Here is a 57,671-nt window from a genome sequence, read left to right as displayed (position 1 = left end):
AACGTGCTGTGCCGCTCCACGCCACCGGGCAGCAGCTCGGCCACGTTCTGGCCCGCCGCGTCGTAGACCTTCGTCCACGTGCGGTCCGCCGGCTTCGGCTGGGCCGCGGTCGCGGGCTCGATCGTGGACTCGGGCAGGCCCCACGGGGTGAAGGAGTAGGTCGTGACGTTGCCACGGCCGTCCGTCAGGCGCGTGCGGTTGCCCAGCACGTCGTAGCCGAACGAGGTGGTGATGGACTTGCCGTCCGCCACCGGCTCGGCCTGCTGCGTCATCCGGCCCAGAGCGTCGTACGCGAAGGTGGCCTTCGCCCCGGTCGCCGAGGTGGCGGAGGTGCGGTTGCCATCGGCGTCGTACTCCACCGCGGTGGACCGCAGTGCAGTGGTGCCGGTGCCGTAGTCGACGGTGCCGACCACGCTGCCGAAGCCGTCGTAGCGCGTGACGCTCTTACGGCCCGTCGCATCGACGGACTCGGTCCGGCGGCCGAGGGCGTCGTAGGCGAGCTTCGTCGTCCCCCCACCCGGCATCGCGGCGGTCAGAATCTCGCCCGCCACGTTGTACGTGGCGGTCGTGACCCGGCCCGCCGGGCTCGTGGACGAGGTCTGACGACCCGCGTCGTCCCAGGCGTAGCGCGTGGTCAGGTTCAGCACCGACGGGTAGCGCTCGACGGTCGTCGCCGTCAGCTGCCGGCCGAGCTCGTCGTACGTTGCCTCGGCCCGCGCGCCGGTGGGGCCGGTGGCGGAGAGCTGGAGGCCCGTGGGCGTCCAGGTGAAACGATTCGCCTTGTCCTCGAGCGGTGAGGGCTCCTGCAGACTGCTGCCATCACTGCCGAGGTTGCTGTTCAGCAGGCTGGTCGCCGGGAGCGACTGCCGGATCAGGTGGCCCAGCTGGTCGTAGGCGTAGCTGACGGTCCGGCCCAGCGGGTCGGTGGTCACCGACTTGCGGCCCAGGGGGTCGTAGGCGACCCGGGAGACGGCAGTGACCTTCTCCCCGCCCGGCGGGGTGTAGTCGGGCAGGGTGACGGCGGTGGCACGCCCGAGCTTGTCGACCTCGGTACGGGTCACCGACCCGTTCGCGGCACGGGCGTCGGTGACCTCACCGAAGGTGTTGTACCCCCTGAGGGTGGTCGGCTTGACGGCCTCGGGCTGCTGGCCCGGCTTCTCGGCCTGGATCTGCGGGGCGGTCTGCTCCACAAGGCGGCCGAGGGCGTCGTAGCGGTTGACGCTGGTGAAGGCCGAGGCGTCCGCGCCGGTTTCGGTGCCGCGCGGCGTGACGGCCGCGACGGGCAGACCCCGCTGGTCGTAGGCGAACTTCGCCGTACGCGTGCGGTCGCCGTCGACGACGGTCTGAGTGAGCTTGTTGCCTGCCTTGTCGTAGGTGGAGCGCTGGGCGCTCAGCGCGGTCTTCTGCTCGACGGGCCGGTCGGCGTCGTCGTAGGTGAACTCGGTCCAGCGGTTGAGCCCGTTGGGGTCGAGCACGCTGCGCGTGACGCGGCCGGAGGCGTCCACGGTATTGGCGACGGTGGCGGTGCCGCCGTCGGCGGTCCGCTGGGTCAGGTTCCCCGCGCCGTCATAGGCGTTGGCCTCAAGAACGATGTCGTGCTTGCTGCCGTCGGCCTGGGTGACGCGCTTGGCCGTCTTCGACGCGAGCTTGCCGTCGTCGTAGTAGGCGTAGGCGGTGGTGGTTCCCATCGCGTCCACCGTCGAGGCCAGGCGGCCTGCCGGGTCGTAGGCGTTGGAGACCACTACCAGGTCCCTGGCATCCCCGGAGGGGTCGCCCTTCCAGTCCTTGAGGACCGTTTCCGCGGGACGGCCGGCGGCCGTGTAGCGGAACTCGTAGGTGGTCCCGAGGGCGTCGGTCGTGCGAGCGGTGCGGCCGAACACGTCGAAGGCGACGATGCTCTCGTTGCCCTCGGCGTCGGTCGTCCTGTCCTCGAGACCGTGCTCGTCGTAGTGGTGGGAGACGGTGCGCTTGGCGTCACCGCCCGAGGTGTCCTCCAAGGACTCGGTCAGCAGCTTGCCGTCGGCGTCGAAGGCACGCGTGACCTTGGCGGTGTGGGTCGCGCCCGTGACCTCGTTCTTCACCGCGGCACCGGTCTCGGAGACGATCCGTGACATGGAGTCGTAGGCGAAGGTCGTGGTCACGCCGTTCGGCTGGCTGTCGGAGACCTGGGTCTCGGACAGCTTCCGGCCGATGCCGTCGTAGGCGTAGCGCGTGACGAGTCCGGACGGAGCCGTGGCCTGGGCGAGGTCGCCCTGGGCCGTGTAGGAGTACTCCGTTACAGCGCCACCGGGGGCGGTGACGCTGCGAACCAGTCCGGCCGGAACGGTTCCGCCGCCGACCGCGGCCTCCTGGCCGGTGGTGTACGCCGTGACGGACTTCCGTCCGTCGGGCAGCACCGTCGTGTCCGGCAGGCCCAGCGCCGTGTACGTCATCGACGTGCGGAAACGGTCGTCGCGGGCGCTCGTGGAGCGGGCGTCGCGGGTGGCCGTCGGCTTGTCGTTGCGCGGGTCGAGCGGGTCGGCGCTGTTCAGGTAGTAGTCGGTGAACGACGTCCAGCAGGAGTTGGCGTCACGGCACGTGGTCCTGGAGACCGTGTTGCCGCGGGCATCGTGGCCGGAGACGGCCACGTGGCCGTTGGGGTCGGTCACCGTGTGCAGGAAGCCGCCGGTGTCGTACGCGTAGGTGATCCGGCCGCCCTCCGCGTCCGTCGCGGTCACCGGGCGCTGACCGCGCAGGGCGTCGTACGTCGCGCTGCTGTTCCGGCCCGCCGGGTCGGTGACGCTGATGGTCGAGGTGAGCGAGGACATCCCGGAGTAGCGCATGGCCCGGTAGTGCTCGGACACCTGGTCCTCGGTCAGCTCCTTCGGGTAGAAGGCCGCTTCGTCGAGGTCACCGGTGAAGTAGCGGGTGCCGGGAGCCTTTCCGTCCCAGCTCTCGCTCGAGTAGCCGCCACCGAGGTAGGTGTGGGCCATCGTCTCGGGCTTGGACGGCTCGGCCAGGCTTCCGACCTTCGCACCGTCGAGGTAGAGGGACTGGCTGCTGGTGCCGCCGGTGAGCACGACGTGGTGCCACTGGTTGTCGGTGACGGTCGTCCCCGAGATGATCGGCTTTCCGGAGCCGCCGTGCCACAGCTGGCCCCGGAGCTTGCCGTCCGAGTCGACGAGCAGGCTCGGGTTCCAGTCGGTCGGCGTCTTGCCCAGCTCCGCGTTCTGCAGGCCCAGCAGGACGCTGCTCGGCTTGCCGGTACGGAACCACAGCTCCGCCGACATCGCCGGCGTGTTGCCCATGACGCCGTACGGCAGCTCGACCGAGCCGTCACCGGCCAGGGTCACGGCGCCGTTGTCGCCGGGCCCGAAGGCGCCGGTGGTACCGAGCTTGGCCTTGGTGTACGTGCCGTCGCCGGCGTACACCGCGGTCTTGCTGCGGGCCTTGTCCCCGCTGGTCTCATCGAGGCGCCAGTAGCCGGACGGCGCGTCCGCGGTGACCGTGCCCCGGTAGTGGGCGCCGTCGCCGGAGACCAGACCGGTGCGCGAGCGGTAGTGCTCGGCAACCGTGCCCTCCGTCAGCTCCTTGGTGTAGAAGGCCACCTCGTCCAGCTGACCGGTGAGGTAGCGGGTTCCGGCGCTCTGGCCGTCCCAGCCCTGGCTGGAGTAGCCGGCGCCGAGGTAGGCGTGGTCCAGCGTCTCCGGCTTGGCGGCACCGGCCAGGGATCCCGCCTTCGCGCCGTCGAGATAGAGCGCCTGCCCACTGGTACCACCGGACAGAACGGCATGGTGCCATTCGTTGTCGGTGACCTTCTTCCCGGAGATGATCGGCTGCCAGGAGCCGCCGTGCCACAGCTGGCCCCGCAGCTTGCCGTCCGAGTCGACCAGCAGGCTCGGGTTCCAGTCGGTCGGCGTCTTGCCCAGCTCCGCGTTCTGCAGACCCAGCAGGACGCCCTGTTTCCCGGTACGGAACCACAGTTCGAAGGTGAGCGCGTCGGCTCCCTTCAGCGGGTCCGTGGGAACCTCGACGGCACCGGCTGAGCCGTCGAACGCAGCCGAACCGTCGTCGCCGTCGGAGAATGCCCCGACCGCGCCGAGCGTCACGCCGTCGCGATAGGCACCGTCGGCTCCGCCGGTGATGTCGTTGGCCGCGGTGGAACCGCTCCGGTCACCCAGCCGCCAGAACTCCACGGGCCCGGACGTGCGGACCGTGTCGGCGTACGCCGCCGAACCCGCGGAGTAGACCGGCGCGGAGACCTTCCACGTACCGCCCTTGTCGTCCGTGGTCTCCGCGACCCGGCCGGTGCCGGCGTCGTAGGTGACCTGGGCGTGGACGCGCCCGGAGGGGAGGGTGGCCTTGGTCAGCCGGCCCGTCGCGGCGCGTGCCCGGTAGTGCTCGGCCACGGTGGTGGCGTCCAGGGACTGGTGGTAGACGGCCACCTCGTCCATGAGGCCGGTGAATCGGTGCACGCCGTACGGCAGACCGTCCCAGGCGACGCTGGAGTAGCCGGCGCCCAGGTAGGTGAAGGACTGCTTGCGGTGGTCGATCGGCCCGGTCAGCGAGCCGACCAGGACACCGTCGAGGTACAGCGACTGCGTGGTTCCGGCGGCGGTGAGCGCCGCGTGGTGCCAGGAGTCGTCGTTGACGGCGCTGCCGCTGATGATGGGCTGGACCCTTCCGGTCCAGTACTGCCCGACCAGTTTGCCCGAACTGTTGACGGAGAGGGCGGGAGTCCAGTCGTTGGGCTGGCCGTCGTCCAGGCGGCCGTCCTGGAAGCCGACCAGCACGCCGGGCTTGGTGGTCTTGAACCACAGCTCGGTCGTCAGGAAGGTCGACGTCCGCAGGGTGTCCTCGGGCAGCTCGACGTAGGAGTTGGTGCCGTCGAAGGCGGCTCCCTTGTCGGACGTGCCCGCCACGGCCCCGGCCGATCCCAGCTTCACATCCCGGTACAGGGCCTGGTTGAGGCCGGTGCGGGAGGGGGCGTCGCTTGCGGCGATCGCGCCCTGGGCCTCGCCGAGGCGCCAGTAGGAGACGGGGTTCTGGTCGAGCACCATGCTGCGGTAGAGCGAGCCGTCGCCGTACTCGTACACCGTGCACTTGTCGGTGGCGGCCGGCGGGCAGACCTTGGTGAGACGGTCACCGCTGTAGGTGTACGCCCACGTCAGTCCGTCGGCACCGGTGCCGGTCCCCTTGGCCGTGGCCGAGGCGACCTTGCCTCCGCTCCAGCTGAAGGCGAGCGAGCGCCCCGACAGGATGTCGCGGGCCTCGGTCAGCTTGCCGTCGGTGTACGTCAGGCGCTGCTCCCTGCCCGAACCGTCGGTGATCTTCGTCAGCCGGCCGGTGGGGTCGAAGGAGTACGTGGTGGCCGACTTGTCCCGCAGCACCCAGCCGCCGCCGGCGGCGGAGGTGAGGGTGGTCGGGCTGCCGGCCGGTGCGGCGAAGGTGCCGTCGGTGTTCTTGCCGAACCGCATCCGCGTGCCGTTGGCCAGGGTGACGACGATGTTGCCGGTGCTCTCGGCAACCGTGCGCATGTCCCAGCGAGTCGACCAGCCCGCGCCGAAGACGTTGTCCGTACGCGGGTCGAGGGAATTGTAGGTGCGCACGGCCGACAGCTCCGGACCGACCGTGGGAACGGCCGCGTCGGCCGCCTGAGTCGAGTAGTTGCCCGAGCGCACACCGAACTCGCGTCCGCTGTCACCTCCCAGGTGCCCGGTCACAGGGGGTTGCGGTACCTGCGTGGAGAAGTAGGCCGGGTTCTGCCGGGCAGAGGTGTCCTTGCCATCGAAGACGTAGGCGTACCAGGCGTAGGTCTTGCTCCAGGACAGCCAGCCGGCCGGTACGGCCCACTGCTGAGCGGTGCTCTGCGTGCCGCTCCGGCAGTTCTTGCGGGCGTCCTTGCCCTCGACCTCGCAGATCTCGAAGCTGTACTGCAGCGCGCCGCTCGGGGAGTGGTCGGCGTCCTTGCCCGCGGCCCACAGGGTCGGGGTCAGGGAGTTCAGCACCGCACCGCTGGCCGGCGACTCGGCGGTCAGCTGCGGCGGCAGGTTCACGGCCGAGAACTTCACGGCCGGGCCCGGGACGCCTTCACTGGTGAAACGCGGACCGTCGAGCACGTCCATGGTCCACTGCAGCGTGTACTCGGCGGGAGCCAGCGGGGCGATCTTCGCGTCCAGAGTGACGCTCTGTCCCGGGGCGACGTCGCGCGGCATGGGCGTCCATGCGATGCGCGACGTATCGTTGATCTCCTTGCCTGAGGCGTCCAGGAGGTTGTAGCGCAGCTGGATGTTGCCGCCCTTGGTCCAGGTGTCCTGGCCCTGGTTGGTCACGGTGACCTGCATGGACCCCTGAGAGGTCGCGGTCACCGGCGCGGTGAAGTTGCCCAGCTTGTAGGTCGCGCCGTACTTGGTCCAGGTGATGTCCAGGCGCGGGTTGCCGTTCGGGTAGTCGTCGGAACCGAACTGCTTCCAGCTCTTGCTGTCCGAGTCCGATGCCTTGACCGCGAGTCCGTAGTTCTTCTTCCGTCCATGGGTCCAGTCGTCGACGAGCTGTCGGCCGTCCGAGCCGAGACTGATGGACTCCCATGCGGCGCCGCACGACCACGACTCCGTGTTCGGCGGGCGCCAGCCATGCGCGAAGCTCTTGGACACCAGGGACGGGCCGGTGTCCGGCCCGGGGTACGACTTGGTCGACGACTCCGACCAGTCCGACGTGATGCCGTGGACGGTCACCGGCCGCGCGTCGCAGGAGTACGACCAGGTGTTGTACAGCGACAGCTTCGCGTCGAGCACCCAGGCGTTCTTCAGCGAGCTCTCTACGCCGTCGAAACGGAGGAACGATGCGGCCTTGTGCGTTCCGCCGTCGTACGTGCCGGCCTTGAGGATGGTGTCGGTCGAGAAGTCCTGGGTGTACGGGGACTGCACGTACGTACCGGAGGTCGAGGTGACGCCCTTGACCGACGGGTCCACCTTCACCGGGAACACGCGCTCCGGCGCGTTCAGCCAGTCCTTGTCGAGGGTGACGATCAGGACCTGGCGGCCCTTCTCCGTCGCGAGGGTGTAGCGGACGCCCGAGGAGATCTCGCCCTGGTTGGCGTTCTCCGCGAGGTGGGAGTCCTCCATCCAGCCGGCCGGGATCCGGGCGCGCTGCTTACCGGCCTTGTCGGTGAACACCACCCCGCCCTGGTCGTCCGGCTTGGCCGTCAGACCCTCGGTGCTGAGCGGGAAACGCCACTCGGTGGGCGCGTCCTTGCTCTTGAGGACGAGGGTCTCCTTGACCGCGTCGTTACTGGCGATGTACCGCAGGTTGGCGGAGGGGCGGGCGTCGGGGTACGTGATGACGCTGCCGTCCACCGTGCCCGTCGCATGTGAGGCGCCCTCGAGCCCGTAGGCCAGCGCGATCCCGTCGTCCAGGCCCATGCGCAGCACCGGGTCCGCGTCAGAGGTTGGGGAGAAGCGGATGGCGACGGCAGTCGATCGGGTCTCCCAGAGGGGAGCAGCCTCGCCCGCCGAGCGCGTGACCTTCTGCTCGGGACGGGTCAGCGTGGAGTCGATCTTCTCCCACGCGCCGTCGGCGGTGCGGCGGTTGACCGGCTCGTTGTAGTGCCGCGTCGTGTAGGTGCCGTCCTCGTTGAGGAAGGTGCGCTGGCGCTCCTTCCTCTCCGCGGGCAGCTCCTTGCTCTTCTTCTCGGAGAAGCCCTGCGGCGCCGGGACGGCGGGAGCCTTGGCCGGCTCCGCCGGGCCCATCGTGGGCTGCTGCGGCTTGCCGGCCAGCTCCTGCTGGGTCAGCTTGTGTTCGGCCGGCAGTTGTCCGGGGGCCTCGAGTGCTCCGGGGCGGCCGCCCTTGGTCGCGGCCTCGGTGGCGCCGCCGGGGGTCCGGTGGTCGCGGCCCGCGGCTGATCCCCAGCGCTGGCCGGGGGCGCCTGGGCCTCTGAGTGAACTTCGATTCCATTGATCGACTGCTAGCGCGACCTGTTCGGTGCCGCATAGCAGGGCCATGACAAAGGCCATGGCGAAGGCTATGTATCTCGTGAAACGCACAAATTTCCCTATGGAGTGAGCAAAAATCGTCCATGTTTACTACTTAAGCGATCTTCACTCAACCCCATAGGGGGCATAACGCCACGTCAAGTTACGGAACTCACAGTTCCATTGCCGGGCGCCGGGTCTATAAATCACCTGCCTCATGGCAAATGCTGACACTTCATCCGCTGTCAGCAACGGCGGGATCAAGCCATCTCCTTCACCCCTACTTCTGCGCCTCCGCCACCAGTTGCCGGAACTTCTCCGGCGTCAGCGGCTTCGTCGGGTCGCCGTAGAGGCTCTTGCCGTTGAGGAGGACCGTGGGGGTGCCGCGGAGGCCTGAGGTGCTGAAGTTGTCCTGCGACTTCTGGACCCAGCTGTCGTGGGTGCCGTCGTTGACGCACTTCTCGAAGGCGGGGGACTTCAGGCCGTCTACCTTGCCGGCGAGTTCCAGGAGGCGGGACTTCTTGCCGTAGGCGTCGTCGGTCTCCGGAGGCTGGTTCTTGTAGAGCTCGTCGTGGTAGGCGGCGAACTTTCCGGCGTCCTGGGCGCAGGCCGCGGCGTTGGCGCCGTTGAGGGAGCCGGAGCCGCGGAGGTTTTTGTCGATGAGGGCGACCAGGTGGTACTCGGCCTTCAGCCGGCCCTTGCCCTCCAAGTCGTTGATCGTCTCGCGGAAGCCGTTCTCGAACTGGCTGCAGGCCGGGCAGCGGAAGTCCTCGTAGACGACGAGGGTGGCCTTGGCGGCGGGGTTGCCGACCGGGATGGCGAGGTTGTCCTTGCCGATGGCGCCCTGCGGAGCGACGAGCGGGCCGGACTGCTGCTTGTTGTCCTTGCCCTGCCGGGAGCCGGCCACCAGGGCCGCGACCCCGGCGCCCACGCCGAGGACCGCCACCACCACGACGCCCGCGATCAGGGTCCGCCTGCGCTTGGCGCGGGACTCCTCCTGCTGGCGCTGTTCCTGCAGCCGCTCACGGGCGCTGCGCTTACCGTCGCTGTTCTTCTGGCTCACGTCCGGGTACAACGAACCGGGGGTACGCCCATGCGCGCCCCCGGTCCGCGTTTCCTTCAAACGAGGTACGTGACCATCGGAAGGGTTACGCGCGCCTGCGCACGCCTTCCGCCAGCTCGCCCGCGAGGGCGCGGACCGCGGTCAGGCCGCTCTCCAGATCCGGGGCGTCCAGCAGGCGCTTGACGAAGGCGGAGCCGACGATGACACCGTCGGCGAACTGGGCGACCTCCTCGGCCTGCCGGGCGTTGGAGACGCCGAGGCCGACGCAGACCGGCAGTTCGGTGACCGCACGGGTGCGGCGCACGAGCTCCTGGGCCTCCTGGCCGACCGACTCCCGCGTTCCCGTCACGCCCATCAGGGAGGCGGCGTAGACGAAGCCGCTGCCCGCCGCGGTGATCTTGGCGAGCCGTTCGTCGCGGCTGCTCGGCGCCACGACGAACACCGTGGCCAGCCCGTGCTGTTCGGCGGCCTTGCGCCAGACCTCGGACTCCTCGACCGGGAGGTCGGGCAGGATGCAGCCCGCTCCCCCGGCGGCGGCGAGGTCGGCGGCGAACCGCTCCACGCCATAGGCGTCGACGGGGTTCCAGTACGTCATGCACAGCACGGGCGCGCCCGTCAGCTCATGCGCTTCCTTCACCGTACGGATCACGTCGGTGATCTTGATGCCGCCGCGCAGGGCGATGTCGTCCGCGGTCTGGATGACGGGGCCGTCCAGGACCGGGTCGCTGTGCGGCAGGCCGACCTCGACGACGTCACAGCCGCCGTCGAGCATCGCGGTGATGGCCCGTACGCCGTCGTCGACGGTGGGGAAGCCGGCCGGGAGGTAACCGACCAGCGCGGCGCGGTTCTCGGACTTCGCCGCGGCCAGGACCGAGCTCAGCAGTTCGATGTTGCCCGCCATTACCGGTCCCCCGCCTCGTACAGCCCGAAGTAGCGGGCCGCCGTGTCCATGTCCTTGTCGCCGCGTCCGGAGAGGTTCACCAGGATCAGGCCGTCCTTGCCGAGCTCGCGGCCCAGCTCCAGGGCGCCGGCGAGCGCGTGGGCGCTCTCGATGGCCGGGATGATGCCCTCGGTGCGGGAGAGCAGGCGCAGCGCCTGCATGGCGTCGTCGTCGGTGACGGCGCGGTACTCGGCGCGGCCGGTGTCCTTGAGGTACGAGTGCTCGGGGCCGATGCCGGGGTAGTCCAGGCCCGCCGAGATGGAGTACGGCTCGGTGATCTGGCCGTCCTCGTCCTGCAGGACGTAACTGCGCGAGCCGTGCAGGATGCCGGGGGTGCCGGCGGTGAGCGTGGCCGCGTGCTCGCCGGACGCCACGCCGTGGCCGCCCGGTTCACAGCCGACCAGGCGGACGCCGGTGTCCGGCAGGAAGGCGTGGAAGAGGCCGATGGCGTTGGAGCCGCCGCCGACGCAGGCCACGGCGGCGTCCGGGAGGCGGCCGGCCCGCTCCAGGATCTGGCGGCGGGCCTCGACGCCGATGACGCGGTGGAAGTCGCGGACCAGTGCCGGGAAGGGGTGCGGGCCGGCGACCGTGCCGAAGAGGTAGTGGGTGCGGTCGACGTTGGCGACCCAGTCGCGGAACGCCTCGTTGATGGCGTCCTTGAGCGTGCGGCTGCCGGACTTCACGGCGACGACCTCGGCGCCGAGCATCCGCATGCGGGCGACGTTCAGGGCCTGCCGCTCGGTGTCGACCTCGCCCATGTAGACGGTGCATTCGAGGCCGAAGAGGGCGCACGCCGTCGCGGTCGCCACGCCGTGCTGGCCGGCGCCGGTCTCGGCGATGACGCGGGTCTTGCCCATGCGCTTGGTCAGCAGGGCCTGGCCCAGCACGTTGTTGATCTTGTGGGAGCCGGTGTGGTTGAGGTCCTCGCGCTTGAGGAACACCCGGGCGCCGCCTGCGTGTTCGGCGAAGCGGCGCACCTCGGTGAGGGCGCTGGGCCGGCCGGTGTAGTTGACCATGAGCTCGTTGAGCTCGGCGGCGAAGGCGGGGTCCGCCTTGGCCTTCTCGTACTCGGCGGCGACCTCGTCGACGGCGGCGACGAGGGCCTCGGGGATGAACTTGCCGCCGAACGCGCCGAAGTAGCCTTCGGCGCTGGGGATCCGGCCTTCGGGGTCGGGAACGAAGAAGTCAGAGGACACTGACGTACTCCTATGAAGGTGTGGGCGGGCGCACAGGCGCCGCACCCGGTGATGGCGAACGGCTACAGCGGAGCTGCTCCGCGCCATCGCATCCCGTTGATCTGCCCCGGCTCGCAGCCGATGTGATACCGCACGCGGCGCCCGAGGACGCGCCGTGCGGGCGCACGGCAGCCACGCGGCCGGCAGCCGCGGGCGAGCCGTGCGTACGGGTCCTGGGCCGCCGGGCCGGCCGCTTGCCCCGTCGCCGGACCGGCGACGGAAGCGGCCATGAGGGCAGCGGCCGCCCGCCCGGCCGTGGGCATGCCGACGGGGGCCGGGCGTCGGCCCGGCACCGTACGGCAGGCGCGGCGGCGGTTCATCCGGGTTGTCAGCCCCGCCCGTGCCGCAGGGCCGGGTGCGCCCCGGCCGCGACCAGGTCGGAGACGGCGCCCTTGGGGTCGCGGCCGGTGACCAGGGACTCGCCCACCAGCACGGCGTCGGCGCCGTCGTTGGCGTAGGCGATGAGGTCGTGCGGGCCGCGCACGCCGGACTCGGCGATCTTGACGATGCCGTCCGGGATCTCGGGGGCGACGCGGGCGAAGGTGTCGCGGTCGACCTCGAGGGTCTTGAGGTTGCGGGCGTTGACGCCGATGATCCGGGCGCCGGCGTCCACCGCGCGCTGGACCTCCTCCTCGTCGTGCACCTCGACCAGAGGCGTGAGCCCGATGGACTCGGCCCGCTCGATGAGGGAGACGAGGGCCTCCTGCTCCAGCGCGGCGACGATCAGCAGGGCCAGGTCGGCCCCGTAGGCGCGTGCCTCCCACAGCTGGTAGGCGGTGACGATGAAGTCCTTGCGCAGGATCGGGATGTCGACGCGGGCCCGGACGGCCTCCAGGTCGGCGAGCGAGCCGCCGAAGCGCCGCTGCTCGGTGAGGACGCTGATGACGGCCGCGCCGCCCGCCTCGTAGTCCGCGGCGAGGCCCGCCGGGTCGGCGATGGCCGCGAGGGCGCCCTTGGAGGGGCTCGACCGCTTGACCTCGCAGATCACGCTGACGTTCTCGCCGCGCAGGGCGGCGACTCCGTCCTTGGCCTGCGGGGCCTTGGCCGCGCGCTCCTTGAGCTCGTCGAGGCCGACGCGCGCCTGCCGTTCCGCGAGGTCGGCACGGACTCCGTCGATGATCTCGTCGAGCACACTCACGCGAGCGGCCCCCTTCCGGACTCGGATGGTCTGGGCTGGTGCGGCGGGATATCACCTCACCAGGCACTGCGATGGTACTTGCCGGAGGGCGAAGGTTTCGCATCCGGTTGACGCAGGTTCCGCCAGGTGGACAACCGGCTGGACGCTGGGACCGCTCACGGCGCGAGCGCCGACCCGAACGGCAGATTCCGCACGACGGTGAAGGCGAGAACGAGCCCGGCCAGAGCCCACCAGTGTTTTGCCCGCAAATCGACCGGCATACCCCCGCCTGTCCGTACCGCCTTGATCAGCCACAGCACCCAGAGCACGGCGAAGGCGGCGTACCCGGCGAGGGCCAGGGCGTTCGCGCCGAGGGCGGCGGCGAGGTCGCCGTGGGCGAGGGCGTGCAGGCCGCGCAGGCCGCCGCAGCCGGGGCAGTACAGGCCCGTCCAGCGCAGCAGCGGGCAGGCGGGGTAGCGGCCGGGCAGGTTGGGGTCCACCGCGCCCACCCAGGTGACGGCCGCGCCCAGCCCGGCGGCGACGCCGAGCGGCGGCGCGGCCCGGCGCACCGGACCGGCCGGCCCGGCGGCCACCGCGCTGCCTCCGCCGCCTCTGCCGCCTCTGCCGCCTGCTTGTTCCGTCACACTGCCGAGTGTCCGCCGGGAAGCACGAAGGCGCAGCTCAGAGCCTGCGTACGGGCGTCCGTACGGGTCCGGGCCGCGCCTTGGCGCACGGAGGGATCTGTTCAGCCCTGGGCCTGGGCCCCGGCCTGCGTCCGCGCTCCGCGCTTGGGGGCCATGCCCATGCCCATGCCGCGCATGGTCAGGCCGACGACGCCACCGAGGGCGACCACGACCATGCCCGCCCAGAAACCGGCGGGCTTCGCCATCACGACGAACGCACCGGAGATGCAGAAGCCGATGAAGGCGATGGTGACACCGGTCCAGGCGGCCGGGGTGTGTCCGTGGCTGCTACCCGACATGAGTTGACTCCTCGTTGCTGTATCGCGCCGACGGGCGCAGAGATCGCTCGGAGCCATTGTCCCCGACGCTTCGGGCCGGACCGATCTGGGGTGGGCGTGTCCGCCGCCCGGGTCATCCTCCGGAGCCGCCGGTGGGGTCCTCGCCGCGGTCGAGTGCCTTCCACAGCTCCTCGGGGCGGTCCGGGTCGGGGGCGGTCCGGGTGCGGCGCGGTCGGGGGGTGCCGTCACGCTCGTAGCGGCCGGACATGGCGGGCCAGTGGCGGCCGTAGCGCAGGGCGAGCAGCCCGGCGAGGAGGAGCAGGACGCCGCCGGCGACGGCGACCCACGGCCAGGCGGTGTGGCTGACGTTGTCGATGGAGGCCTGCGTGAGACCGGAGGCCTTGGCGGCCTTCTCCTCCAGCGCGGCGGTGTCACCGGCCCCGGTGAGGGCGGCGGCGACGACGCCGGCGCCGCTCAGCGCGAGCAGCGCGGCCACGACCGCGCGCCCGGCGCGGCGCACGGCGAACACGGCGACGAGGGCGGCGAGGGCGACGATGGCCAGGGCGCCGGGCAGGGCGGTGATGTCCTGGCCGGTGGCCTGCTCGGGAACCGAGCTGCCCTGGGCGACGGGGGCGGTGCCCTCGGACCAGGTGCGGCCGCCCGCCAGAAGGACGAGGGCGGCGCCGGCCGCGCCGAGGAGCAGGGCGGTGGCGACGCTGCGCCGGGCGGCGCGCCCGCCGCTCGGTGCGGGCTCGGCTCGGGTGCGGGAGGGAGGTACGGCTGCGCTCACGGTTACCACTATCCCCTGCCGGGAGGTGGTGGCACGGCCGGGGGTCGGGGGCGGGGCTCCGCCGGTGCAGGTCCGGGCGGGTTTCCGGCCCTGCACCGCCCCGCCCCTTCCCGCGCGTCCGGTGTGCGGCTCCGCCGCGTGGCGGGGCCGCAGAGGGCGGCGAGGCACGAGGGCCGGTGGCCTGCTCGGGAACCGAACTGCCCTGGGCGACGGTGTCCGTCTCCGGCGCGTGGCGTGGCCCCGCGGCCGGACCCCGGACCCCGCACCCCGGCCCCCGAGCGCCGGCCGGGCCGGGGAAACCAGCCCGCCCGGGCACGAGAACGGCCGGGCGTCAGGCCCGGTGGGTGAGACGGTTCGCGGTGTGCACGGCGCGCAGCACGGCGGCGGCCTTGTTGCGGCACTCGGCGTCCTCGGCGGCCGGGTCGGAGTCGGCGACGACCCCGGCGCCCGCCTGGACGTAGGCGGTGCCGTCGCGCAGCAGGGCGGTGCGGATGGCGATGGCGGTGTCGGAGTCCCCGGCGAAGTCGAGGTAGCCGACGCAGCCGCCGTACAGGCCGCGGCGGGTGGGCTCCAGCTCCTCGATGATCTGCATGGCGCGCGGCTTGGGGGCGCCGGAGAGAGTGCCGGCGGGGAAGCAGGCGGTGAGCACGTCGAAGGCGGTGCGGTCCGCGGCCAGCCGGCCCGTGACGGTGGAGACGATGTGCATGACGTGGCTGTAGCGCTCGACGGACATGAAGTCGACGACCTCCACGCTGCCGGGCTCGCAGACGCGGCCGAGGTCGTTGCGGCCGAGGTCGACGAGCATCAGGTGCTCGGCGCGCTCCTTGGGGTCGGCCAGGAGCTCCTCGGCGAGCGCGGCGTCCGCCTGCGGGGTGGCGCCGCGCGGACGGGTGCCGGCGATGGGGTGGACCATCGCGTGGCCGTCCTCGACCTTGACCAGCGCCTCGGGGCTGGAGCCGACGACGTCGAAGCCGTCGAAGCGGAACAGGTACATGTACGGGCTCGGGTTCGTCGCCCGCAGCACGCGGTAGACATCCAGGGCCGAGGCCTCGCAGGGCGTCTCGAACCGCTGCGAGGGCACGACCTGGAAGGCCTCGCCCGCGCGGATGCGCTCCTTGATGTCCTCGACGGCCGCCATGTAGTCGGCGCCGCCCCAACGGGCGGTGTACTCCGGCAGTTCGGAGGGGGGCAGGGCGGTCGGATCGGTGGGCGCGGGCCGGTGCAGGTCGGCGGCCATCGCGTCGAGGCGGGCGACGGCGTCGGCGTACGCCTCGTCGACGCCGGTCGCCAGGTCGTTGTGGTTGATCGCGTTGGCGATCAGCAGGACGGTGCCGTTCCAGTGATCGAGGACGGCGAGGTCCGAGGTGAGGAGCATGGTCAGCTCGGGCAGGTCCAGGCCGTCCCGCTCGCCGCCGGGGTGCTCGCCGATCTTCTCCAGGCGGCGGACGATGTCGTAGCCGAGGTATCCCACCATGCCGCCGGTGAAGGGCGGCAGTCCGACGCCCTCCACGAGGTCGCGCGGGGTGTGCAGGGTCTCGACGGTGGCCCGCAGGGCGGCGAGCGGATCGCCCCCGGTGGGGACGCCGACGGGCGGGGTGCCGAGCCAGTGGGTGCGCCCCTCGCGCACGGTGAGGGTGGCGGCGCTGCGAACGCCGATGAAGGAGTAACGGGACCAGGTGCGGCCGTTCTCCGCGGACTCCAGGAGGAACGTGCCCGGCCGCTCGGCGGCGAGCTTGCGGTAGAGGCCTACGGGCGTGTCGCCGTCGGCGAGGAAGCGGCGGGTCACCGGGATGACCCGGCGGTCCCCGGCGAGCTTGCGGAAGGTTCCGGCGTCGGGAGTGACATCCCCGCTGGACCCGGTGGAAGCAGATACAAACGTGGCAGCCATGGCAGCGGAGCCTACTGGCCCAGCGGAAGGCCGCCGGCATCGAAGCAGGTGCGGGTGCCCGTGTGGCACGCCGGGCCGGTCTGGTCGACCTTCACCAGGAGGGTGTCCGCGTCGCAGTCCAGGGCCACGGACTTCACGTGCTGGACGTGCCCGGAGGTGTCGCCCTTGACCCAGTACTCCTGGCGGCTGCGGCTCCAGTACGTGCAGCGGCCGGTGGTCAGGGTGCGGTGGAGCGCCTCGTCGTCCATCCAGCCGAGCATGAGCACCTCGCCGGTGTCGTACTGCTGGGCGATGGCGGGGACCAGGCCGTCGGCGCTGCGCTTGAGGCGGGCGGCGATGGCGGGGTCGAGAGCGGAGCGGGCCGAGGGGCCGGAGGGGCGGGCGTTGCCGGTCATGGCTCCATGATGCCTGGCGGGGGGCGCCGGGCCTGACCGGCGGGCGGAGCGCGGCCATGGCCGGGCGTGGCGCGGCGGCGTGGCCCGGCGGTGGCCCCGGCCGTAGGCTGACGCCATGTCAACTCATGCCCAGCGCGAACGTCTGCTCCTCGCCGACCTGTTGGAGACGGTGGGCCCCAACGCGCCCACCCTCTGCGACGACTGGCGCACCCGCGACCTGGCCGCGCACGTCGTGGTGCGCGAGCGGCGCTCCGACGCGGCCGCCGGCATCGTGTTCAAGCCGCTGGCCGCCCGTCTGGAGCGGGTGCAGGCCGAGTTCGCGGCGAAGCCGTACGAGGAGCTGATCCAGCTCATCCGCACCGGTCCGCCACGCCTGTCCCCGTACGCCCTCAAGCAGGTCGACGAGGCCGCCAACACCGTCGAGTTCTACGTCCACACCGAGGACGTGCGCCGCGCCCAGCCGGAGTGGACGCCGCGGGAGGTGGACCCGGTCTTCGCCGACGCGCTGTGGAGCCGGCTGGAGAGGTCGGCGCGGCTGCTGGGCCGCAGATCGCCGGTGGGCCTGGTGCTGCGCCGGCCCGACGGCCGTACGGCGGTGGCGCACCGGGGCACGCCCGTGGTGACGGTCACCGGGGAGCCCGGGGAGCTGACCCTGTTCGCCTTCGGCCGCCAGGATGCCGCGCGGGTGGAGCTGGAGGGCGAGAAGGACGCGCTGGCGAAGCTGCGGGAGGGGACACTGGGGATCTGAAGGCTCGGGGGCCCGCACCGGGCACGAGCCCGGAGAAAGGTGCCCATCATGGCTTTTCCCGGCAGAACCAACGGTCTCGGCGATCGCACGGGCCCGCTGCCACCGGCCGGCCTCTCGCTGGGGCTCCTCCTGCTGCGCCTCATGCTCGGCATCATCATGACCGGGCACGGCACGCAGAAGCTCTTCGGCTGGTTCGGCGGGCCGGGCATCGACGCGACCGCGAAGTTCTTCGGCGCCGACGGCTATCCGGCACCCAGGACCATGGCCGTCGTCGCCGGGCTCTGCGAGACGCTGGGCGGCCTGGGGCTCGCGCTCGGGCTGCTGACGCCGCTGGCGGCCGCGGCGGTGCTGGGCGTGATGATCAATGCGCTCGGGGTGACGTGGGACGGTGGATTCTTCCTGCCCAAGGGCGTGGAATTCACCCTTTTGGTCGCCTTGGCGGCGACGGCTCTCGCGCTGACCGGGCCGGGGCGGTATTCGGTGGACCGGCATCTGCCGGGGCTGCGGCGGAACCGGCCGGCGTACGGGGTGGGGGCGATCGTGCTGGCGCTGGTGGCGGGGGCGGTGATCCTGCTGATCCGCACGTAGGGTCCGGGGGCCCTGCGGGCGGCTTTCCCCTCCCCGCCCCTTCCCGGAACCGGGGGCTCCGCCCCCGGACCCCCGGGTCCTCAAGCGCCGGACGGGCTGGCTGTGCTCGTGTCCTCAAGCGCCGGACGGGCTGGATTTTCAGCCCGTCCGGCTCGGCCCTAGCGCACCGGGTGGCCCGCCTCGCGCAGGCTGTGCTTGACCTCCGGGATGCGCAGGTCACCGAAGTGGAAGACCGACGCCGCCAGCACCGCGTCCGCGCCCGCGTCCACCGCCGGGGCGAAGTCCGCGAGCTTGCCGGCGCCGCCGCTGGCGATGACGGGGACGGTGACATGACGGCGCACGGCCATGATCATCTCGGTGTCGTAGCCGTTCCGGGTGCCGTCGGCGTCCATGGAGTTCAGCAGGATCTCGCCGGCGCCCAGCTCCGCCGCGCGGTGGGCCCACTCCACGGCGTCCAGGCCCGTACCGCGGCGGCCGCCGTGCGTGGTGACCTCGAAGGACCCGGACGGGGTCCGCCGCGCGTCCACGGAGAGCACCAGGACCTGGCGGCCGAACCGCTCCGCGATCTCCTTGATCAGTTCGGGCCGCTCGATCGCGGCGGTGTTGACGCCGACCTTGTCGGCGCCCGCGCGCAGCAGCTTGTCGACGTCGTCGGCGGTGCGCACACCGCCGCCCACGGTCAGCGGGATGAAGACCTGCTCGGCCGTGCGGCGCACCACGTCGTAAGTGGTCTCGCGGTTGCCGGAGGAGGCGGTGATGTCGAGGAAGGTCAGCTCGTCGGCGCCCTCCCGGCCGTAGACGGCGGCCATCTCGACGGGGTCGCCGGCATCGCGCAGGTTCTGGAAATTGACGCCCTTGACGACGCGGCCGTTGTCCACGTCCAGGCAGGGGATGACTCGGACGGCGAGGGTCACGCCGGTTCTCCTTGGAAGGCTTCTACTTCTACTTCCACCAGGACACGCGAGTCGACGAACCCGGAGACCACGACGAGGGTCGCCACCGGGCGGATCGCGTCGAAGAGCTCCTTGTGGGCGCGGCCGACCGCGTCCACGTCCCGCGCGTGGGTGATGTACATCCGGGTGCGCACCACGGACCCGGGCCCGAGGCCGAAGCGCTCGAGCGCGTCGAGCGCGTTGCCGAAGGCGGCCAGCGTCTGCTCGTAGGGGTCGCCTTCGCCCTGCAGGACGCCACCGGACAGCGGCATCGTCCCGGCGACGAGCACCCGGTCCCCCACTGCCACGGCACGTGCGAAGCCGATCGACTCCTCCCAGGAGCTGTCTGTCTGCACGCGCCGCGGAGCTGGGGATTCGGTCATACGGACACTGCCTCCAGGGCCTCTTCCAGGGTGAACGCCTTGGCGTAGAGGGCCTTGCCGACGATAGCGCCTTCGACTCCCTCCGGTACCAGGGTCGCAAGTGCGCGCAGATCGTCAAGAGAGGAGACGCCGCCGGAGGCGACGACCGGCTTGTCGGTGGCCGCGCAGACGTTCTTCAGCAGCTGCAGGTTGGGGCCCTGCAGCGTGCCGTCCTTGGCGATGTCGGTGACGACGTAGCGGGCGCAGCCCTCGGAGTCCAGGCGGGCGAGGGTCTCGTAGAGGTCGCCGCCGTCGCGGGTCCAGCCGCGGCCGCGCAGGGTGGTGCCGCGGACGTCCAGGCCGACCGCGATGCGGTCGCCGTGCTCGGCGATGACCTTGGCGACCCACTCGGGGGTCTCCAGGGCGGCGGTGCCGAGGTTGACGCGGGTGCAGCCGGTGGCGAGGGCGGCGGCGAGCGAGGCGTCGTCGCGGATGCCGCCGGACAGCTCGACCTTGATGTCCATCGAGCGGACGACCTCGGCGACCTGCGCGCGGTTGTCGCCGGTGCCGAAGGCCGCGTCGAGGTCGACCAGATGCAGCCACTCGGCGCCGGACCGCTGCCATGCCTGGGCGGCGGCCATCGGGTCACCGTAGGACGTCTCCGAACCGGACTCGCCATGGACGAGGCGGACGGCCTGGCCGTCGCGGACGTCGACGGCGGGGAGGAGCTCGAGCGTGGGCCGGTCGGTCATCAGAGGGTCTCGATCCAGTTGGTCAGCAGCTGGGCACCGGCGTCGCCGGACTTCTCGGGGTGGAACTGGGTGGCCCACAGCGGGCCGTTCTCCACGGCGGCGACGAAGGGCTCGCCGTGCGTGGCCCAGGTGACCCGCGGGGCACGGATGTTGGCGTTGGTGACTTCCAGGCTCCACTCGCGCACCGCGTAGGAGTGCACGAAGTAGTAGCGGGTGTCCGCGTCGAGGCCCGCGAAGAGGCGGGAGCCCTCGGCCGGGGTGACGGTGTTCCAGCCCATGTGGGGGACGACGGGGGCCTTGAGCGGCTCGACCACCCCGGGCCACTCGTCGAGGCCCTCGGTCTCGACGCCGTGCTCGATGCCGCGCTCGAAGAGGATCTGCATGCCGACGCAGATGCCCATGACCGGGCGGCCGCCGGACAGCCGCCGGCCGACGATCCAGTCGCCGCGCACGGCGCGCAGCCCCTCCATGCAGGCGGCGAACGCGCCGACGCCGGGGACGAGCAGCCCGTCGGCGTTCATGGCGCGGTCGTAGTCACGGGTGATCTCGACGTCCGCGCCGACGTGGGCCAGGGCCCGCTCGGCGGAGCGGACGTTGCCGAAGCCGTAGTCGAGGACGACGACCTTCTTGCCGGGGGCGCTCATGACCACAGCCCTTGGACGCGCATCACACCGGCGGTCAGGCACATGGCGGCGCCGATGCCGAGCAGCACGAGCAGGCTCTTGGGCATGCCCTGCTTGACGAAGGAGATGACGCCACCGAGGAGGAACAGCCCGACGACGATCAGGATGGTCGACAGACCGTTCACAGCGCACCCTTGGTCGACGGAAGAATTCCAGCGGCGCGCACATCGCGCTCGCAGGCGTAGCGCAGGGCGCGGGCGAGGGCCTTGAACTGGCACTCCACGATGTGGTGGGCGTTGCGCCCGTACGGGACGTGGACGTGCAGGGCGATCTGCGCCTGCGCGACGAAGGACTCCAGGATGTGCCGGGTCATCGTCGTGTCGTAGGTGCCGATCATCGGCGCCATGTTCTCGGGCTCGCTGTGCACGAGGTACGGGCGGCCGGAGAGGTCGACCGTGACCTGGGCGAGGGACTCGTCCAGGGGAACGGTGCAGTTGCCGAAGCGGTAGATGCCCACCTTGTCGCCGAGGGCCTGCCGGAAGGCGGCGCCGAGGGCGAGGGCGGTGTCCTCGATGGTGTGGTGGGTGTCGATGTGCAGGTCGCCGTCGGTCTTGACGGTGAGGTCGAAGAGGCCGTGGCGGCCGAGCTGGTCGAGCATGTGGTCGTAGAAACCGACCCCGGTCGACACATCGACCTGTCCGGTCCCGTCGAGATCGATCTCGACGAGCACCGAGGTCTCCTTGGTGGTGCGCTCTATGCGCCCGACGCGGTTCATGAGTTGCTCTCCTTGCGAATGGCCCGTACCGCGTCCAGGAACGCGTCGTTCTCCTCCGGCGTGCCCGCGGTGACCCGCAGCCACCCCGGTACGTCGTTGTCCCGTACCAGGACACCCTGGCCGAGAAGCGCCTGCCAGGCGGTGTGGCTGTCCTCGAAGCGACCGAACTGCACGAAGTTGGCGTCCGAGTCGGTCACCTCGCAGCCGATGGCGCGCAGCTCGGTGACGATGCGGTCGCGCTCGGCCTTGAGCTGTTCGACGTAGCCGAGCAGCGTGTCCGTGTGCTCCAGCGCGGCCAGTGCCGTGGCCTGGGTGACGGCCGAGAGGTGGTAGGGCAGGCGCACCAGCTGCACGGCGTCGACCACGGCGGGGTGCGCGGCGAGGTAGCCCAGGCGCAGCCCGGCCGCGCCGAAGGCCTTCGACATGGTGCGGGAGACGACGAGGTGGGCGCGGCCCTCGATGAGGGGCAGCAGCGAGGGCCGGTGGCTGAACTCGCCGTACGCCTCGTCGATCACCACCATCGACGGTCCCGCCGCCTGCGCGGCCTCGTAGAGCCGCAGGACGGTCTCCGCATCCACCGCCGTGCCCGTGGGGTTGTTGGGCGAGCAGATGAACACGACGTCCGGCCGGTGCTCGGCGATGGCCCGCTCGGCGGCCTCGACGTCGATGGTGAAGTCCTCGCGGCGCGGGCCGGGGATCCAGCCGGTGCCGGTGCCGCGCGAGATGAGGGCGTGCATCGAGTACGAGGGCTCGAAGCCGATGGCCGTGCGGCCCGGGCCGCCGAAGGTCTGCAGCAGCTGCTGGATGACCTCGTTGGAGCCGTTGGCGGCCCAGACCTGGGCCATGGTGACCTCGTGCCCGGCGGTGCGGGTGAGGTACGCGGCCAGCTCGGTGCGGAGCTCGGCCGCGTCCCGGTCGGGGTAGCGGTTGAGGTGCCGGGCGGCCTCGGCGACGCGTTCGGCGATGCGGGCGACGAGGGGCTCGGGCAGGGGGTAGGGGTTCTCGTTGGTGTTCAGGCGTACGGGCACGTCGAGCTGGGGGGCGCCGTACGGGGACTTGCCACGCAGTTCGTCCCGGATGGGGAGGTCGTCAATACCGGTCACTGGCCTCGCGGAACCTTCCAGTCGAAGCGCGCCTTGACGGCCGCGCCGTGCGCGGGCAGGTCCTCCGCCTCGGCGAGCGTCACCACGTGCGCGGCGATCTCGGCGAGGGCGTCGCGGGTGTAGTCCACGATGTGGATGCCGCGCAGGAAGGACTGCACCGAGAGCCCGGAGGAGTGGCAGGCGCAGCCGCCGGTGGGCAGCACGTGGTTGGAGCCCGCCGCGTAGTCGCCGAGCGAGACCGGGGCGTACGGGCCGACGAAGATCGCGCCGGCGTTGCGCACCCGCGCGGCGACCTCGGCGGCGTTCTCGGTCTGGATCTCCAGGTGCTCGGCGGCGTAGGCGTTGACGACGGCGAGGCCCTGCTCGATGCCGTCGACGAGCACGATGCCGGACTGGCGCCCGCTCAGGGCGGGCAGGATGCGGTCCTCGATGTGCTTGGTGGCCGCCACCTGGGTGGCCAGTTCCTTCTCGACCGCTTCCGCGAGCTCCTCGGAGTCGGTGACGAGCACCGAGGCGGCCAGCGGGTCGTGTTCGGCCTGGCTGATGAGGTCGGCGGCGACGTGCGCCGGGTCGGCGGTGTGGTCGGCGAGGACGGCGATCTCGGTGGGGCCGGCCTCGGCGTCGATGCCGATGCGGCCCTTCAGCAGCCGCTTGGCGGCGGCGACCCAGATGTTGCCGGGTCCGGTGACCATGGTGGCCGGACGGCACTCGTCCGTGCCGTACGCGAACATGGCGACGGCCTGGGCCCCGCCCGCGGCGTACACCTCGTCGACGCCCAGCAGGGCGCAGGCCGCCAGGATGGTGGGGTGCGGCAGGCCGCCGAAGCCGGCCTGGGGCGGCGAGGCCACGGCCATGGAGCCTACGCCGGCCTCCTGGGCCGGCACCACGTTCATGATCACGGACGAGGGGTAGACGGACCGCCCGCCGGGCACGTACAGCCCGACGCGGTCGACGGGCACCCAGCGCTCGGTGACCGTGCCGCCGGGCACGACCTGGACGGTGTGGTCGGTGCGGCGCTGTTCGCGGTGGACGAGCCGGGCGCGGCGGATGGACTCCTCCAGCGCGGCCCGCACGGCCGGGTCCAGCTCCTCCAGAGCGCGGGTGATCGCCTCGACGGGCACCCGGACGCGCTCGATCCGCACGCCGTCGAACCGCTCCGCGTAGTCGATCAGGGCCGCTGTGCCGCGATGATGCACGTCGTCGCAGATGGGCCGCACCTTTTCCAGGGCGGCCGCGACGTCGAGCTCGGCACGGGGCAGCAGGTCGCGGTCGATGCCCTCGGCAGGGAAGGCAGCACCGCGCAGATCGATTCGGGAGATCACGCGATCAATTGTCTCAGACCCGTCCCGCCACACGGCTCCCTGTACCACCCACTGATACGCGCCCCCAAGAGTTGATCTCTATCTGACCGAGGACGGACAATCGGCCTCGCCACGGTGTTCAACCGGTCACCCGGGGGGAATGGGCCCCGTACGAGGTCGTACGGACGGGGCTCCCCATGCCGTGGAGGCCAGGGGAGGGAGGGGAGACCGTGACCGAGCCACCCGAGGGCGAGCCGCCCACCGGGCTGGAGCTCACCGCCGTCGAGCGGGACATGTGGCAGGCGTTCCGCAACGGCAGCACCCTCGATCTGCGCAGCCCCTCGCCCGGGCACAACGACCCCGCCGGCCCGCAGGTCTGGGGCCCGGAGCGCAGCGTGCGCGCCCGCGTCGTCGCCCTGCTGCTGCTCCACGGCCCGGCCGCCCACCCCGGGCGTGTCGCCGCGCTCAAGCTCAACGGCGTGCGGGTCACCGGCACCCTCGACGTCGCGGGCGGGACCGTCGTGCCGTACGTCGAGATGCACAACTGCCGCTTCGACGAGCAGCTGCTGCTGCCCGAGAGCAGCTTCACCACGCTGCGCCTGGTCGGCTGCGCGATGCCCCGCCTGGAGGGCGCGCGGATCCGCACCGAGGGCGATCTGCACCTGCCGCGCTGCGTCGTCCAGCACGGCATCCGGCTGACCGACGCGCACATCGGCACCGACCTGCTGCTCAACCAGATGGTGGTGCGCCGGGACCGGCGGGGGCTGTCCATATCCGCCGACGGGCTGACGGTCGGCCAGGACCTGCAGGCCGAGATGATGCGCTCGCACGGCGAGATGAGCCTGCGCGGCGCGACGGTCGGCGCCTCGCTGAGCCTGCGCGGCTCCACGCTCAACAACCCCTACGGCCGGCGTGCCCTCAACGCCCCCCAGCTCACCGTCGAGCGCACGCTCTACCTCACGGCCGCCGGCATCGGCGGCCCCCGCTACGGAGGCGGCGCCACTCCCCCGTACGGCATCACCCTCGACGCCCCGGAGCAGCGGGCGCAGCTGCGGCGCTTCGAGTGCCTGGGCGGAGCACGGCTGGACGACGGACGGTTCGGGGACGCGGTGGACCTCAGCCAGGCCCGGTTCGTGATGGAGGCGGACCAGGAGCTGTCGCTGCGCCGCGTCCAGACGCCCGAGCTGCGCTTCCTGGGCGAGAAGCAGCAGCGCGGGCGGGTGGTGCTGTCCGGGGCGCGCGTGGCCAATCTCGTCGACCGCTACGACAGCTGGCCGGGCCCGGGCGGGCTGGTGATGGCCGGGTTCTTCTACGAGCACCTGATACCGGTCGGCCACTTCCCGCTCGCCCGCCGCCTGGACTGGGTGGCCGCGGCCACCCCGGAGTACGCCCCGGAGCCGTACGAACGGCTGGCGGGCGCCCTGCGCGTCAGCGGCGAGGACGCGGAGGCGCGAGCGGTGCTCCTGGCCAAGCAGCGCCGCCGGCGCGAGACGCTGCCGCCGGCCGGCAAGGCGTGGGGATACCTCCAGGACTGGACGGTGGCGTACGGGTACCGGCCGGGGCGGGCGGCGGTGTGGATGGCGGTGCTGTGGGCGCTCGGAGCGCTCTACTTCTCCTACCGCCCGGTGCCGGCCCTGAAGGAGGGCGAGGGCCCGCAGTGGGACGCCGCGCTGTACACCCTTGACCTGCTACTGCCGGTCATCGACCTGGGCCAGGGCACCGCCTGGCGGCCCGGCGGCGGCACCCAGTGGGTGGTCGCGGCGCTCACCCTGCTCGGCTGGGTGCTGGCCACGACGGTGGCGGCGGGGGCGTCCCGGCTGCTGCGCCGGCAGTGAAATCCCCGAACCGGTCGGCTGTCAGGCCATTAGGCTTACCGGCCGTGACCACCGCGCGCCTTCCCCTCTTTCCGCTGAACTCGGTGCTGTTCCCGGGGCTCGTGCTCCCGCTCAGCATCTTCGAGCAGCGGTACCGCGCGCTGATGCGCGACCTGTCGAAGCTGCCCGACGACGAGCCGCGCCGCTTCGGGGTGGTCGCCATCCGCGACGGCCACGAGGTGGCGCCCAGCGCGCCGGGCCTGCCCGACGAGGCCCGCCCGGAGCCCGGCCCCGCCTCGGGCTTCGGAGCCGACCCGATGAAGGCCTTCCACACCGTCGGCTGCGTCGCCGACGCGGCCACGATCCGCGAGCGCCCGGACGGTACGTACGAGGTGCTGGCCACCGGCACGACCCGCTTCAGACTGCTGTCCGTCGACAGCTCGGGCCCGTACCTGACGGGCGAGGTGGAGACCGTCGAGGAACAGCAGGGCGACGGGGCCGGGGCCCTCGCCTCCGGGGTCGTCCGGGCGTTCCGGGCCTACCAGAAGCGGCTGGCCGGGGCGAACGAGGCGTCGCTGGCGGGCCGGGCGGAGCTGCCCGGCGAGCCCCAGGTGCTCTCCTACCTGGTCGCGGCCGCGGCGGTGCTGGACACCCCGGTCAAGCAGCGGCTGCTGCAGGCCCCCGACACCGCCTCCCGGCTGTCGGAGGAGCTGCGACTGCTGCGTGCGGAGACCGCGGTCATCAGCAAGCTCCCCTCTCTGCCGGCCGTCGAACTCACCCGGCGGCCCACCAGCCCCAACTGAGCCGACGGGACGAAACCTTGCCGAAGAAGCCCAGGAAGCAGCAGACGGCGGGGGCGACGCCCGCGATCGTCGCCCTGGAGAAGGCGGGCACCGCCTTCTCGGTGCACGCCTACGAGCACGACCCGGCCGCCGCCTCCTACGGCGAGGAGGCCGCCGAGGCGCTCGGCGTCGAGCCCGGCAGGGTCTTCAAGACGCTGGTGGCCGATGTGGACGGCACGCTGACCGTGGCCGTCGTGCCGGTGTCCGGCTCGCTCGACCTCAAGGCCCTGGCGGCGGCCGTGGGCGGCAAGCGGGCGGCGATGGCCGACCCGGCCGCCGCCGAGCGCACGACGGGGTACGTGCGGGGCGGGATCTCCCCGCTCGGGCAGCGCAAGCGGCTGCCGACCGCGCTGGACGTCTCCGCGAGCTCGCACCGGACGGTCTGCGTCTCGGCCGGACGGCGCGGCCTGGAGGTCGAGCTCTCCCCCGGTGACCTGGCACTTCTGACGGGCGCGGTCATCGCCCCGATCGCCCGCGGCTGAGCCGTGGCCCGCGCCCGGGCTGGACGGATGTCCTTCCCTTCGCTACGACCAAGGGGCGGGCCGCCGTCCGTGCGACCCGCCGGGGAGGGACCGCCCATGTCGAAGCGCACCCGAAAGCGCCGCTGGCGGCTGAAGAAGGGCCGCGCCAACCACGGCCGCAGGCCGGCGTAGGTCACGTCCTCAAGCGCCGGAGCCGGCCTGTCGGGGCAGCACGCAGCCTGTCCGGCGCTTGAGGCCACTCAGCCGCGGCGGGGTGGGGTGGGGGTTTGCCCCTGCCCCGCCCTTTCACCGTTTCTTGTCCTCAATCGCCGGACGGGCTGGTTTTACTGGCCCGGACGGGCTGGCTTTACCGGCCCCGGGCGGGCCGGCCTTACCGGCCACGAACGAGCCTGGCCTTACCAGCCACGGACGAGCTCGCTAATACCGGCCCCGAACAAGCCGGCCTTACCGGCCACGGGCGAGCTGGCCTACCGGCCACGGACGGGCTGGATTAACCGTCCCCGGGCGGGCTGACTTTACTGGCCCCGAGCGAGCTGGCCTTACCGGCCCCGAGCGAGCCGACCTGACCGGCCACAGACGGGCTGGCTCTACCGGCCGCCAAACGAGCTGGCTTTACCGGCCCTCGAACGAGCCGGCTCTACCGGCCCCGAACCAGCCGGCCTTACCGGCCACGGACGGGCTCGCTCTACCGGTTCTGGCCGGCGCCGGGGTCCGGGGGTGCCTCGGATCCGCCCCACGACAGCACCGGCTCGGGGTCGCGCGGCCCGAAGAGTGCCGTCAGTCCCAGGTGGGCGCCCATCGCCGCCAGCGGCCACGCCAGTAGCGTGCCCTTGGCCGCCAGCTTCAGGGGGGCGTCGAAGACCACGCCCTTGCCCACGGCCCGGGCGTGCGCGGCCACGTCGGAGGACGGGCCCAGCCAGACGCCCAGCCGCCAGCCGACCACCGAGGCCAGCAGGGAGCCGGCCGCGAGGCCCACTACCAGGGCGATGCCGCCGGCCCGGCGCAGGAGGAAGACCACGGCCGCGCTGAGCGCGCCGAACGCCAGGCCCAGCACCGCGAACCAGCCGTCCGCGCCGATGGCCTGCTCGCCCTCGGTGTTCCTCAGGTAGACGGCCTTGCCGTCGGAGATCAGCGGCACCCGCGGAGCGAGCCACACCCACAGCAGCCCCAGCAGCACCCCGGCCACCGTGACGACCGCCATGACGACCGCGCCTTCCCGCAGCTCGGTGCGTACCTCCTGCGCCCGGGCCGCGGCAGCGTCCGCGTCCGTGTCCGCGACCGCTTCCGCCCCCGTCGTGTGCGGCAGCTCGCCGCCCGGCGAGGGCTGGGGCTGCGGGGGCCCGGAGTCGGAGGATGAGGAGTTGCCCTGCGGCGTCAGCGGTGCGGTCACCTTGCCATCGTGCCAGGCGGACGCGGATGCCCGGGCGGCAGGAGGGTCGCTGCGGCGCGTCACCGCACGGCCGCCCGGCGGTAGGCCCATGTGGCCACGGCCAGCGACACCACGCCGACGGCCGCGCACACCCCGAGGTCCGCGGCCACCAGCAGCCAGTCGGGGTGGGCGTCGAAGCTCCGCGCCAGCGCCTCCACGCCGTAGGTGGACGGCAGCAGGTCGCGCGCGTATGCGATCGGCGCCGGCATGCGGGACGCCGGCAGCACGCCCAGCAGCAGCGCCGCCGACATGCCCAGCTGACCGCAGAGCGTCGCCAGCTCCTGGCGCGGCGCGAGCAGCCCGAGCGCGGCGCCGAGCCCGGCGAGGGCGGCGCCGGACAGCGGGACCACCGCGACCAGCACCCACAGGTGCGTCAGCGACAGCTTGAACAGCACGCTGCCCACCACCGCCGTCACGACCGTGCCGGGCGCGGTGAACGAGGCGTACGCCCCTGCGGCCCCCAGCACGACGGCCGCCGGCGGCACCGGCAGGGTCGCGTAGTGGTCGAGGCCGCCGCTGGCGCGCAGCTGGCCGAAGTACTGGGCGAGGAGGTTCAGTGCGACGAACGCGACGACCAGCACGCTGGACCCCGCCACGACGGCCCGCGCCTCGTCCCCGCCGTCGACGACGCCGCGCATCAGGATCATGATCCCGACGGACTGGAAGGTCGCCACGAACAGCAGCGGGATCCGCGCGACGCGGGCGCGGGAGAGCTGCGCGCGGTAGACCGCCGCCAGCGCGGGCAGCAGTCGCGCCCGCGGGGCCAGCGGGGCGGCCCCCTCGCCGTCGGGCCACGGCTGGGCCCCGCCCTGGGCCCGGACCTTCCCGGGTACCGCCTCTGCGGATACGGCACTCACGCGGCACAGCTCCTGTTCGGTACGGCCTTCGCGCGGCGCGGCGGCTCGCCGGCGCCCCTCATGCCTTGACCAGCCCCTGGGCACGGCCGCCGCCCAGCGCCAGGTAGACGTCCTCCAGGCTCGGCGTGGCGAGCGTGAAGTCGTCGAGCGCGGCGAAGGCGGGACCGCCGGTCACGGCGGCGACGGCGGCGCGGGCCTCGGCGGGTGCGAGCCGCAGCGACCACCGGCGGCCCGTCTCGCGGGCGGCGCCGCGCAGCGCGGCGACCTCCGGGACGTCGAGCGGCGGCTCGCCGCGCCAGACGAGTTCGACGCGCACCTCGTCCCCGACGAGCTCCTTGAGCCCGGCCGGGGTGTCGCAGGCGATGATCCGTCCGTGTTCCAGCACCGCGACCCGGTCCAGCACGGTCTCGGCCTCGATGACGTTGTGGGTGACGAGCAGGACCGTGGTGCCGCGCTCGGCGCGCCGCCGGTCCACGGCGGCCCACACGGCCCGGCGGGCCACGGGGTCCATGCCGGTGGTCGGCTCGTCCAGGACGAGCAGGGGCCGCTCGCCGACCAGCGTGGCGGCGAAGCAGGCGAGGCGGCGCTGGCCGCCGGAGAGCTTCTTCAGCGGACGGCCGGCGAGGGCGGTCAGCCCGAGTTCGTCGATGACGGCGTCACGCTCGGCGCGGGCCGCGCGAAGGTCGAGACCGCGCAGCCGGCCGGTGGTCTCGGCGGCCAGGGACACGGTCAGCTCGTCCAGGGCGCTGGACTCCTGGCCGAGGTAGCCGACGAGGCGGGAGGCGCGCTCGGGGTGGCGCACGAGGTCGTGGCCGAGGAGCTCGACGCTGCCCTGGTCCGGGCGCAGCAGGCCCGTGAGCTGGCGTACGAGCGTGGTCTTGCCGGCGCCGTTGGGGCCGAGCAGGCCGAAGATCTCACCGCCCCGGACCTCGAGGTCGATGCCGTCGCTGGCGCGTACGGCGGCCGCGGCGGGGGTGCCGCGCCGGCCGCGCGCGGCGGGGTAGGTCTTGACCAGGCCGCGCACGATGCACACCGTGCCGCCTTCGGCTTGCCGCGGGGGGGTGCCCCGCTCGGCCTGTTTCCCTACCGTTCTCACGAGCTATGAGGGTACGCGCCGTGGTGCCTGCCACTTGCTTCGGGGCACGCTTGCGGCGGTTCGGCACGGCCGGGCCGCCCGGCGGGTGCCGATCACCGTCGCGGCGGGGAAGGAGCCCCGGTGCCGTCAGTCCCCCGCGGGTGCGTGTTCGGCGGCGGTGCGGGCGTCGATCTCGCGCCAGAAGCCGGCGCGGATCGCGTAGCGGTCGTGCTCGTCGATCTGGTCGTCCTTGTGGGCGAGGAGGCCGAAGCGGGCGGCGTAGCGCAGGAGCTCGCCGTCGATGCGGTGCGGGATGCGGGGGTACTCGGTGGACAGGTGCTGCAGGTGGACGGAGTCGGTGATGCGCTCGGTCCAGCGGCGGGCGAAGACCTGGCCGACCTCGAAGGGATCGCCGCCGACGGTGGTGATGTCCTCCTCGCGGTCCGCCCAGCGCTGCTCGGCGCTGGTGAGCTGGGCGAGCATGGGCAGGCAGGCGGTTTCGGGGGGCTCCCCGAGGCTGTTGCCGGCGCCGCGCTCGACCCAGCCCTTGTCCGAGGACCAGCGCAGTGTCGCGCTGGGGGAGCCGGTCTGCCCGTTCGACGCGGCCGGGGCGTTGGCGGGCTGGGGCGACGGGCCCGCGGGGCCGCGCCCCAGGACGGCGAGGTCCTTGGGGGTGGGCACGCCGCGCGCGGCGGGGGCCTCCGTGCCCCGCTCGGTGCCCGGGCAGGCGGAGGCGGCCGACGGCCGGGAGCTGCCGTTGCGCTCGGCGTCCGGCCGGGCGTCCGCCGTACAGCCGGCGGCGGCGGCCGCCGCGGCGGCCGCGGTCTCGGGGAGCGGCGCGGAGAGGATCGCGGCGATCTCGGGCCGGGGGGCGGGCTGCGGGGCGCAGATGCCGGTGAGCTCCTTGGCCCGTACGGCCCGGGTGATCCACGTGCGGTCCAGGACGCGGCGCTCGTCGGCCTCGGCGACGAGGTCCTCGGACTGGTTGTAGTCGCCGTCGGCGGCCTGGACGGCCCACAGGTGGACGGCGACGCCGTGTTCCTTGGCGGACATCAGGCCCGGGAGGAGGTCGCCGTCGCCGGTGACGAGCACGATGTCGGAGCAGGCGCGGTTGCGGGCGAGCTCGGTGAGCTCGGCGTGCATGGCCGCGTCGACGCCCTTCTGGGCCCAGCGGCCGTCGCTGCGGGTCAGGGCGCCGAGCCGCACGGTGACGCGGGACATCACGCGCAGCCGGCGGTGCTCGGGCTGGGGCACCCGGTCGGGGGCGCCGTCGAACCAGTAGATCCGCAGCAGCGGCCGTTGGGTATCGGCCTCGGCGCGTTCGCGCAGGCCTTGGATGAGGGTCGCGTGGTCGACGGTGATGCGGGACCGGGCGGGTTCCCCGGCCAGCAGGCTCGCGGCGGCGCCCAGCAGATACCCGGCGTCCACCAGGACGACGCAGCGGTCCACGTTCCACCCTCTTTCCCTGAGTTCAGAAGTGCGGTCGCCCCCCGGCACAGGCGTGCCCCGGTCTCCTTGGCTTTCCCAGGAGTCTGCCCGACCGCGCGGGGGTTATCAGTCCGAACTGGATCTTCGGCGTGGCGGATACGGGCCACGGCCGATAAGTACCCCTGTCACCCACGGTAATTACCCGAAATGCACGTTTGGCCGGTGCGTGGGAGGGTGAACCGAGGGGGTCGTCCGGATGTGGAGGCACTTGAGCATGGCCAAGAACAAGAACCGGAAGCAGCCACAGTCGTCGAGTGCGGCCGAGCGCGGACAGCAGCAGGCCAAGAGGTCATCGATGGAGTCGCAGACGGAGCAGCGGCAGTCCCAGGTCACCCCTGCCGACGTCGCTCACAAGGGTCGCCAGAAGCGCTTCGGCCACAACTGACCGGCGCTTGGATGCGTTTGAGGGGCGCGCCCGCCTGAAGCGGGCGCGCCCCTCGGGCGTTCTCCGGGGCCGGGAGCGGGCTCAGCCCGCCAGGCAGGACGGGCCGAGCAGCTGCTTGAGGTCACCGAAGAGCGCCGGGTCGGGCGTCACCCGGTGCCGGTCCAGGCGCAGCACGGTCGTCTTGCGCGCCCCCTGGAGCTTGATGCGGACCTCGGTAGAGCCCCGGTGGTGGGTGAGCACCTGGCCGAGCCGCTCCACCAGGGGCGGGGTGACCTTCACGGTGGGGATGGTGATGATCACGGGCGCGTTGGTGCCGGCGTTGGACAGGTCGGGGACCATCAGCTCCATGGCGACCAGGCGGGGGATGTCCTCGCGCTTGTCGAGCCGCCCCTTGACGAAGACGACGGCGTCCTCGACGAGCTGGGTGGAGACCAGCTGGTAGGTGGCGGGGAAGAACATGCAGTCGATGGAGCCGGCGAGGTCCTCGACGGTGGCGATGGCCCAGGCGTTGCCCTGCTTGGTCATCTTGCGCTGCAGGCCGGAGATGATGCCGCCGATGGTGACGATCGCGCCGTCGGCGTGCTCACCGCCGGTGAGCTGGGAGATCGAGGCGTCGGCCTTGTCGTTGAGGACGTGCTCGATGCCGAAGAGGGGGTGGTCGGAGACGTAGAGGCCGAGCATCTCGCGCTCCTGCGCGAGCAGGTAGGACTTCTCCCACTCGACGTCGGAGAACTCCACGTCGAGCCCGAAGCCGGGCTCGCTGCTGTCCTCCTCGCCCATGCCGCCGAAGAGGTCGAACTGTCCCTCGGCCTCCTTGCGCTTGACCTGCACCACGTTGTCGATCATCGGTTCGTAGTGCGCGGTGAGGCCCTTGCGGGTGTGCCCCATCTCGTCGAAGGCGCCGGCCTTGATCAGCGATTCGACGGTGCGCTTGTTGCAGACGACGGCCTCGACCTTGTCGAGGAAGTCGGGGAAGGAGGTGTACTTTCCCTTGGACTTGCGGCTGCGGATGATCGAGTCGACGACGTTGGCGCCGACGTTGCGGACGGCGGTGAGGCCGAAGAGGATCACGTCGTCGCCCTGGGCGGCGAAGTTGGACTCGGACTCGTTGACGTTCGGCGGGAGCACCTTGATGCCCATGCGGCGGCACTCGTTGAGGTAGGTCGCCGACTTGTCCTTGTCGTCCTTGACCGAGGTCAGCAGGGCGGCCATGTACTCGGCGGGGTGGTTGGCCTTGAGGTAGGCGGTCCAGTACGTGACCAGGCCGTACGCCGAGGAGTGCGCCTTGTTGAACGCGTATCCGGCGAAGGGGACCAGCACGTCCCACAGGGCCTGGATGGCCTCGTCGGAGAAGCCCTTCTTCTTCGCGCCTTCCTTGAAGAAGACGAAGTTCTTCGCCAGCTCGTCGGGCTTCTTCTTGCCCATCACCCGGCGGAGGATGTCGGCCTCGCCGAGCGAGTACCCGGCGATGATCTGCGCGGCCTTCTGCACCTGCTCCTGGTACACGATGAGGCCGTAGGTGACGCCCAGGACCTCCTTGAGCGGCTCCTCCAGCTCGGGGTGGATCGGGGTGATCTCCTGCTGGCCGTTCTTGCGCAGGGCGTAGTTGGTGTGCGAGTTCATGCCCATCGGGCCCGGCCGGTACAGGGCCGAGACAGCGGAAATGTCCTCGAAGTTGTCGGGCTTCATCAGGCGCAGCAGCGAGCGCATGGGGCCGCCGTCGAACTGGAAGACGCCGAGTGTGTCACCGCGGCAGAGCAGTTCGTACGTGGTGGGGTCGTCCAGCGGGATGGCCAGGAGATCGATGTCGGCGCCCTTGTTGGCCTTCACCATCTTGACGGCGTCGTCCATGATCGTGAGGTTGCGCAGGCCCAGGAAGTCCATCTTCAGCAGGCCGAGCGACTCACAGCTCGGGTAGTCCCACTGGGTGATGGTCACACCGTCGGAGTGCCGCACCCAGACGGGGACGTGGTCGGTGATCGTCTCGCTGGACATGATCACACCGGCCGCGTGCACACCCATCTGCCGGACCAGGCCCTCGACGCCCTTCGCCGTGTCGATGACCTTCTTGACGTCCGGCTCGTTCTCGTACATCCCCCGGATCTCGCCCGCCTCGCCGTAGCGCGGGTGGCTCGGGTCGGTGATGCCGTTGAGGTCGATGCCCTTGCCGAGGACGTCGGCGGGCATGGCCTTGGTGAGCCGGTCGCCCATCGCGTACGGGTAGCCGAGGACGCGGGCGGAGTCCTTGATCGCGTTCTTGGCCTTGATCTTGCCGTACGTGCCGATCATGGCGACCTTGTCGGCGCCGTACTTCTCGGTGACGTACCGGATCACCTCACCGCGCCGGCGCTCGTCGAAGTCGATGTCGACATCGGGCATGGAGATGCGCTCGGGGTTGAGGAACCGCTCGAAGATCAGTCCGTGCTCGATCGGGTCGAGGTCGGTGATGCCCATGGCGTACGCGACGATGGAGCCGGCCGCCGAGCCCCGGCCCGGGCCGACCGCGATGCCGTTGTTCTTGGCCCACATGATGAAGTCGGCGACCACGAGGAAGTACCCGGGGAAGCCCATCTCGATGATGATGCCCATCTCGTACTCGACCTGCTTGAGCCGGTCCTCCGGGATGCCGCCGGGGTAGCGCCGGGCCATGCCGCGCATGGTCTCCTCGCGGAACCAGGTGACCTCGGTGAACCCCTCGGGCACATCGAACTTCGGCATCAGGTTCCGCTCCTGGAACCAGCCCTCGGTGTCGATCTGGTCGGCGACCAGGCGCGTGTTGGCGCAGCCCTCCTGCCAGGCGTCGGAGGAGTCGATGGCGTACATCTCGTCCGTCGACTTCAGGTAATAGCCGGTGCCGTCGAACCGGAAGCGGTCCGGGTCGGAGAGGTTCTTGCCGGTCTGGATGCAGAGCAGGGCGTCGTGCGCGCTCGCCTCGTGCGCGTAGGTGTAGTGGGAGTCGTTGGTGACCAGCGGGGGGATGCCGAGCTTCTTGCCGATCTCCAGCAGGCCGTCGCGGACCCGGCGCTCGATCTCGATGCCGTGGTCCATCAGCTCCAGGAAATAGCGGCCCTTGCCGAAGATGTCCTGGTAGTCGGAGGCGGCCTTGAGCGCCTCGTCGAAGTGGCCGAGCCGCAGCCGCGTCTGCACCTCGCCGGAGGGGCAGCCGGTGGAGGCGATCAGGCCCTCGGACCACTGGGAGATGGTCTCCTTGTCCATGCGCGGCCACTTGGTCAGCCAGCCCTCGGCGTACGCGTCGGAGGACAGCCGGAAGAGGTTGTGCAGACCGGTCTTGTTCGCCGCCCAGATGGTCTTGTGCGTATAACCACCCGAACCGGAGACATCGTCGCGCTTCTGGTGCGGCTGGCCCCACTGGACGCGTCGCTTGTTGCGCCGCGACTCGGGCGCCACATACGCCTCGATGCCGATGATGGGGGTGACGCCCGCCTTCTTGGCCTGGTGGAAGAAGTCGTACGCGCCGTGCAGGTTGCCGTGGTCGGACATGGCGATATGCGTCATGCCCATTTCATTGCAGGCATTGAACATGTCCTTGAGCCGCGCGGCACCGTCCAGCAGCGAGTACTGGGTGTGGACGTGCAGGTGCGTGAAGGGCGGCTTGGCCACGATGGAAGACCTCCGGCGGGGGGCAGCGGGTCGGCGGGGACAGTTTTGAAGGTTACCGGCCCCCACCGACAGCCGCGGGCACGCGCCGGTAGCCTCGGACGCCTACGGACGGCAGCACATCTGTCCGCCCGATGCCCCTCCCCCAGCCACCGCTGGGGGTGCCCCCACCAGGAGGACCCAGCGATGGCGCTCGAGCACGACCGGGCCACGCAGCGCGGCGAGGAGATCCTCGCCGTTTTCGACACCGCTTTCGGTGAGCTGCTGGCGGCCGACCCGGCCGCCTTCCGGGTCAAGTTCCGGAAGATGGCCGCTTCCGCCTTCGCCTTCTACCGGGGCACGGCCTGCCTGTTCTACTCCGACCTGGACCACGAGCGCGACGCCGGCCCGTACCTGGACGACCGGACGAGCCGGGTGTGGATCCACGGCGACCTGCACGCCGAGAACTTCGGCACGTACATGGACGCCAACGGCCGCCTGGTCTTCAACGTCAACGACTTCGACGAGGCGTACGTCGGCCCCTTCACTTGGGACCTGAAGCGCTTCGCCGCCTCCCTGGCGCTGCTGGGCTACACCAAGGCGCTCAGCGACGAGAAGATCAGCGAGCTGGTGCGGATCTACGCCGCCGCCTACCGCGAGCGGATCCACGCCCTCGCCTCGGGGGCCAAGAGCGCCGACTTCACCGAGCTGCCGCCCTTCACCCTGGACACCGCCGACGGCCCGCTGCTGGGCGCGCTGCGCGAGGCCCGGTCGATGACCCGCTTCGGGCTGCTCGCCACGATGACCGAGATCAGGGACTTCGAGCGGCGCTTCCTGGGCGACGACGGCGCCATCGAGCTGGACGCGGCCACCCGCTACAAGATCCTCGCGGCCTTCGACGGCTACCTGGAGACCCTCCCCGACACCAGCCTGGCCCGGCCGGACTCCTACCGCGTCAAGGACGTCGTCGGCCGTCGGGGCATCGGCATCGGAAGCGCCGGGCTGCCCTCGTACAACATCCTCCTGGAGGGCAACAGCGACGCCCTGGAGAACGATGTCGTCATCTACATGAAGCAGGCGCAGACCCCGGCGGTCTCCCGGCACATCACCGACCCGCAGGTGCGCGGCTACTTCCAGCACGAGGGCCACCGCACGGTGATCTCCCAGCGGGCGCTGCAGGCGCACGCCGACCCGTGGCTGGGCTGGACGGAGCTGGACGGCAGCGGGCAGCTGGTCGCCGAGGTCTCCCCCTACGCCGTCGACCTCGACTGGTCGGACATCGACGACCCCGCCGAGATCGCCACCGTCGTCGCCGACCTCGGCCGCGCCACCGCCACCATGCACGCCGCCGCCGACGACCAGAGCGGCCACTCGCTGGTGCCCTTCTCCACCGAGCGCGCCATCGACGCCGTCATCGCCGCCGACGAGGAGGGCTTCGCCGCACTGCTGGTCGACTTCGCCCACAGCTACGGCGCCCGGGCCCGCGCGGACCACCAGATCTTCGTGGACCTCTTCCGCAACGGCCGGATCCCCGGCCTTTAGCCGGGGCTCACCGCGCGGCATGGCAGACTCGGCCCTCATGGACATATCGGCGGCACGGCTGCGGGCGCTGCGCGCGGCGCTGTTCACAGCGCTGTGCGTGCTGCTGTCCGCCGCCTCGCACGTGCTGCTGTCCGGCAGGGCCCTGCCCGCCCCGGCGGTCGCCGCGGCCGGCGCGGCCGTCTTCGCGCTCGCCTACGCCCTCGCGGGCGAGGAGCGCGGCTTCTGGCGCATCGCGGCCCTGCTGGTGCCCCTGGAGCTGGTCTCGGGAGCGCTCTTCACCACCGGGCAGGACACCTGCTACGGCGGCGCCGGGCACCCGGCCCCGGGGGCGCTGAGCTGGCTGTGCGGCGCGAGCATGGGCGGGCCCCTCGCGGGGCTCGCCGCCCCGGGCACGGCGCCCTGGCTGCTGCTCGCCGGACACATCGCGGTGGGCCTGCTGGCCGCCGCCTGGCTGCGCCGCGGCGAGGCGGCGCTCGGCAGGCTGCTGCGCGCCGCCGCGGTGGCCGCCTTCCGCCCGCTGCTGCTGGCCGCCGCCGCGCTCGGCGCCGGTGCCCGCCAGGAGGGCGCGCCCGTACGGCCCGTACGCCCCGCGCGCACGGCCCGGCCGCGCGCACCGCTTCTCCACTCCGTCGTCCGGCGCGGACCACCGCTTCGCCCCGTCCTCGGCTGAGCAGTAGAGAACAGTTCGCACCAAGAGCACCACGGAGAAGCATCACCATGAGCAAGCGCAACCAGTGGGAGAACAAGCAGACCGCGCGCGAGCGGCTGCGTGCCGAGCGCGAGGCCCAGGCGAAGAAGGAAAAGGCCCGCCGCCAGTTCGTCGTGGCCGGCGCGGTGGCCGGCGTCCTGGCCGTCGCGGGCGGCATAGCCTACGGCGTGAGCCAGGCGAGCGGTGGGGGCAGCAGCAAGAGCACCGACTCCACGTGGAAGGCCGCGGCGGACAAGAGCCTCGTCAAGCCCGCCAACACCGGCGGCGACAAGGGCACCGAGATCGTCGTCGGCAAGAAGGACGCCAAGCACACCCTGGAGATCTACCAGGACATGCGCTGCCCGATCTGCTCGGTCTTCGAGCAGAACGTCGGCGGGACGATCGACAAGGACGTCAAGGACGGCAAGTACAAGGTCGCGTACCACGTCGGGACCTTCCTCGACCGCAACCCGCAGATCGCCGGCACCGGCTCGAAGAACGCGCTCAGCGCGCTCGGCGCCGCCCTGAACGTCAGCACCGACGCCTTCAGCGCCTACAACAAGGCGCTCTACTCCAAGGCCAACCACCCCGAGGAGACGAAGGACGAGTTCGCCAAGGACGACGTCCTGCTCAAGGTCGCCCAGCAGGTCCCCGCTCTGAAGGGCAACGCCGAGTTCGAGAAGAACGTCAAGGACGGCACCTTCGACAAGTGGGCGCTGGAGGTGTCCGACTCCTTCGACAAGGCCAAGGACGTCACCGGCACGCCGACCCTGAAGGTCGACGGCAAGAAGCTGGAGGTCCAGACGGCGAACGGCAAGGGCGTCCCGATGACCCCGCAGCAGTTCACCCCGGCCATCGACGAACAGCTCAAGTAGCCGCCCCTGCCGCTCCCGGGCGGCACCGGCGACCGTCCCCTCGGCGATGCCGAATCGAGACGCGACACGCCACGGATGCCGTGGCAGACTTCGGCGTCATGGAGGGGACGGGAGCCGGCTACAGGGCAGTGCGCGCCGCGCTGTTCACCGCGCTGTGCGTCACCCTCTCCGCGGCCTCCCATGTGCTGCTGTCGCGCATGCCGTTGCCGCTGTCGACCATCGCCGTGCTCTCGGCGGTGTTCTTCGCCCTCGCCTACGCGCTCGCCGGCCGTGAGCGCGGCTACGGGTCGATAGCCGCGCTGCTCGTCCCGCTGGAGCTGGCCGCCGACACGGTCTTCACCGCCGGTCAGCACGCCTGTTACGGGCAGTCCGGCGGCCCGGTCGCGGGACCGCTGCGCTCGATGGGCGTCGATCTGGTCTGCCGGGGCGGCGACTTCGGCACCCCGCTGGCCCGCGTGGCCGCCCAGGGCGGCTCCAACCCCCTCGCGAGCAGCGCCGCCCCGCACTCCGCCACCCCCTGGCTGCTGCTCGCCGCGCATGTCGCGGTCGGGATGGTTGCCGCCGCCTGGCTGCGGCGCGGCGAGGTGGCGCTGACCCGGCTGCTGCGGGCGGTGGCCTCGTTCGCGTTCCGGCCCCTGCTGGCGGCCGCCGCGGCGCCCGGCGCGTACACCCGTTCCCAGGGCACGCCCCCGCGGCCCGTACGCGACACCCTCCCGGCCCGCGCGCTGCCCCTTCTCGGCCACTCCGTCGTACGGCGGGGACCGCCGTTGTGCCCGGCATCCCGCTGAGCACACCACCGGTTCCCTTCCCGTACCCCCACGGAGCGACATCATGAGCAACCGCAACAACCCGCAGAACAAGGCCGCCGCGCGCGAGCGGCTGCGCGCCGAGCGCGAACGCCAGGCGAAGAAGGACAAGACGCGCCGTCAGCTCCTGGTCGCCGGGGCGATCGTGGCCGTCCTCGCGATCGCGGGCGGCGTCGGCGTGGCCCTCACCAAGGCGACCGACGGCAGCAAGAACAACAAGGTCAGCAGCGAGGACTGGGAGACGGCCGCCGGCAAGCGCGACTTCAAGCAGCCCGCCAACTCCACCGGCGACAAGGGCACCACGGTCGCCATCGGCAAGCAGGACGCGAAGAACACCCTCGAGGTCTTCGAGGACATGCGCTGCCCTGTCTGCTCGGGCTTCGAGCAGAACGTCGGCGAGAGCGTCCTGAAGGACATCAAGGACGGCAGGTACAAGGTGCAGTACCGGATGGGCACCTTCCTTGACCGCAACCCGATGATCAAGGGATCGGGCTCGAAGAACGCGCTGAGCGCGCTGGGCGCGGCCCTGAACGTCGGCCCGCAGGCGTTCCTGGACTACAAGAAGGCGCTGTTCGACAAGAAGAACCACCCCGACGAGCGGGACGACGCCTTCTCCGACGACGCCAAGCTCCTCTCCATAGCCGGGGAGGTCAAGGAGCTCAAGGGCAACGCCGCGTTCGAGAAGGACGTCAAGGACGGCACCTACGACAAGTGGGCGCTGGAGATGTCCGCCAGCTTCGACACCTTCGTCGGGCAGGGCAAGGATCTCCAGGGCACCCCGGGCCTCAAGCTCAACGGCAAGGTCCTGGCCAACCAGCAGGGCCAGGCGCCGCAGGTGGCGGAGGAGTTCAACTCCCTGGTGGAGAAGTCGCTCAAGAAGTAGCCGCCCGGCGCGCGGAGTTGTCCGCGCGCCGACGGGTGGGCGAACACTCGGGATTTCGCCCGCCCGTGGCCTTACCGCCGGTCCTACCGGCCAGTAAAGTGACGGCTCGTGACATTCCACCACATATCGCGCCGCACTGCCGTTACGGCCGCCGCGGCCTCCGCCACCGCCGCCCTGCTGCCGCTGGCCTCCGCTCCGGCCGCACTGGCCGACTCCGCTGCCCCGGCCGGCTCCCCCTCCGCCTTCCTGCACGGCGTCGCCTCCGGTGACCCGCTGCCCGACGGCATCCTGCTGTGGACCCGCGTCACACCCACCCCCGACGCCGTGCCCGGCTCGGGGCGCGGACCGGCCGTCGAGGTCACCTGGGAGGTGGCCGAGGACGCCGCGTTCGCCCGGGTCGTCGCCCGGGGCACGGTCACCGCGTCCGCCGCCACCGACCACACCGTCAAGGCGGACGTGCGCGGGCTGCGCCCCGCCACCGGCTACTTCTACAGATTCACGGTCGCCGGCGGCGCACAGAGCATGCACTCCCCCGCCGGCCGCACCCGCACGGCCCCCGCCCGCGGCGCGGCCACGGCAGGCATCCGCTTCGGCGTGGTCTCCTGCGCCAACTGGGAGGCGGGCCACTTCTCCGCGTACCGCCACCTCGCCGACCGCCGCGACCTGGACGCGGTCTTCCACCTCGGCGACTACATCTACGAGTACAAGTCCGGCGAGTACCCCGCCGCCAAGTACGTCGTGCGCCCGCACGCCCCCGCCCACGAGATCGTCACCCTGGCCGACTACCGCACCCGCCACGGCCGCTACAAGACCGACCCCGCCCTCCAGGCCCTGCACCACGCGCACCCCGTCGTGGCCATCTGGGACGACCACGAGTTCGCCAACGACGCCTGGACCGGGGGCGCGGAGAACCACACGCCCGGCGCGGAGGGCGACTGGGCGGCGCGCGTGGCCGCGGCCAAGCAGGCCTACTTCGAGTGGATGCCCGTACGCCCCTCCGTCGAGGGCACCACCTACCGCCGGCTGCGCTTCGGCACCCTGGCCGACCTGCACCTGCTGGACCTGAGGTCCTTCCGCTCACAGCAGGCGAAGGCCGGCAGCGGCGAAGTGGACGACCCCGAGCGCACGATCACCGGCCGTGCCCAGCTGGACTGGCTCAAGGAGGGCCTGGCGGCCTCCGACACCACCTGGCGGCTCGTCGGCAACCCCGTGATGATCTCGCCGGTGGCCTTCGGCGCCCTGCCCGCGCACCTCCTGGAGCCGCTCGCCGAACTCCTGGGGCTGCCGGCGGGCGGCATCACGATCAACGCCGACCAGTGGGACGGCTACACCGACGACCGGCGGGAACTGATCACCCACCTCGCCGACCGCGCCATCCGCAACACCGTCTTCCTCACCGGCGACATCCACATGGCGTGGGCCAACGACGTGCCGAAGAAGGCCGCGACCTATCCGCTGTCCTCGTCGGTGGCCACCGAGTTCGTCGTCACCTCCGTCACGTCCGACAACCTCGACGACCTGCTGCACGTGGCACCGCACACGGTGTCCCTGGCCGCCGCCACGGCCATCAAGGCCGCCAACCGGCATGTGAAGTGGCTCGACATGGACTCGCACGGCTACGGCGTCCTCGACGTGACCGCCGAGCGGGCCCAGATGGACTACTACGCCCTGTCCGACAAGAGGGACCCGGCCGCGACGTCCTCCTGGACCCGCTCCTACCGCACCCGCTCCGGCACGCAGCGCATCGAGCGCGCGGACGCCCCGGTGCGCTGACACGGGGCGCCGCCCCGGACTCCGGTCCTCAACCGCCGGACGGGCTGGCTGTGCTGTGTCCTCGATCGCCGGACGGGCTCGTATGGAGCCCGTCCGGCGATCGAGGCGGGCCAGGGGCTCGTCCCACCGGTCACGCCTGCGCGAGCTCCGCCAGGAAGCCCAGCGCGACGGCCCACGTGGTCCCGGCCGCCTCCGCGTCGTAGTCCGCCAGCTCCGGGTCCGTGAAGATGTGCCCCGCACCGTGGTAGCGGTGGACCTCCACATCCGCACCCGCCCGCTGCATCCGCAGGTACCACGCGTTGAGCCAGTCGTGCGGCTCGAAGGGGTCCGGGTCCGCCACGTGCAGCTGTACGGGCAGGCCGTCCACCGCCGCGTCCTCGGCCAGGTCGGACGTGCCGTGCAGGAGCAGCAGCCCGCGCGCCTTCTCGTCGCCCAGCGCCAGGTTCTGCGCGATGGAACCGCCGAGCGAGAACCCCGCGTAGACCAGACCCCGGTCCGACAGCGGCGCGGCGGCGGTCACGGCGCGGCGCAGCAGCTCCTCCCGGCCGATCTCGTCCTTGATGGCCATGCCGTCCTCGACGGTCTCCGCCGTCCGTCCCTCGTAGAGGTCCGGTACGTGCACCTCGTGCCCGGCCGCGCGCAGCCGCTCGGCGGCGGCGTGGACCGCGGGGCGCAGCCCGTAGGCCGAATGGAACAGGAGAATCGTGGTAGGGGACGCCACTGGGGTCACTTCCTTAAAGCTGTGGGAGCACCTCCCAGCGTGAGCTGGGGAAGCGTGGAACCCATCGTGCCAGTTACGGTCGGAAGGGGCGCCCACCGCACGGGGCCCGCCCGGGCCCGAGCCGCAGGCAGGAGCGGAGCTGCCCATGGAGCACATACTGCGTCCCCTGGCGGTCCTCGGCGGGGCCGTCCTGATCACCCTGATCGCCGGCTGGGCCGCCGATCAAACCGTGCGCCGGATCGGCGCCCGGCACCCGGAGACCCCGCTGTGGGGGCTGCTGGCACGCTGCCGGATGCCGCTGCGCGTGGTGCTGTGCACGGCACTGCTGCGCGCGGGCTACCGCTCGGCCGAGCTGCCCGAGGAGCACGACGCCGCGGTGGAGCAGGTACTGAACCTGATACTGATCGGGGCGTGCGCCTGGCTGGCGGTCCGGGTGGCCACGGCGGTGGTGGAGTCCGGCTACGCCCGCTACGCCGCGGGGGCCCAGGACCCGGCCCGGGTGCGCCGGGTACGGACGCAGGTGACGCTGATCCAGCGGGTGGTCACGGCCGCGGTGAGCGTGGTGGCGATCGCGGCGATGCTGCTGACCTTCCCGGCCATGCAGGCGGCGGGGGCGTCGGTGCTGGCCTCGGCGGGCGTGATCGGGATCGTCGCGGGCATCGCCGCGCAGTCGACGCTCGGCAACCTCTTCGCCGGGCTGCAGATCGCCTTCGGCGACATGGTGCGTATCGGTGACACGGTGGTGGTCGAGGGCCAGTGGGGAACGGTGGAGGAAATCACGCTCACCTATCTGGTGGTGACCACCTGGGACGAGCGGCGCGTCACCATGCCGGTGTCGTACTTCACCAGCAAGCCGTTCGAGAACTGGTCGCGCAGCAACCCGCGGATGACCGGCACGGTCTTCTTCCACCTGGACCACTCGGCCCCCATGGACCTGATGCGCGACCGGCTCCACACGGTGCTCAAGGAGTGCCCGGAGTGGGACGGGCGGGCCTGGTCCCTGGTGATCACCGACACCACCCCGTCCACCATCCAGGTCCGGGCGCTGGTCACCGCCAAGGACCCCGACGACATCTGGACGCTGCGCTGTGTGGTGCGTGAGGCACTTGTGGCGTGGCTGCGGCGGGAGCACCCGTACGCGCTGCCGCGGATCAACACCGCGACCGCCCCGGGCCTGGAGGAGGCCCCCGACCGCCGGCAGACCCCGCCGACCGGCGAGGACATCGGCCCGGGACCGGGCACGACGTAAGGGGCGGCGGCCGGAGCCAGCCGCTTCAGAACCCGCGCAGGGTGGGTTCGTCAAGATGCCGCAGCACCCGGTCCACCACCTCCGGGTCCACCCCCGGCTCACTGCGTGCCGTCAGCACCTCGCGCCGCGCCGCCGACAGCAGCTCCCCCTGCACCCGCTGGAGAGTCCGCAGCCGCTCCACGCGCTGCGCGTGTGCCTCGCGGCGCTCCTCGTCGACCATCTCCGGGCTGATCCGGGCACCCATGTCGTAGGCGCGCCGGCCGAGCAACTCCATCATGTCCTCGGGAAGATCCTCTTCCTCCACGATCTGCCACAGGCGGTGCTTGGCCGCCTTCGCCGCCCGGGCGGCCAGTTCCCGCTCCAGCTCCCGCCTCGCGTCGGAGTCGGCACGCACCCCCAGCGCCTTGACCAGCCAGGGCAGGGTCAGGCCCTGGACGACGAGGGTGGCGATGATGACGGCGAACGCGATGAAGAGGATCTCGTCACGGGCGGCGAAGGGGGTCTTGTCGTGCATGGTCAGCGGGAGGGCCAGGGCGAGTGCCACGGTGGCCACACCGCGCATCCCCGACCACCACGTCACCACCGTCTCGCGCCAGCTCAGCAGGATCTCCTCGTCGACGTCCCGGCGCTTGTGCAGCTTTCTGGCCAGCCACGCGGCGGGCAGCAGCCACAGCAGCCGTACGCCCACCACCACCGCGACGACGGTGCCGCCGATGCCCAGCATCTCGCCCCAGCGGCCGGAGGCGGTGCTGATGGCGTTGTGGAGCTCCAGGCCCACCAGGCCGAAGGCCGCGCCGGTGACGAGGGTGTCGACGACCTCCCAGAAGGTGTGCCCGGCCAGCCGCCCCAGGACGTCGTCGGGATCCGTCGCGTACTCGGCGAGGAAGAGCGCGGTGGTCAGCACCGCGAGCACGCCGGAGCCCTTGAACTCCTCGGCGAGGACGTAGGAGACGAACGGCACCAGCAGGGTGAGGCCGATCTGGAGCGTGGCGTCCCCGAGGACGTCCATCAGCCGCTTGGTGGCCCAGCCGAGCGCGAGGCCGACCGCGACGGCCACCACGGCGGACAGCACCAGCGCGCCGACCGCCTTCGGCAGCGAGAAGCTGCCGCTGACGGCGGCCGCGACGGCCACGTGGTAGAGCACGATCGCGGTGACGTCGTTGAAGAGCCCCTCGCCCTCCAGGATGGAGACCAGGCGCCGCGGCAGCCCCAGGGAGCCCGCGACGGCGGTGGCTGCGACCGGGTCGGGCGGGGCCACGAGCGCACCCAGCGCCACGGCGGCGGCCAGCGAGATCCCGGGCACGATCGCGTTGGCGACGGTGGCGACGGCCGCGGTGGTGACGAAGACGAGCGCGACCGCCAGCAGGAAGATCGGCCGCCGGTTGGCCGCGAACTGCCGCCACGAGGTGCGCTGGGCGGAGGCGTAGAGCAGGGGCGGCAGCACCAGCGGGAGGATGAACTCCGGCGGGATGTCGACGTTGGGCACGAACGGCAGCAGCGCGAGGACGATCCCGCCGATCGTCATCAGGACCGGGGACGGCACCCCCAGCCGGTCCCCCAGCGGCACCGTGACCAGCGCCCCGAGCAGCAGGACGAACAGCAGGGCGAGCTGGTCCACGGATACCCTCCGGGTGGGTCGGTGCGGTGGAACAGACCTCCAGCCTGCCTCACTCGCTCCCTACCCGCCCCACGGGGCCCGTTACGAGCTCTCGGCCCGCACCGTGTCCAGGGCGTGCTGCAGGTCGTCGGGGTAGGCGCTCTCGAACTCCACCCAGCTGCCGTCACCGGGGTGCTCGAAGCCGAGCCGCATGGCGTGCAGCCACTGGCGGGTGAGGCCCAGCCGCTTGGCGAGGGTGGGGTCGGCGCCGTAGGTGAGGTCGCCGACGCAGGGGTGCCGGTGGGCGGCCATGTGCACGCGGATCTGGTGCGTGCGGCCGGTCTCCAGCTTGATGTCGAGGAGGCTGGCGGCCCGGAACGCCTCGATGAGGTCGTAGTGGGTGACCGACGGCTTGCCCTCGGCGGTGACCGCCCACTTGTAGTCGTGGTTGGGGTGGCGGCCGATGGGGGCGTCGATCGTGCCGCTCATCGGGTCCGGGTGGCCCTGGACCAGCGCGTGGTAGCGCTTGTCGACCGTGCGCTCGCGGAACTGCTGCTTGAGCAGGGTGTAGGCCCGCTCGGACTTGGCGACCACCATCAGACCGGACGTGCCGACGTCCAGACGGTGCACGATGCCCTGGCGCTCGGCGGCACCGGAGGTGGAGATGCGGTATCCGGCGGCGGCGAGCCCGCCGATCACGGTGGTGCCCGTCCAGCCGGGGCTGGGGTGGGCGGCCACGCCGACCGGCTTGACGATCACGACGATGTCGTCGTCGTCATGGACGATCTCCATGCCCTCGACCGGCTCGGCGACGATCTGCACCGGCGCGGGCGCCGCGGGCATCTCGACCTCGAGCCAGGCGCCGCCGGTCACCCGGTCGGACTTCCCGGCCTCGGCCCCGTCGAGCTGGACCTTGCCCGCGGCCGCCAGCTCGGCCGCCTTGGTGCGGGAAAAGCCGAACATACGGGCGATCGCGGCATCGACGCGCTCGCCTTCGAGGCCGTCGGGAACGGGAAGGGCGCGGATCTCGGGAATGGTGCTCACCCGTCGAGTATGACGGACGGGCACGGCGCCCCTGTCCAGGGCCTTCCCGCGCTCAGTCCTTGTGCACGGTTCCGTCCGGGTCCAGGCCCCGGAAGGAGAGGATGACGATCAGGAAGCCACCGCACACGATCGCGGAGTCGGCGAGGTTGAAGACCGCGAAGTGGGCGGGGGCGATGAAGTCCACCACGCCGCCCTCGAAGCCGCCGGGCGAACGGAAGAGCCGGTCGGTGAGATTGCCGAAGGCGCCGCCCAGCAGCAGGCCGAGCGCGATCGCCCACGGCAGGCTGTAGAGCTTGCGGGCGATGCGGGCGATCGCCACGATCACGGCGGTGGCGATGACCGTGAAGACGATCGTCATCGCCTCGCCGATGCCGAAGGCCGCGCCGCGGTTGCGGATCACCTCGAACTGGAGCCAGGTGCCGATCACCTGGATCGGGTCGTGGTGCTCCAGCTGGGCCACCACGAGCAGCTTGCTGCCCAGGTCGAGGAGGTAGGCGAAAGCGGCCACCGCGAGCAGCACCGCGATGCGCCGCCTGCCCCCGGCTCCGCTCTTCCCGCCGGCCGTCGCCGTCGCCCCGGTGGGCCCGGTGGGCTCGGTGGGTCGTCCGGCCTGTTCCGCCTCAGTCACGTGAGTCCCTGGATGTCGTCCCTGCTGGCTGAGGACGAGGGTACGGCACGCGGTGCCGGGAGGTTCAGCGACGTTCCTGCCGCTGCTTGCACTCCACGCACAGCGTGGCCCGGGGAAACGCCTGCATACGCGCCTTGCCGATGGGTTTGCCGCAGTTCTCGCAGAGGCCGTACGTACCGGCGTCCAGGCGCTCCAGCGCCCGCTCGGTCTGTTGCAGCATCTCGCGGGCGTTGGCGGCCAGGGCCAGTTCGTGCTCCCGGGTGATGTTCTTCGTGCCGGTGTCCGCCTGGTCGTCGCCGGCGCCGTCGCCCGAGTCGCGCATCAGGCCGCTGATCGCCTCCTCCGAGGCCGCGATCTCGGCCCGCAGCCGCAGGACCTCGTCCTGCAGCCCGCTGCGGGCCTCGGTCACCTCCTCCGGTGACCAGGGTTCCTCACCCGGTCGTACGGCCAGCTCTCCCGGCCCCGCAGCGGCCGTGCGCGCTCCCGGCACCTTGTTCGCGGTCTTCTTCGCAGCCACGATCCTGGCTCCCGTCTCCTCAGCGGGCACCGCCGTGGGGGCCGGTGCGGACTTCTCGGCCGTGCCGGCCGTTTCGGCCGGGGCGGCACTCTTCCCTGCGCCCTTCCCGGCGGACGCAGCTCCGGCCACCGTGGCCTCCCCGCCGGTCGCGCCCCCCACCGCCGCCCCCTTCCGGACGCCCGCGGCACGGGCCACCGTGGCAGTCTTCCCCGCCGCGACGCTTTTCTCCGCCGATGCCGACTTTTTGGCCGGTGCCGGTTTTCCACGGGGGGCCGCGGCTGTGACGGGGGCCGCGGCTTTGCCGGAGGCTGCGGCTTTGCCGGGAGCCGCTGCTTTGGCGGGAGCCGCCGCCTTGGCAGGAGCCGCCGCCTTGGCAGGAGCCGCTGCTCTCCCAGAGGCCGCTGCTTGGGCGGGGGCCGCGGCCTTGCCGGAGGCTGCCGCCTTGCCGGGCGCCACCGCTTTCCCGGGGGCTGCTGCTTTGCGGGGGGCCGCTGCTTTGGCGGGAGCCGCTGCTTGGGCGGGGGCCGCCGCTTTGGCCGAGGCCGCGGCCTTGCCGGGGGCTGCTGCTTTGCGGGGAGCCGCTTCTTTGGCGGAAGCCGCCGCTTTGCCGGAGACCGCGGCCTTGGCAGGAGCCGCTGCTCTCCCAGAGGCCGCTGCTTGGGCGGGGGCCGCGGCCTTGCCGGAGGCTGCCGCCTTGCCGGGCGCCGCCGCCTTGCCGGGCGCCGCCGCCTTGCCGGGCGCCGCCGCCTTGCCGGGTGCCGCCGCTTTGCCGGAGGCTGCCGCCTTGCCGGAGGCTGCCGCTTTGGCAGGGGCCGCCGCCTCGGCAGGTGACGGCTTCTTGGCGGCCGCCTTCCCGGCGGGAGTCGCCTTGGCCGGGGCCGCCGCCTTGCCGGAGGCCGGCTTCTTGGCGGGGGCCGCCTCTCTGACGGCCGGCTTCCGGGCCGAAGCCACCTTCTTGGCAGCCGCCTTCTCCGCAGGTCCGCCCCCGGCGGGTGCGGCCTTCTTACCGGCAGCCCTCGCGGCGGACGCCGCCTTGGCGGGAGTGGGTCTCTTGGCCGGCGCGGCCTTCGCCGCAGGCGCCCGCGCAGGGGTCCGCTTCTTCGGGGCGGGGGTCTTCGGCGTCGTCTTCTTCGCGGGCGCAGCCTTGCCGGCAGGCTCGTCCTTCCCCGACGGGGACCGCTCGGCGGAGGACGCCTTGCCCGCCGACGCGGGCTTCTTCCTGGCAGCGGCAGCACCGGCGGCGGCAGGCTTCTCCGACGGCGCGGCCCTCTGGGCCGCCCCGGTCCTCCTCGCCGCAGAAGCGGCAGTGCGCTTCGCCGCCGACTTCTCCGCCATGGCCGCGACCCCTTCACATTTTATGATCTTGCGCGCACATCGTGCGGGAACGATAAATCGGCTCACGGCACGCAGCAACGGGGCTCGCCGGTCTCCGCCGTCGTGCCCCGCCTCCGGCCCCGTAATCGGTGGGCTGGCGTCCGCTCGGGCCCGTACACTGGGCGGCAGCGAGAGGCGTGGAAGGGACCAGTAGCGTCGTACGCAGCCATGAGCGACCCGGGGACGGTGCGAGCCCGGGGGTGTGCGCGGCGTGAAGATCAGCCCGGAGCCGCCGGAAGAACGCCCCGAGGGGTCAGTAGAACCGGCATCGCGATCCCAATGAGGGGGCCGGAGGCATCCGCCTGCGGCCAAGGAGGGTGGTACCGCGGGAAGCGCAGCGCAGAGCGCGTTCTCGTCCCTCCGACGGACAGCGCAAGTGACGTCCCGCCGGAGGAAGCCGATGACGCAGTACCGCCAGGTACCCGCACAAGTGGATCTGCCCGCGCTCGAGCACGCCGTGCTCGAATTCTGGCGCGAGAGCAAGACCTTCGCCCGCACCCTCGAACAGTCCGAGGGCCGCCCCGAATGGGTCTTCTACGAGGGCCCCCCGACCGCCAACGGCATGCCCGGTGCGCACCACATCGAGGCCCGCGTCTTCAAGGACGTCTTCCCTCGCTTCCGCACCATGCAGGGCTACCACGTCGGCCGCAAGGCCGGCTGGGACTGCCACGGCCTGCCGGTCGAGCTCGCGGTCGAGAAGGAACTCGGCTTCAACGGCAAGCAGGACATCGAGAAGTACGGCATCGCCGAGTTCAACGCGAAGTGCCGCGCGTCCGTGACCCGGCACACCGACGCGTTCGCCGAGCTCACCACCCGCATGGGCTACTGGGTCGACCTGGACGACGCGTACCGGACCATGGACCCCGAGTACGTCCAGAGCGTCTGGTGGTCGCTGAAGGAGATCTTCAACAAGGGCCTGCTGGTCCAGGACCACCGCGTCGCCCCCTGGTGCCCCCGCTGCGGCACCGGCCTGTCCGACCACGAGCTGGCGCAGGGCTACGAGACGGTCGTCGACCCGTCCGTCTTCGTGCGCTTCCCGCTGACCTCCGGCCCGCTCGCGGGCGAGGCGGCGCTGCTGGTGTGGACGACCACCCCGTGGACGCTGGTCTCCAACACGGCCGCCGCCGCGCACCCCGATGTCACGTACGTCGTCGCCACCGACGGCAACGAGAAGCTGGTCGTCGCCGAACAGCTGCTGGAGAAGGCCCTCGGCGAGGGCTGGACCGCCACCGGTCAGTCGTTCACCGGCCGCGAGATGGAGCGCTGGGCCTACCGCCGCCCGTTCGACCTGGTCGAGCTGGAGGGCGCGAACTTCGTCGTCAACGCCGAGTACGTCACGACCGAGGACGGCACCGGTCTGGTCCACCAGGCCCCCGCCTTCGGTGAGGACGACCTCAGGACCTGCCGCGCCTACGGCCTGCCCGTGGTGAACCCGGTCCGCCCGGACGGCACGTTCGAGGAGGGCCTCGGCCTCGTCGGCGGCCAGTTCTTCAAGAAGGCCGACGAGAAGCTCGTCGCGGACCTCTCCGAGCGCGGCCTGCTCTTCAAGCACGTCGCGTACGAGCACAGCTACCCGCACTGCTGGCGCTGCCACACGGCGCTGCTGTACTACGCGCAGCCGTCCTGGTACATCCGGACCACCGCGATCAAGGACCGGCTGCTCCAGGAGAACGAGAAGACCAACTGGTTCCCGGAGTCCGTCAAGCACGGCCGCTTCGGCGACTGGCTGAACAACAACATCGACTGGGCGCTCTCCCGCAACCGCTACTGGGGCACCCCGCTGCCCATCTGGCGCTGCGAGGAGAACCACCTCACGTGCGTCGGTTCGCTGGCCGAGCTCACCGAGCTCACCGGCACCGACCAGAGCGGGCTCGACCCGCACCGCCCGTACATCGACGACGTCACCTTCACCTGCACCGCCGAGGGCTGCTCGCGCGCGACCGTCCGCGTGCCGGAGGTCATCGACGCCTGGTACGACTCCGGCTCGATGCCGTTCGCCCAGTGGGGCTACCCGCACAAGAACAAGGAGCTCTTCGAGCAGCGCTACCCGGCGCAGTTCATCTCCGAGGCCATCGACCAGACCCGTGGCTGGTTCTACACCCTGATGGCCGTCGGCACGCTCGTCTTCGACAAGTCGTCGTACGAGAACGTCGTCTGCCTGGGCCACATCCTCGCCGAGGACGGCCGGAAGATGTCCAAGCACCTGGGCAACACCCTCCAGCCGATCCCCCTGATGGACCAGCACGGCGCCGACGCCGTCCGCTGGTTCATGGCCGCCGGCGGCTCCCCGTGGGCCGCGCGCCGCGTGGGCCACGGCACGATCCAGGAGGTCGTCCGCAAGACGCTCCTCACCTACTGGAACACCGTCGCCTTCCAGGCCCTCTACGCCCGTACGTCCGGCTGGGCCCCCTCGGCCGCCGACCCGGCGCCGGCCGGCCGGCCGCTGATCGACCGCTGGCTGCTCAGCGAGCTGAACGCACTGACCGACCAGGTCACGCAGGCCATGGAGGCCTACGACACCCAGCGCGCCGGCAAGCTGCTGTCGTCCTTCGTGGACGACCTGTCCAACTGGTACGTGCGCCGTTCGCGCCGCCGGTTCTGGCAGGGCGACGCGGCCGCGCTGCGTACGCTGCACGAGGTCGTCGAGACCGTCACCCGGCTGATGGCGCCCCTGGTGCCGTTCATCACCGAGCGGGTGTGGCAGGACCTGGTCGTCCCGGTCGACCCGCAGGCCCCGGACTCGGTCCACCTGGCCACGTGGCCGAAGGCCGACGCGGCGCTCATCGACCCGGCGCTGTCACAGCAGATGCTGCTCGTCCGGCGCCTGGTCGAGCTGGGCCGCGCCACCCGCGCCGAGTCCGGCGTCAAGACGCGTCAGCCGCTGTCGCGCGCGCTGGTCGCGGCGGCCGGCTTCGAGGCGCTCGGCGAGGAGCTGCGCGCCCAGATCACCGAGGAGCTGAACGTCTCCTCGCTCGCCTCGCTCTCCGAAGTGGGCGGCTCGCTGGTCGACACGACGGCCAAGGCCAACTTCCGTGCCCTGGGCAAGCGGTTCGGCAAGGGCGTCCAGGCGGTGGCCAAGGCCGTCGCCGCGGCGGACGCGGCGGCTCTCTCGCTCGCGCTGCGCGAGGGTACGGCCTCGGTGGTCGTCGACGGTGAGACCGTCACGCTCGGCCCGGACGAGGTGATCATCACCGAGACCCCGCGCGAGGGCTGGTCCGTGGCCTCCGACTCGGGCGCCACCGTGGCGCTCGACCTGGAGATCACGCCGGAGCTGCGGCGTGCGGGCCTCGCCCGTGACGCCATCCGCCTGATCCAGGAGGCCCGCAAGAACAGCGGCCTGGACGTGGCGGACCGGATCGCGCTGCGGTGGGCGTCCACGGACGCCGAGACCACGACGGCGCTCGACGAGCACGCGTCGCTCATCGCGGACGAGGTCCTGGCGACGGACTTCGCTTCCGGCGAGGGTGACGACACGTTCGGGGAACCCTTCACCGACGAGGGCCTCGGACTGACGTTCCGCCTCCGTAAGGCCTAAGCAGACGGGTGACCCCCCGGCGCGCTCCGCGCCGGGGGGTTTCGTCTGCCATGACGCTGCCGGGCGATCGGGGGCGGGAGCGTGGCCGAACCGGCCGCCGAAGGCGCGGGCACACCAATGGGCCGGGCCCCTGGGATCACCCAGGGGCCCGGCCCATTGATGCCGACGGCTACGCGGCCGTCAGTTGTCGTCCTCGTCGATCAGGAAACCCCGCATCGGCGAAGGCGCCTGCATCGGCTGCTGGCCCTGCGGCCGCACCGGTGCCATCGGCTGGGTCATCGCCGGCGACATCTGCTGCTGACCGCCGTACGACGGGGCACCCGTCGACGGACCGCCGTGGCCGCCCATGGTCTGGTTGCCACCCATGGAGTTGCCCCCCATGGAGTTACCGCCCATGGAGTGGCCGCCCATGCCGGCACCGGCCGAGGCCATCGACCCGCTCATCGAGGGGGCCGGCGGCAGCGACGCGGTCGCGGGCGTCCGCGGCGGGGCCAGCGAGTCGTCCGCCTGGTTCTCCAGCTGACGCAGCTGGCTCTCCAGGTAGGACTTCAGGCGCGTGCGGTACTCGCGCTCGAAGCCGCGCAGGTCCTCGACCTTGCGCTCAAGCGTGGCGCGAGCGGACTCCAGGGAGCCCATCGCCACGCGGTGCTTCTCCTGCGCGTCCCGCTCCAGGGCGTCCGCCTTGGCACGGGCGTCCCGCTCCAGACCCTCGGCACGGCTGCGGGCCTCGCCGACGATCTTGTTGGCCTCGGAACGGGCCTCCGCGATCGCCTGATCGGCCGTCTGCTGCGCGAGCGAGAGGACGCGGGCCGCGCTGTCACCGCCGGGACCCTGCCCCGGCTGCGGCATCTGCGGGCCACCCATGGGGCCGTTCTGCTGCATGGGGTTCTGGCCCATGGGACCGTTCTGCTGCATGGGGTTCTGCCCCATAGGTCCGTTCTGCCCCATGGGTCCGCCCATCGGGCCACCCATCGGACCGTTCTGTCCCATCGGGCCGGGACCGTGCGGACCCTGGGGACCGTGGCCGTGTCCGCCTGGGCCGGCCGGCAGCTGCGGGGCACCGCCCGGAAGCTGCGGCGGGCCACCCATCTGCTGCTGGTTCGGCGGCACCGGCTGCGGGCCGGATATGGCGGCGGGCACCGGAGCGCCAGGTCGTTGCTCCTGGGGCTCGGGCTTGCGCATGGCCTGCTGCTGGTTCTGCGCGGCGGCGCGCGTCGCGGCGGCCAGCTTGGCGCGCAGGTCCTCGTTCTCCCTGAGCAGGCGGGTCAGTTCGGCCTCGACCTCGTCGAGGAAGGCATCGACCTCGTCCTCGTCATAGCCTTCTCGGAGGCGGACGGTCGTGAACTGCTTGTTCCGCACGTCCTCGGGGCTCAGCGGCATCTCTTCTTCACCTCAACGTAGTCGTCGGCAATCGGCAAGACCGTATCGTTCACAGCCGCGTTCACAGCCGGCTCACGACGGTGATCAGGATGTAGACGATGATCATCAGTACGAAGAAGGACAGGTCGAGCGCCACGCCCCCGAGACGCAGCGGCGGGATGACCCGCCGCAGAAGCTTGAGTGGCGGATCGGTGACAGTGTAGGTGGCCTCCAGGACCACCACCATCGCCTTACCGGGTTGCCATGAGCGGGCGAACTGGAAGACGTAGTCCATCACCAGCCGGAAGATCAGCACGATCAGGAAGCAGTACAGCGCGATGTAGATCACCTGCTGTGCGATGCCCATCCCGCGCTTCCCTCTCCCCTTGCTCGTACTCGGCCTGACTGGCCGTTGTCCGGATTGCCCGGAGTTGCGTCTCAGCTCTGGTTGAAGAACCCACCCTCTGCGATACGGGCCTTGTCCTCCGCCGTGACATCGACGTTAGCAGGAGACAGCAGGAACACCTTCTGCGTCACCCGCTCGATGCTCCCGTGGAGTCCGAAGACCAGACCCGCCGCGAAGTCGACAAGGCGCTTCGCGTCGGTGTCGTCCATCTCGGTGAGATTCATGATCACCGGGGTACCTTCGCGGAAGTGTTCCCCGATGGTACGGGCCTCGTTGTAGGTCCGGGGGTGCAATGTCGTGATGCGGTAGGGCTCCCGCTCGGACACAACCTTGGGCATGATCACCGGTGCGTTCTTCTCCAGAGAGTGGCGTTCGGGTGTGATGGACGACACGGGGGCGATTCGGGCGGGTCGTCCCGTTTCCGCTACGAGCGGAGCGGGTTCGCGCTGCGCGGGCGGCTGGGCGACTCGAACCGGTTCGTCCGATTGCGTCTGTTGTGCTTGATGTGTCTGGTGCTGCCGGCGCCGGTCCGGCTCGGGCTCGGGCTCGAACTCGTCGTCGGGGTCGAACCCCGGGCCGTCATACCCATCGTCCTCCACGAGGCCGAGGTAGACCGCCATCTTGCGCATCGCGCCGGCCATTCTCTGCGTCCTCCGCTCTGTGGTGGATCGGCTCCGTCAACGGCGCCCGGATCCACGTGGTCCGCCCGCCTTTTGACGGGAATGACCATATTTTCTGCTGTGGTCCGACTTCTTGGCGACGTTACCCGAGCCGGGGTCGGACTCCGAGTACCGCCGAGCCGACACGTACATGTGTCGCACCGGCCGCCACGGCGTCCTCGAGGTCCGCGCTCATCCCTGCTGACACCATGTTCGCAGCCGGATGGGCCGCGCGCAGGTCCGTTGCGATTTCCATCAGCCGGTCGAATGCGGCCCGAGGCCTTCCCGCGTAAGGCCCGGCGAGCGGAGCGACCGTCATGAGACCCGCGGGTCGCAGCCCTTCCGCCCCCGCGATCGCGTCGGCCAGGGCCGGCACGCCGTCGGGTGCGACACCACCCCTCGCCGCCGTGCCGTCGCCGGGCTCCGCGTCGAGCGCCACCTGGATCAGGCAGCCGAGTTCCCGCCCGGCCCGGACGGCCGCCGCCGACAGCGCGGTGACCAGTCTGTTGCGGTCAACCGAGTGCACCAGACCGGCGTAATTCACCACCGACCGGACCTTGTTTGTCTGCAACTGACCGACGAAGTGCCAGGTAAGGGGCAGATCCGAGCACTCGGCCGCCTTGGGGGCGGCGTCCTGGTCGCGGTTCTCGGCCACATGACGCACCCCCAGCTCGCTGAGGAGGCGCACATCGCTCGCGGGATAGGTCTTGGTGACCACGATGAGCGTCACCTCCTCGCGCTTGCGACCGGCTGCGGCGCAAGCGGCGGAGATACGTTCCTCCACCTGGGCGAGGTTGTCCGCCAATCGGGTTCTACGGTCCGTCACAGCTCAGCCGTCCAGCCACACGTAGCTCGCGAGCCGCCCCGTGGTGCGTTCGCGCCGGTAGGAGAAGTGGTCCGCCGACTCCAGCGTGCAAACGGGGGACCTGCCGTCGACGGTGACACCCATTCGGCCCAGCTGCGCCGCGACCCCGGCCGCGACGTCCACCGCCGGGGTGCCCCGGCGGGTGGTGGCCCAGGCCTCGGGCACCGCCCCGGCGACCTCGGCGCGCATGGCATCCGGCACCTCGTAGCACAGGCCGCAGACCGAGGGGCCGATGTGGGCGAGGATCCGGGCCGGGTCGGCGCCGAGCCGGACCATCTCCTCGACGACCGCCGGTACGACCCCGGCCAGCAGCCCCGGCCGCCCGGCGTGGGCGGCGCCCGCGATCCCGGCGACCGGGTCGGCGAGCAGGAGGGGGGTGCAGTCCGCGGTCAGCACCGCCAGGGCCAGGCCCCGACGGGTCGTCACCACGGCGTCCACCGCCGGAATTCCACCCGTTCGCCCCCCTCCCCACGGTTCGTCCACCACGGCCACGTCCTTGCCGTGCACCTGGTTCATCCAGACGACCGCGGCCGGGTCGAGGCCGAGCGCCCCGGCCGCCCGCTCGCGGTTGGCCCGTACGGCCGCCGGGTCGTCCCCGACCGCGCCGCCGAGGTTGAGCTCCGCATACGGAGCGGCGCTCACCCCGCCCCACCGGTCGGTGAAGGCGAAGTGCGCGCCGCTCGCGTGTGCCACATGTTCCACGGGGGGCACTGTGTGCTGTTGCCCTATCACTGGGAGCCGCTCACCGGTTCCTTGCGGGTCACTTCAGGAAGTCGGGAACGTCCAGTTCCTCGGCCGTCGAGTCCTGGTAGGGACGCGCCGGCGGGACCTGGGGCGAGGTGACCGGGGGCGGCGGGACCTCGGCGACGGGCGACGGGTCCGCCACCGGCTCCTCGGTGCGCGGGGTGACGTTGCCGAGGCCGCCGAAGGACGGCCGCGGCGGCTCGGACGAGGCGGGCCGGCCGGCGGCCGTGGCGGCGGAGCCGCCCTCCTCGCGGCCGGAGCCGTAGGAGGAGGAACCGCCGAGCACCTTGTCACGGCTGCCCTTGGCCGGCGGCTGGCCGCCGTCGAAGCCGGCCGCGATGACCGTGACCCGGACCTCGTCGCCGAGGGCGTCGTCGATGACGGCACCGAAGATGATGTTGGCCTCGGGGTGGGCCGCCTCGCTGACCAGCTGCGCCGCCTCGTTGATCTCGAAGAGACCGAGGTCGGAGCCGCCGGAGATGGAGAGCAGGACGCCACGGGCGCCGTCGATCGACGCCTCCAGCAGCGGCGAGGAGATCGCCATCTCGGCGGCGGCCACCGCACGGTCGTCGCCGCGCGCCGAGCCGATGCCCATGAGGGCCGAGCCCGCCTCGGACATCACGGACTTGACGTCGGCGAAGTCGAGGTTGATCAGGCCCGGGGTGGTGATGAGGTCGGTGATGCCCTGAACACCGGACAGCAGCACCTGGTCGGCCGACTTGAACGCGTCGAGCACGCTCACCTGGCGGTCCGAGATGGACAGCAGCCGGTCGTTGGGGATGACGATGAGGGTGTCGACCTCGTCGCGCAGACCCGCGATGCCGTCCTCCGCCTGGTTCGCGCGGCGGCGGCCCTCGAAGGTGAACGGGCGGGTGACCACACCGATCGTCAGGGCCCCCAGCGAGCGGGCGATGT

General features: G+C 71.8%; 49 protein-coding genes (2 of these 49 running past the window's edge). 14 read left to right on the top strand and 35 right to left on the bottom strand.

All coding sequences use genetic code 11. From position 1 onward, the window contains the following. The 11 genes from AB0F13_RS16190 to hisI form a co-directional block, all read right to left on the bottom strand. A protein-coding gene (locus AB0F13_RS16190) for a LamG-like jellyroll fold domain-containing protein (RefSeq protein ID WP_362081512.1) crosses the window boundary here: on the bottom strand, positions 1-7,991 show its 5' portion. The gene continues 2,509 nt to the left of window position 1, outside the view; 7,991 of the gene's 10,500 nt are visible here — the first part of the coding sequence; its start codon is at positions 7,989-7,991; its stop codon lies beyond the left edge, outside the window. A gap of 238 nt (positions 7,992-8,229) precedes the next feature. Continuing rightward, the gene (locus tag AB0F13_RS16185; RefSeq protein WP_362081509.1) at positions 8,230-9,012 is read right to left on the bottom strand and encodes a thioredoxin domain-containing protein; all 783 of its coding nucleotides are present in this window, start codon (positions 9,010-9,012) and stop codon (positions 8,230-8,232) included. An 85-nt stretch (positions 9,013-9,097) separates the two neighbouring features. After that, entirely contained in the window at positions 9,098-9,913 is an 816-nt protein-coding gene (trpA, locus tag AB0F13_RS16180; RefSeq protein ID WP_362081506.1) for a tryptophan synthase subunit alpha, read from the bottom strand. After that, positions 9,913-11,148 (bottom strand): tryptophan synthase subunit beta, encoded by a 1,236-nt coding sequence (gene trpB, locus AB0F13_RS16175; RefSeq protein ID WP_362081504.1) that lies wholly within the window; start codon positions 11,146-11,148, stop codon positions 9,913-9,915. The genes trpA and trpB overlap by 1 nt, the downstream gene beginning before the upstream one ends. Positions 11,149-11,210: 62 nt before the next feature. Next, positions 11,211-11,417 carry a hypothetical protein gene (locus tag AB0F13_RS16170; RefSeq protein ID WP_362081501.1) on the bottom strand — a complete coding sequence of 69 codons (207 nt, stop codon included), beginning with the start codon at positions 11,415-11,417 and terminating at the stop codon, positions 11,211-11,213. 98 nt (positions 11,418-11,515) lie between these two features. After that, entirely contained in the window at positions 11,516-12,325 is an 810-nt protein-coding gene (trpC, locus tag AB0F13_RS16165) for an indole-3-glycerol phosphate synthase TrpC (RefSeq protein ID WP_362081498.1), read from the bottom strand. Positions 12,326-12,480: 155 nt separating this feature from the next. Beyond that, positions 12,481-12,897 carry a DUF2752 domain-containing protein gene (locus AB0F13_RS16160; protein ID WP_362081620.1) on the bottom strand — a complete coding sequence of 139 codons (417 nt, stop codon included), beginning with the start codon at positions 12,895-12,897 and terminating at the stop codon, positions 12,481-12,483. 152 nt (positions 12,898-13,049) lie between these two features. Next, positions 13,050-13,286, bottom strand: a complete 237-nt coding sequence (locus AB0F13_RS16155; protein ID WP_362081495.1) for an HGxxPAAW family protein — start codon at positions 13,284-13,286, stop codon at positions 13,050-13,052. A gap of 112 nt (positions 13,287-13,398) precedes the next feature. Then, a complete protein-coding gene (locus AB0F13_RS16150) occupies positions 13,399-14,055 on the bottom strand; it encodes a TIGR02234 family membrane protein (protein WP_362081492.1) in 657 nt (218 codons plus the stop codon). 331 nt (positions 14,056-14,386) lie between these two features. Continuing rightward, entirely contained in the window at positions 14,387-15,943 is a 1,557-nt protein-coding gene (locus AB0F13_RS16145; RefSeq protein WP_362081487.1) for an anthranilate synthase component I, read from the bottom strand. Between the two features lie 11 nt (positions 15,944-15,954). Next, on the bottom strand, positions 15,955-16,338 hold the full coding sequence (hisI, locus tag AB0F13_RS16140) for a phosphoribosyl-AMP cyclohydrolase (protein WP_362081484.1): 384 nt from the start codon (positions 16,336-16,338) through the stop codon (positions 15,955-15,957). Between the two features lie 115 nt (positions 16,339-16,453). Here hisI and AB0F13_RS16135 point away from each other — a divergent pair, with 115 nt between their 5' ends. Together AB0F13_RS16135 and AB0F13_RS16130 are read left to right on the top strand one after the other, a co-directional pair. Further along, complete coding sequence (locus tag AB0F13_RS16135) at positions 16,454-17,086, top strand: TIGR03085 family metal-binding protein (RefSeq protein WP_362081480.1); 633 nt, start codon at positions 16,454-16,456, stop codon at positions 17,084-17,086. A gap of 48 nt (positions 17,087-17,134) precedes the next feature. Further along, positions 17,135-17,674 (top strand): DoxX family membrane protein, encoded by a 540-nt coding sequence (locus tag AB0F13_RS16130; RefSeq protein WP_362081477.1) that lies wholly within the window; start codon positions 17,135-17,137, stop codon positions 17,672-17,674. 158 nt (positions 17,675-17,832) lie between these two features. Here the strand turns inward: AB0F13_RS16130 and hisF are convergent, their stop codons facing one another. The 8 genes from hisF to hisD are packed head-to-tail and all read right to left on the bottom strand — an operon-like array spanning position 17,833 to position 23,543. Then, positions 17,833-18,588 carry an imidazole glycerol phosphate synthase subunit HisF gene (gene hisF / locus AB0F13_RS16125; RefSeq protein WP_362081474.1) on the bottom strand — a complete coding sequence of 252 codons (756 nt, stop codon included), beginning with the start codon at positions 18,586-18,588 and terminating at the stop codon, positions 17,833-17,835. Beyond that, positions 18,585-18,989, bottom strand: coding sequence for a RidA family protein (locus tag AB0F13_RS16120; RefSeq protein WP_362081471.1), 405 nt, complete (start codon positions 18,987-18,989; stop codon positions 18,585-18,587). The genes hisF and AB0F13_RS16120 overlap by 4 nt, the downstream gene beginning before the upstream one ends. After that, positions 18,986-19,720, bottom strand: coding sequence for a bifunctional 1-(5-phosphoribosyl)-5-((5-phosphoribosylamino)methylideneamino)imidazole-4-carboxamide isomerase/phosphoribosylanthranilate isomerase PriA (priA, locus tag AB0F13_RS16115; protein ID WP_362081467.1), 735 nt, complete (start codon positions 19,718-19,720; stop codon positions 18,986-18,988). The genes AB0F13_RS16120 and priA overlap by 4 nt, the downstream gene beginning before the upstream one ends. Next, positions 19,720-20,364, bottom strand: coding sequence for an imidazole glycerol phosphate synthase subunit HisH (gene hisH, locus AB0F13_RS16110; protein ID WP_362081464.1), 645 nt, complete (start codon positions 20,362-20,364; stop codon positions 19,720-19,722). Before hisH ends, priA begins: the two co-directional genes overlap by 1 nt. Beyond that, positions 20,361-20,528 carry a hypothetical protein gene (locus AB0F13_RS16105; RefSeq protein ID WP_362081461.1) on the bottom strand — a complete coding sequence of 56 codons (168 nt, stop codon included), beginning with the start codon at positions 20,526-20,528 and terminating at the stop codon, positions 20,361-20,363. The genes hisH and AB0F13_RS16105 overlap by 4 nt, the downstream gene beginning before the upstream one ends. Next, positions 20,525-21,118 carry an imidazoleglycerol-phosphate dehydratase HisB gene (gene hisB / locus AB0F13_RS16100; protein ID WP_362081458.1) on the bottom strand — a complete coding sequence of 198 codons (594 nt, stop codon included), beginning with the start codon at positions 21,116-21,118 and terminating at the stop codon, positions 20,525-20,527. The genes AB0F13_RS16105 and hisB overlap by 4 nt, the downstream gene beginning before the upstream one ends. Further along, on the bottom strand, positions 21,115-22,221 hold the full coding sequence (locus AB0F13_RS16095; RefSeq protein ID WP_362081455.1) for a histidinol-phosphate transaminase: 1,107 nt from the start codon (positions 22,219-22,221) through the stop codon (positions 21,115-21,117). The genes hisB and AB0F13_RS16095 overlap by 4 nt, the downstream gene beginning before the upstream one ends. Further along, positions 22,218-23,543 carry a histidinol dehydrogenase gene (hisD, locus tag AB0F13_RS16090; RefSeq protein WP_362081452.1) on the bottom strand — a complete coding sequence of 442 codons (1,326 nt, stop codon included), beginning with the start codon at positions 23,541-23,543 and terminating at the stop codon, positions 22,218-22,220. Before hisD ends, AB0F13_RS16095 begins: the two co-directional genes overlap by 4 nt. A 209-nt stretch (positions 23,544-23,752) precedes the next feature. Here hisD and AB0F13_RS16085 point away from each other — a divergent pair, with 209 nt between their 5' ends. The 3 genes from AB0F13_RS16085 to ybaK are packed head-to-tail and all read left to right on the top strand — an operon-like array spanning position 23,753 to position 26,660. Continuing rightward, positions 23,753-25,357 (top strand): oxidoreductase, encoded by a 1,605-nt coding sequence (locus AB0F13_RS16085; RefSeq protein ID WP_362081450.1) that lies wholly within the window; start codon positions 23,753-23,755, stop codon positions 25,355-25,357. Between the two features lie 44 nt (positions 25,358-25,401). Next, entirely contained in the window at positions 25,402-26,139 is a 738-nt protein-coding gene (locus tag AB0F13_RS16080; RefSeq protein WP_362081447.1) for an LON peptidase substrate-binding domain-containing protein, read from the top strand. 17 nt (positions 26,140-26,156) lie between these two features. Continuing rightward, positions 26,157-26,660, top strand: coding sequence for a Cys-tRNA(Pro) deacylase (gene ybaK / locus AB0F13_RS16075; RefSeq protein WP_362081444.1), 504 nt, complete (start codon positions 26,157-26,159; stop codon positions 26,658-26,660). 685 nt (positions 26,661-27,345) lie between these two features. Here the strand turns inward: ybaK and AB0F13_RS16070 are convergent. From AB0F13_RS16070 to AB0F13_RS16055, 4 genes are all read right to left on the bottom strand, one after another. Further along, complete coding sequence (locus tag AB0F13_RS16070; RefSeq protein WP_362081441.1) at positions 27,346-28,050, bottom strand: DUF2567 domain-containing protein; 705 nt, start codon at positions 28,048-28,050, stop codon at positions 27,346-27,348. A 59-nt stretch (positions 28,051-28,109) separates the two neighbouring features. Continuing rightward, positions 28,110-28,946, bottom strand: coding sequence for an ABC transporter permease (locus AB0F13_RS16065; protein ID WP_362081438.1), 837 nt, complete (start codon positions 28,944-28,946; stop codon positions 28,110-28,112). Positions 28,947-29,004: 58 nt separating this feature from the next. Beyond that, the gene (locus AB0F13_RS16060) at positions 29,005-29,979 is read right to left on the bottom strand and encodes an ABC transporter ATP-binding protein (RefSeq protein WP_362081617.1); all 975 of its coding nucleotides are present in this window, start codon (positions 29,977-29,979) and stop codon (positions 29,005-29,007) included. Positions 29,980-30,168: 189 nt separating this feature from the next. After that, positions 30,169-31,470 (bottom strand): NYN domain-containing protein, encoded by a 1,302-nt coding sequence (locus tag AB0F13_RS16055; RefSeq protein ID WP_362081436.1) that lies wholly within the window; start codon positions 31,468-31,470, stop codon positions 30,169-30,171. Positions 31,471-31,723: 253 nt separating this feature from the next. On the opposite strand from AB0F13_RS16055, the gene AB0F13_RS16050 reads away from it, so the two are divergent. Then, on the top strand, positions 31,724-31,894 hold the full coding sequence (locus AB0F13_RS16050; RefSeq protein WP_362081433.1) for a hypothetical protein: 171 nt from the start codon (positions 31,724-31,726) through the stop codon (positions 31,892-31,894). 81 nt (positions 31,895-31,975) lie between these two features. Here the strand turns inward: AB0F13_RS16050 and dnaE are convergent, their stop codons facing one another. Then, positions 31,976-35,515, bottom strand: a complete 3,540-nt coding sequence (gene dnaE / locus AB0F13_RS16045) for a DNA polymerase III subunit alpha (RefSeq protein WP_362081430.1) — start codon at positions 35,513-35,515, stop codon at positions 31,976-31,978. 183 nt (positions 35,516-35,698) lie between these two features. On the opposite strand from dnaE, the gene AB0F13_RS16040 reads away from it, so the two are divergent. The 6 genes from AB0F13_RS16040 to AB0F13_RS16015 all read left to right on the top strand — a co-directional run bounded on the left by AB0F13_RS16040 (position 35,699) and on the right by AB0F13_RS16015 (position 42,058). After that, positions 35,699-37,033: a DUF2252 domain-containing protein gene (locus tag AB0F13_RS16040; protein ID WP_362081427.1), complete on the top strand. Its 1,335-nt coding sequence runs from the start codon at positions 35,699-35,701 to the stop codon at positions 37,031-37,033. A 19-nt stretch (positions 37,034-37,052) separates the two neighbouring features. Further along, entirely contained in the window at positions 37,053-37,703 is a 651-nt protein-coding gene (locus AB0F13_RS16035; RefSeq protein ID WP_362081424.1) for a hypothetical protein, read from the top strand. Between the two features lie 47 nt (positions 37,704-37,750). Next, positions 37,751-38,596, top strand: a complete 846-nt coding sequence (locus AB0F13_RS16030; protein WP_362081421.1) for a thioredoxin domain-containing protein — start codon at positions 37,751-37,753, stop codon at positions 38,594-38,596. Positions 38,597-38,694: 98 nt separating this feature from the next. Next, positions 38,695-39,384 (top strand): hypothetical protein, encoded by a 690-nt coding sequence (locus AB0F13_RS16025; protein WP_362081614.1) that lies wholly within the window; start codon positions 38,695-38,697, stop codon positions 39,382-39,384. A gap of 43 nt (positions 39,385-39,427) precedes the next feature. Continuing rightward, positions 39,428-40,285 carry a thioredoxin domain-containing protein gene (locus tag AB0F13_RS16020; protein WP_362081418.1) on the top strand — a complete coding sequence of 286 codons (858 nt, stop codon included), beginning with the start codon at positions 39,428-39,430 and terminating at the stop codon, positions 40,283-40,285. 108 nt (positions 40,286-40,393) lie between these two features. Next, positions 40,394-42,058 carry an alkaline phosphatase D family protein gene (locus AB0F13_RS16015; protein WP_362081415.1) on the top strand — a complete coding sequence of 555 codons (1,665 nt, stop codon included), beginning with the start codon at positions 40,394-40,396 and terminating at the stop codon, positions 42,056-42,058. A gap of 130 nt (positions 42,059-42,188) precedes the next feature. Here the strand turns inward: AB0F13_RS16015 and AB0F13_RS16010 are convergent, their stop codons facing one another. Beyond that, the gene (locus tag AB0F13_RS16010) at positions 42,189-42,779 is read right to left on the bottom strand and encodes a dienelactone hydrolase family protein (protein ID WP_362081412.1); all 591 of its coding nucleotides are present in this window, start codon (positions 42,777-42,779) and stop codon (positions 42,189-42,191) included. A 145-nt stretch (positions 42,780-42,924) separates the two neighbouring features. Here AB0F13_RS16010 and AB0F13_RS16005 point away from each other — a divergent pair, with 145 nt between their 5' ends. After that, positions 42,925-44,028 carry a mechanosensitive ion channel domain-containing protein gene (locus AB0F13_RS16005; RefSeq protein ID WP_362081409.1) on the top strand — a complete coding sequence of 368 codons (1,104 nt, stop codon included), beginning with the start codon at positions 42,925-42,927 and terminating at the stop codon, positions 44,026-44,028. Between the two features lie 25 nt (positions 44,029-44,053). Here AB0F13_RS16005 and AB0F13_RS16000 read toward each other — a convergent pair whose 3' ends face one another. From AB0F13_RS16000 to AB0F13_RS15985, 4 genes are all read right to left on the bottom strand, one after another. Beyond that, the gene (locus AB0F13_RS16000) at positions 44,054-45,646 is read right to left on the bottom strand and encodes a Na+/H+ antiporter (RefSeq protein WP_362081406.1); all 1,593 of its coding nucleotides are present in this window, start codon (positions 45,644-45,646) and stop codon (positions 44,054-44,056) included. A gap of 81 nt (positions 45,647-45,727) precedes the next feature. Next, a complete protein-coding gene (locus AB0F13_RS15995) occupies positions 45,728-46,669 on the bottom strand; it encodes an RluA family pseudouridine synthase (RefSeq protein WP_362081403.1) in 942 nt (313 codons plus the stop codon). A gap of 52 nt (positions 46,670-46,721) precedes the next feature. Next, a complete protein-coding gene (gene lspA / locus AB0F13_RS15990; protein WP_362081400.1) occupies positions 46,722-47,297 on the bottom strand; it encodes a signal peptidase II in 576 nt (191 codons plus the stop codon). Positions 47,298-47,361: 64 nt separating this feature from the next. Next, positions 47,362-49,149 (bottom strand): TraR/DksA family transcriptional regulator, encoded by a 1,788-nt coding sequence (locus AB0F13_RS15985; protein WP_362081397.1) that lies wholly within the window; start codon positions 49,147-49,149, stop codon positions 47,362-47,364. Positions 49,150-49,588: 439 nt separating this feature from the next. On the opposite strand from AB0F13_RS15985, the gene ileS reads away from it, so the two are divergent. After that, complete coding sequence (gene ileS, locus AB0F13_RS15980; RefSeq protein WP_362081394.1) at positions 49,589-52,723, top strand: isoleucine--tRNA ligase; 3,135 nt, start codon at positions 49,589-49,591, stop codon at positions 52,721-52,723. Between the two features lie 180 nt (positions 52,724-52,903). On the opposite strand, the gene AB0F13_RS15975 is transcribed toward ileS, so the two are convergent. The 6 genes from AB0F13_RS15975 to ftsZ form a co-directional block, all read right to left on the bottom strand. Further along, entirely contained in the window at positions 52,904-54,103 is a 1,200-nt protein-coding gene (locus AB0F13_RS15975; protein ID WP_362081391.1) for a DivIVA domain-containing protein, read from the bottom strand. A 61-nt stretch (positions 54,104-54,164) separates the two neighbouring features. Next, entirely contained in the window at positions 54,165-54,449 is a 285-nt protein-coding gene (locus AB0F13_RS15970) for a YggT family protein (protein WP_099197393.1), read from the bottom strand. A gap of 71 nt (positions 54,450-54,520) precedes the next feature. After that, positions 54,521-55,129 (bottom strand): cell division protein SepF, encoded by a 609-nt coding sequence (sepF, locus tag AB0F13_RS15965; RefSeq protein WP_361889782.1) that lies wholly within the window; start codon positions 55,127-55,129, stop codon positions 54,521-54,523. Between the two features lie 121 nt (positions 55,130-55,250). Then, on the bottom strand, positions 55,251-55,973 hold the full coding sequence (locus tag AB0F13_RS15960; RefSeq protein WP_362081386.1) for a YggS family pyridoxal phosphate-dependent enzyme: 723 nt from the start codon (positions 55,971-55,973) through the stop codon (positions 55,251-55,253). A 3-nt stretch (positions 55,974-55,976) separates the two neighbouring features. Next, positions 55,977-56,705 carry a peptidoglycan editing factor PgeF gene (gene pgeF, locus AB0F13_RS15955; RefSeq protein ID WP_362081611.1) on the bottom strand — a complete coding sequence of 243 codons (729 nt, stop codon included), beginning with the start codon at positions 56,703-56,705 and terminating at the stop codon, positions 55,977-55,979. A 67-nt stretch (positions 56,706-56,772) separates the two neighbouring features. Next, on the bottom strand, positions 56,773-57,671 hold the 3' portion of the coding sequence (ftsZ, locus tag AB0F13_RS15950) for a cell division protein FtsZ (RefSeq protein WP_362081383.1). Its footprint extends 346 nt past the window's final position; 899 of the gene's 1,245 nt are visible here — the last part of the coding sequence; its start codon lies beyond the right edge, outside the window; it ends in the stop codon at positions 56,773-56,775.

This window comes from Streptomyces sp. NPDC026206, from assembly GCF_040638465.1.
GTDB lineage: Bacteria > Actinomycetota > Actinomycetes > Streptomycetales > Streptomycetaceae > Streptomyces.
Note: the sequence above shows the minus strand (reverse complement) of the source record. Positions and strands in the feature narration are given on the sequence as shown.

Bases quoted from the DNA above. Each gene is read 5' to 3' on its own strand.
- hisI (WP_362081484.1), bottom strand. From the start codon at position 16,338: ATGACCGGCAACGCCCGCCCCTCCGGCCCCTCGGCCCGCTCCGCTCTC.
- priA (WP_362081467.1), bottom strand. From the start codon at position 19,720: ATGACCGACCGGCCCACGCTCGAGCTCCTCCCCGCCGTCGACGTCCGC.
- sepF (WP_361889782.1), bottom strand. From the start codon at position 55,129: ATGGCCGGCGCGATGCGCAAGATGGCGGTCTACCTCGGCCTCGTGGAG.
- hisB (WP_362081458.1), bottom strand. From the start codon at position 21,118: ATGAACCGCGTCGGGCGCATAGAGCGCACCACCAAGGAGACCTCGGTG.
- AB0F13_RS16025 (WP_362081614.1), top strand. From the start codon at position 38,695: ATGGAGGGGACGGGAGCCGGCTACAGGGCAGTGCGCGCCGCGCTGTTC.
- AB0F13_RS16120 (WP_362081471.1), bottom strand. From the start codon at position 18,989: ATGACCGAATCCCCAGCTCCGCGGCGCGTGCAGACAGACAGCTCCTGG.
- hisH (WP_362081464.1), bottom strand. From the start codon at position 20,364: ATGAGCGCCCCCGGCAAGAAGGTCGTCGTCCTCGACTACGGCTTCGGC.
- AB0F13_RS16040 (WP_362081427.1), top strand. From the start codon at position 35,699: ATGGCGCTCGAGCACGACCGGGCCACGCAGCGCGGCGAGGAGATCCTC.
- trpA (WP_362081506.1), bottom strand. From the start codon at position 9,913: ATGGCGGGCAACATCGAACTGCTGAGCTCGGTCCTGGCCGCGGCGAAG.
- AB0F13_RS16030 (WP_362081421.1), top strand. From the start codon at position 37,751: ATGAGCAAGCGCAACCAGTGGGAGAACAAGCAGACCGCGCGCGAGCGG.
- AB0F13_RS16050 (WP_362081433.1), top strand. From the start codon at position 31,724: ATGGCCAAGAACAAGAACCGGAAGCAGCCACAGTCGTCGAGTGCGGCC.
- AB0F13_RS16170 (WP_362081501.1), bottom strand. From the start codon at position 11,417: ATGGCCGCTTCCGTCGCCGGTCCGGCGACGGGGCAAGCGGCCGGCCCG.
- ileS (WP_362081394.1), top strand. From the start codon at position 49,589: ATGACGCAGTACCGCCAGGTACCCGCACAAGTGGATCTGCCCGCGCTC.
- AB0F13_RS15975 (WP_362081391.1), bottom strand. From the start codon at position 54,103: ATGCCGCTGAGCCCCGAGGACGTGCGGAACAAGCAGTTCACGACCGTC.
- AB0F13_RS16130 (WP_362081477.1), top strand. From the start codon at position 17,135: ATGGCTTTTCCCGGCAGAACCAACGGTCTCGGCGATCGCACGGGCCCG.
- AB0F13_RS16155 (WP_362081495.1), bottom strand. From the start codon at position 13,286: ATGTCGGGTAGCAGCCACGGACACACCCCGGCCGCCTGGACCGGTGTC.
- AB0F13_RS16145 (WP_362081487.1), bottom strand. From the start codon at position 15,943: ATGGCTGCCACGTTTGTATCTGCTTCCACCGGGTCCAGCGGGGATGTC.
- AB0F13_RS16005 (WP_362081409.1), top strand. From the start codon at position 42,925: ATGGAGCACATACTGCGTCCCCTGGCGGTCCTCGGCGGGGCCGTCCTG.
- AB0F13_RS16035 (WP_362081424.1), top strand. From the start codon at position 37,053: ATGGCAGACTCGGCCCTCATGGACATATCGGCGGCACGGCTGCGGGCG.
- AB0F13_RS15985 (WP_362081397.1), bottom strand. From the start codon at position 49,149: ATGGCGGAGAAGTCGGCGGCGAAGCGCACTGCCGCTTCTGCGGCGAGG.
- AB0F13_RS15970 (WP_099197393.1), bottom strand. From the start codon at position 54,449: ATGGGCATCGCACAGCAGGTGATCTACATCGCGCTGTACTGCTTCCTG.
- AB0F13_RS16020 (WP_362081418.1), top strand. From the start codon at position 39,428: ATGAGCAACCGCAACAACCCGCAGAACAAGGCCGCCGCGCGCGAGCGG.
- AB0F13_RS16135 (WP_362081480.1), top strand. From the start codon at position 16,454: ATGTCAACTCATGCCCAGCGCGAACGTCTGCTCCTCGCCGACCTGTTG.